General features: G+C 72.2%; 38 protein-coding genes and 1 riboswitch. Of the genes, 17 read left to right on the top strand and 21 right to left on the bottom strand.

Annotation, left to right across the window (positions count from 1 at the left end; all coding sequences use genetic code 11):
- The coding region (miaB, locus tag HAV39_RS40545) for a tRNA (N6-isopentenyl adenosine(37)-C2)-methylthiotransferase MiaB (protein ID WP_191844388.1) at positions 1-1511 on the bottom strand (1511 nt) is incomplete at its 3' end.
- A gap of 146 nt (positions 1512-1657) precedes the next feature.
- Here miaB and HAV39_RS40540 point away from each other — a divergent pair.
- The 4 genes from HAV39_RS40540 (at position 1658) to HAV39_RS40525 (ending at position 5045) form a co-directional block, all read left to right on the top strand.
- Positions 1658-2401 (top strand): amino acid ABC transporter ATP-binding protein, encoded by a 744-nt coding sequence (locus tag HAV39_RS40540; protein ID WP_191844387.1) that lies wholly within the window; start codon positions 1658-1660, stop codon positions 2399-2401.
- Positions 2402-2484: 83 nt separating this feature from the next.
- Positions 2485-3345 (top strand): glutamate ABC transporter substrate-binding protein, encoded by an 861-nt coding sequence (locus HAV39_RS40535; protein WP_191844386.1) that lies wholly within the window; start codon positions 2485-2487, stop codon positions 3343-3345.
- A gap of 73 nt (positions 3346-3418) precedes the next feature.
- Complete coding sequence (locus tag HAV39_RS40530) at positions 3419-4093, top strand: amino acid ABC transporter permease (RefSeq protein ID WP_191844385.1); 675 nt, start codon at positions 3419-3421, stop codon at positions 4091-4093.
- A 37-nt stretch (positions 4094-4130) separates the two neighbouring features.
- A complete protein-coding gene (locus HAV39_RS40525) occupies positions 4131-5045 on the top strand; it encodes an amino acid ABC transporter permease (RefSeq protein WP_191844384.1) in 915 nt (304 codons plus the stop codon).
- 135 nt (positions 5046-5180) lie between these two features.
- Here HAV39_RS40525 and rny read toward each other — a convergent pair whose 3' ends face one another.
- From rny to HAV39_RS40495, 6 genes are all read right to left on the bottom strand, one after another.
- Positions 5181-7037: a ribonuclease Y gene (gene rny, locus HAV39_RS40520; protein ID WP_191844383.1), complete on the bottom strand. Its 1857-nt coding sequence runs from the start codon at positions 7035-7037 to the stop codon at positions 5181-5183.
- Between the two features lie 502 nt (positions 7038-7539).
- A complete protein-coding gene (locus HAV39_RS40515; RefSeq protein WP_191844382.1) occupies positions 7540-8235 on the bottom strand; it encodes a regulatory protein RecX in 696 nt (231 codons plus the stop codon).
- Positions 8236-8261: 26 nt separating this feature from the next.
- Complete coding sequence (gene recA / locus HAV39_RS40510; protein WP_120321744.1) at positions 8262-9311, bottom strand: recombinase RecA; 1050 nt, start codon at positions 9309-9311, stop codon at positions 8262-8264.
- A gap of 218 nt (positions 9312-9529) precedes the next feature.
- Complete coding sequence (locus HAV39_RS40505) at positions 9530-9730, bottom strand: DUF3046 domain-containing protein (RefSeq protein ID WP_120318595.1); 201 nt, start codon at positions 9728-9730, stop codon at positions 9530-9532.
- Between the two features lie 4 nt (positions 9731-9734).
- Positions 9735-11027 (bottom strand): MFS transporter, encoded by a 1293-nt coding sequence (locus HAV39_RS40500; RefSeq protein WP_239120741.1) that lies wholly within the window; start codon positions 11025-11027, stop codon positions 9735-9737.
- A 169-nt stretch (positions 11028-11196) separates the two neighbouring features.
- Positions 11197-11703: a GNAT family N-acetyltransferase gene (locus tag HAV39_RS40495; protein ID WP_191844381.1), complete on the bottom strand. Its 507-nt coding sequence runs from the start codon at positions 11701-11703 to the stop codon at positions 11197-11199.
- An 84-nt stretch (positions 11704-11787) separates the two neighbouring features.
- On the opposite strand from HAV39_RS40495, the gene HAV39_RS40490 reads away from it, so the two are divergent.
- Entirely contained in the window at positions 11788-12093 is a 306-nt protein-coding gene (locus HAV39_RS40490) for a TFIIB-type zinc ribbon-containing protein (RefSeq protein WP_120318593.1), read from the top strand.
- Positions 12094-12235: 142 nt separating this feature from the next.
- On the opposite strand, the gene HAV39_RS40485 is transcribed toward HAV39_RS40490, so the two are convergent.
- Complete coding sequence (locus HAV39_RS40485) at positions 12236-13567, bottom strand: aminotransferase class I/II-fold pyridoxal phosphate-dependent enzyme (RefSeq protein ID WP_191844380.1); 1332 nt, start codon at positions 13565-13567, stop codon at positions 12236-12238.
- An 88-nt stretch (positions 13568-13655) separates the two neighbouring features.
- Here HAV39_RS40485 and HAV39_RS40480 point away from each other — a divergent pair, with 88 nt between their 5' ends.
- Both HAV39_RS40480 and leuE read left to right on the top strand, forming a co-directional pair.
- Positions 13656-14849, top strand: a complete 1194-nt coding sequence (locus tag HAV39_RS40480) for a bifunctional pyridoxamine 5'-phosphate oxidase family protein/GNAT family N-acetyltransferase (RefSeq protein ID WP_191844392.1) — start codon at positions 13656-13658, stop codon at positions 14847-14849.
- 225 nt (positions 14850-15074) lie between these two features.
- The gene (gene leuE, locus HAV39_RS40475) at positions 15075-15731 is read left to right on the top strand and encodes a leucine efflux protein LeuE (protein WP_191844379.1); all 657 of its coding nucleotides are present in this window, start codon (positions 15075-15077) and stop codon (positions 15729-15731) included.
- 266 nt (positions 15732-15997) lie between these two features.
- Here leuE and HAV39_RS40470 read toward each other — a convergent pair whose 3' ends face one another.
- Entirely contained in the window at positions 15998-16372 is a 375-nt protein-coding gene (locus HAV39_RS40470) for a hypothetical protein (protein ID WP_120318590.1), read from the bottom strand.
- A gap of 217 nt (positions 16373-16589) precedes the next feature.
- Between HAV39_RS40470 and HAV39_RS40465 the strand changes: the two genes are divergently transcribed.
- From HAV39_RS40465 to HAV39_RS40450, 4 genes are all read left to right on the top strand, one after another.
- Positions 16590-21035 carry an ATP-dependent helicase gene (locus HAV39_RS40465; protein WP_191844378.1) on the top strand — a complete coding sequence of 1482 codons (4446 nt, stop codon included), beginning with the start codon at positions 16590-16592 and terminating at the stop codon, positions 21033-21035.
- A gap of 96 nt (positions 21036-21131) precedes the next feature.
- Entirely contained in the window at positions 21132-22397 is a 1266-nt protein-coding gene (locus HAV39_RS40460; RefSeq protein WP_203736384.1) for an acyltransferase family protein, read from the top strand.
- A 35-nt stretch (positions 22398-22432) separates the two neighbouring features.
- Positions 22433-23212 (top strand): SAM hydrolase/SAM-dependent halogenase family protein, encoded by a 780-nt coding sequence (locus tag HAV39_RS40455; RefSeq protein WP_191844377.1) that lies wholly within the window; start codon positions 22433-22435, stop codon positions 23210-23212.
- Positions 23213-23438: 226 nt separating this feature from the next.
- Positions 23439-24314, top strand: coding sequence for an SCO6745 family protein (locus HAV39_RS40450; protein ID WP_191844376.1), 876 nt, complete (start codon positions 23439-23441; stop codon positions 24312-24314).
- 74 nt (positions 24315-24388) lie between these two features.
- Here HAV39_RS40450 and HAV39_RS40445 read toward each other — a convergent pair whose 3' ends face one another.
- From HAV39_RS40445 to rimO, 5 genes are all read right to left on the bottom strand, one after another.
- Positions 24389-24832, bottom strand: a complete 444-nt coding sequence (locus HAV39_RS40445) for a helix-turn-helix domain-containing protein (RefSeq protein ID WP_120318586.1) — start codon at positions 24830-24832, stop codon at positions 24389-24391.
- 222 nt (positions 24833-25054) lie between these two features.
- Entirely contained in the window at positions 25055-25528 is a 474-nt protein-coding gene (locus HAV39_RS40440) for a CinA family protein (protein ID WP_191844375.1), read from the bottom strand.
- Entirely contained in the window at positions 25525-26373 is an 849-nt protein-coding gene (locus HAV39_RS40435) for an arylamine N-acetyltransferase family protein (protein WP_203736383.1), read from the bottom strand. Before HAV39_RS40435 ends, HAV39_RS40440 begins: the two co-directional genes overlap by 4 nt.
- Positions 26370-26948 carry a CDP-diacylglycerol--glycerol-3-phosphate 3-phosphatidyltransferase gene (pgsA, locus tag HAV39_RS40430; protein ID WP_191844374.1) on the bottom strand — a complete coding sequence of 193 codons (579 nt, stop codon included), beginning with the start codon at positions 26946-26948 and terminating at the stop codon, positions 26370-26372. Before pgsA ends, HAV39_RS40435 begins: the two co-directional genes overlap by 4 nt.
- A 10-nt stretch (positions 26949-26958) precedes the next feature.
- Positions 26959-28440 carry a 30S ribosomal protein S12 methylthiotransferase RimO gene (gene rimO, locus HAV39_RS40425; protein WP_191844373.1) on the bottom strand — a complete coding sequence of 494 codons (1482 nt, stop codon included), beginning with the start codon at positions 28438-28440 and terminating at the stop codon, positions 26959-26961.
- Between the two features lie 154 nt (positions 28441-28594).
- Positions 28595-28662, top strand: a riboswitch (guanidine-III (ykkC-III) riboswitch).
- Between the two features lie 12 nt (positions 28663-28674).
- Here rimO and HAV39_RS40420 point away from each other — a divergent pair.
- Entirely contained in the window at positions 28675-28935 is a 261-nt protein-coding gene (locus HAV39_RS40420; protein ID WP_191844372.1) for a CBU_0592 family membrane protein, read from the top strand.
- A gap of 87 nt (positions 28936-29022) precedes the next feature.
- Here the strand turns inward: HAV39_RS40420 and HAV39_RS40415 are convergent, their stop codons facing one another.
- The 4 genes from HAV39_RS40415 to thyX all read right to left on the bottom strand — a co-directional run bounded on the left by HAV39_RS40415 (position 29023) and on the right by thyX (position 35117).
- Positions 29023-31512, bottom strand: a complete 2490-nt coding sequence (locus tag HAV39_RS40415; protein ID WP_191844371.1) for a DNA translocase FtsK — start codon at positions 31510-31512, stop codon at positions 29023-29025.
- Between the two features lie 114 nt (positions 31513-31626).
- A complete protein-coding gene (locus HAV39_RS40410) occupies positions 31627-33297 on the bottom strand; it encodes a ribonuclease J (RefSeq protein ID WP_275413946.1) in 1671 nt (556 codons plus the stop codon).
- A 138-nt stretch (positions 33298-33435) separates the two neighbouring features.
- The gene (gene dapA, locus HAV39_RS40405) at positions 33436-34332 is read right to left on the bottom strand and encodes a 4-hydroxy-tetrahydrodipicolinate synthase (RefSeq protein WP_191844370.1); all 897 of its coding nucleotides are present in this window, start codon (positions 34330-34332) and stop codon (positions 33436-33438) included.
- A gap of 41 nt (positions 34333-34373) precedes the next feature.
- The gene (gene thyX / locus HAV39_RS40400; protein ID WP_120318579.1) at positions 34374-35117 is read right to left on the bottom strand and encodes an FAD-dependent thymidylate synthase; all 744 of its coding nucleotides are present in this window, start codon (positions 35115-35117) and stop codon (positions 34374-34376) included.
- A gap of 260 nt (positions 35118-35377) precedes the next feature.
- Here thyX and HAV39_RS40395 point away from each other — a divergent pair, with 260 nt between their 5' ends.
- The 3 genes from HAV39_RS40395 to HAV39_RS40385 all read left to right on the top strand — a co-directional run bounded on the left by HAV39_RS40395 (position 35378) and on the right by HAV39_RS40385 (position 37210).
- Entirely contained in the window at positions 35378-35863 is a 486-nt protein-coding gene (locus HAV39_RS40395) for a toxin-antitoxin system HicB family antitoxin (protein WP_120318578.1), read from the top strand.
- Positions 35864-35875: 12 nt separating this feature from the next.
- Positions 35876-36688 carry a DUF4097 family beta strand repeat-containing protein gene (locus HAV39_RS40390; protein WP_191844369.1) on the top strand — a complete coding sequence of 271 codons (813 nt, stop codon included), beginning with the start codon at positions 35876-35878 and terminating at the stop codon, positions 36686-36688.
- A gap of 102 nt (positions 36689-36790) precedes the next feature.
- On the top strand, positions 36791-37210 hold the full coding sequence (locus HAV39_RS40385; protein WP_191844368.1) for a hypothetical protein: 420 nt from the start codon (positions 36791-36793) through the stop codon (positions 37208-37210).
- Positions 37211-37236: 26 nt separating this feature from the next.
- On the opposite strand, the gene HAV39_RS40380 is transcribed toward HAV39_RS40385, so the two are convergent.
- Positions 37237-37755: a DUF2752 domain-containing protein gene (locus tag HAV39_RS40380; protein ID WP_120318575.1), complete on the bottom strand. Its 519-nt coding sequence runs from the start codon at positions 37753-37755 to the stop codon at positions 37237-37239.
- Positions 37752-38942, bottom strand: a complete 1191-nt coding sequence (locus HAV39_RS40375) for a winged helix-turn-helix domain-containing protein (protein ID WP_191844389.1) — start codon at positions 38940-38942, stop codon at positions 37752-37754. The genes HAV39_RS40380 and HAV39_RS40375 overlap by 4 nt, the downstream gene beginning before the upstream one ends.
- Positions 38943-39138: 196 nt before the next feature.
- Between HAV39_RS40375 and HAV39_RS40370 the strand changes: the two genes are divergently transcribed.
- Complete coding sequence (locus HAV39_RS40370; protein ID WP_191844367.1) at positions 39139-39669, top strand: GNAT family N-acetyltransferase; 531 nt, start codon at positions 39139-39141, stop codon at positions 39667-39669.
- Here the strand turns inward: HAV39_RS40370 and HAV39_RS40365 are convergent.
- Positions 39580-40836, bottom strand: a complete 1257-nt coding sequence (locus tag HAV39_RS40365) for a glycosyltransferase 87 family protein (RefSeq protein ID WP_373311810.1) — start codon at positions 40834-40836, stop codon at positions 39580-39582. The genes HAV39_RS40370 and HAV39_RS40365 overlap by 90 nt on opposite strands.
- A gap of 32 nt (positions 40837-40868) precedes the next feature.
- On the opposite strand from HAV39_RS40365, the gene HAV39_RS40360 reads away from it, so the two are divergent.
- Complete coding sequence (locus tag HAV39_RS40360) at positions 40869-41441, top strand: GNAT family N-acetyltransferase (RefSeq protein WP_191844365.1); 573 nt, start codon at positions 40869-40871, stop codon at positions 41439-41441.
- Positions 41442-41471 lie beyond the last annotated feature (30 nt).

The raw sequence follows: 41471 nt of genomic DNA, 5'->3' as shown, positions 1-41471 counted from the left end.
GAGGCGGTGGGGGTGGGCTGGGTGGGGGGTTTGCCGATGGTGGGCAGGCCGAGCATGACGCCGGCGGTGCGGGCCACGCGGCCCGCCTCGTAGGCGTCGCCGGCGCGGGTGCGCCGGTGCGAGACCAGCGCCCCGTCGCAGTTCAGGTGGTGCGGGGCGGCGTAGTCGACCACCGCGTGCACGATGTCGCCCGGCCGGACCAGCGGAACCTGCTCCGGGGACACCGCGAAGTGCACCAGCCGGCCGTCGCGGGCGCGGCCCGACATCCGCCCGGTGGCCTGGTCCTTGCGGCCCTCGCCGACCGCGACCAGCACCTCGACCTCGCGCCCGACCAGCTTCTTGTTCTCCGCCCAGGTGATCTCCTCCAGGGTGGCCACGAGCCGCTCGTAGCGCTCCTGCACCACCGCCTTGGGCACCTGGTCGTCCATGGTCGCCGCGGGCGTGCCGGGCCGGATCGAGTACTGGAACGTGAACGCGCTGGAGAACCGCGACTCGCGCACCACCCGCAGCGTCTGCTCGAAGTCCGCCTCGGTCTCGCCGGGGAAGCCCACGATGATGTCGGTCGTGATGGCCGCGTCCGGCATGGCCGCGCGCACCTTCTCGATGATCGACAGGTACCGGTCGGACCGGTACGAGCGCTTCATCGCCTTCAGCACCGCGTCGGACCCGGACTGCAGCGGCATGTGCAGCGAGTGGCAGACGTTGTCCGTCTCGGCCATCGCCTCGATCACGTCGTCGGTGAACGCCGCCGGGTGCGGGCTGGTGAACCGCACCCGCTCCAGCCCCTTGTCCCGCAGCTGCCCGGTGGCCCGCAGCAGCTTGCCGAACGCCAGCCGGTCGCCGAACTCGACGCCGTACGTGTTGACGTTCTGGCCGAGCAGGGTCACCTCCAGCACGCCCTCGGCGACCAGCGCCTCGACCTCGGCGAGCACGTCGCCGGGGCGGCGGTCCTTCTCCTTGCCGCGCAGGCTGGGCACGATGCAGAAGGTGCAGGTGTTGTTGCAGCCGACCGAGATCGACACCCAGCCGGAGTAGGTCGACTCGCGCCGGGTCGGCAGCGTCGACGGGAAGACCTCCAGCGACTCCAGCAGCTCGACCTGCGCCTGCTCGTTGTGGCGGGCCCGCTCCAGCAGCACCGGCAGCGAGCCGATGTTGTGGGTGCCGAACACCACGTCGACCCAGGGCGCCTTCTTGACGATCTCACCCTGGTCCTTCTGCGCGAGGCAGCCGCCGACGGCGATCTGCATGCCCGGGTGCTTGTCCTTGACCGGGCGCAGGTGGCCGAGGTTGCCGTAGAGGCGGTTGTCGGCGTTCTCGCGCACCGCGCAGGTGTTGAACACGACGACGTCCGGCGTGCGGCCGGGGTCCGCGGCGGGGTCGAGCCGCACGTATCCGGCACCGTCGAGCAGGCCCGAGATGCGCTCGGAGTCGTGCACGTTCATCTGGCACCCGTACGTGCGCACCTCGTAGGTGCGGGCGGGCGCGCTCTGGGTTTCAGGCTGACTGGTCATCTCAATCGACCAGGGTATCCGGTCGCGGGCACGGGTACGGAATCCGGGGAAGTTACCCGGCTGTGACCATCCAGCGCCGTTGCCGTCACCCCGGCGGCCCTAAGGTCGGTGGGACGACGATGTACGCACGCCGAAAGGACGGTGGCATGTCCCACGAACCGCTCATTGTGCTGGACGCGGTGAACAAGTGGTTCGGAGACCTGCACGTGCTCCGCGATGTGAGCCTCACGGTTGACCGCGGCGAGGTGGTCGTGGTGATCGGCCCGTCCGGCTCGGGCAAGTCGACGCTGTGCCGTGCCGTCAACCGGCTGGAGACGATCAACTCGGGCTCCATCCGCTTCGACGGGAAGGAGCTGCCCGCCGAGGGCCGCGCCCTGGCGAAGCTCCGCAGCGAGGTCGGCATGGTCTTCCAGTCGTTCAACCTCTTCGCCCACATGAGCATCCTCGACAACGTGATGCTCGGGCCGGTCAAGGTCCGCGGTGAGGCGAAGTCAGCGGCCCGTGAGCGTGCGCTCGCACTGCTCGACCGGGTGGGCATCGCCAGCCAGGCCGACAAGCTGCCGGTGCAGCTGTCCGGCGGCCAGCAGCAGCGGGCCGCGATCGCCCGCGCGCTGGCCATGCAGCCCAAGGCGATGCTGTTCGACGAGCCCACCAGCGCGCTGGACCCGGAGATGGTCGGCGAGGTGCTGGAGGTCATGACGTCGCTGGCCAAGGAGGGCATGACCATGATCGTGGTGACCCACGAGATGGGCTTCGCCCGCGCCGCGGCCGACCGGGTGGCCTTCATGGCCGACGGGCAGCTGGTCGAGCAGGCGCCGCCCGCCGAGTTCTTCGGCAACCCGAAGAGCGAGCGGGCGCGCGACTTCCTGTCCAAGGTCCTGCAGCACTGACAGACTCCGCCGCCTCACCAGGCGGCGGCATGGAACGCCTGACGTCGCTCACGCGGCGCGCGGGCCCATAGGGAGGGACACCAATGCGCATCAAGCGTCTTGCCGCCATCGCGGCCGTCGCCGTGCTCGCGTTCGGGGCCGCCGCCTGCGGCAGCGACAGCGACACGCCGAGCACCCCGTCCGGCGAGAGCCCGCTGGTCGCGAAGGCGAAGGCCGGCCAGCTCAAGTTCGGCGTCAAGGCCGACCAGCCGGGCCTCGGCCTGCAGGCCGGCAGCGCGTACGAGGGCTTCGACATCGAGATCGCGAAGATCATCGCGAAGGGCCTGGGCGGCGACGCCGCCAAGAACACCTACGTGACCACCGTGTCGGCCAACCGTGAGCCCTTCATCCAGACGGGCCAGGTGGACATCGTCGTGGCGACGTACACCATCAACGACGACCGCAAGAAGAAGGTCAACTTCGCCGGTCCGTACTTCACCGCCGGCCAGGACCTGCTGGTCCCGACCGCCTCCACGATCACCGGCCCCGAGGGCCTGGACGGCAAGAAGGTCTGCTCGGTCACCGGCTCGACCCCGGCCAAGCGGATCAAGGAGAAGTACCCGAAGGTGCAGCTGCAGGAGTTCGACGCCTACTCCAAGTGCATCGAGGCGCTGAACACCGGCACCGTCGACGCGGTGACCACCGACGACATCATCCTCGCCGGCTACGCGGCGCAGTCGCAGTACGCGGGCAAGTTCAAGCTGGTCGGCAAGCCGTTCTCCAGCGAGCCCTACGGCATCGGCCTGAAGCTCGAGGACAAGGCCGGCTGCACCAAGATCAACGAGATCCTGAAGGCGTCGGTCACCAGCGGTGAGTACAAGGCGGCCTGGGACGCCACGCTCGGCAAGAGCGGCACCCCGGCGCCGACCCTGGACGTCTCCAAGCTGACCAACTGCCCCGCCTGATTTACCCCCGGGTGGGACGGGCACACGCCCGTCCCACCCGTTTCATGAAGTCCGAACTTTCTGGAGGAGCGGGATGGACGTCTTCCTCGATCCGGCGAACCGGCAGGCGTACCTCGACGGCTTCTTGACGATCCTGAAGCTGACCGGCGCGTCCGCGCTGCTGGCGCTCGTGCTCGGCATGCTGCTGGCGGCCTGCCGGGTGTCGCCGGTGCCGGTGCTGCGCGCGCTCGGCGCGGGCTGGGTGCACCTGTTCCGCAACACCCCGCTGACGCTGGTCATCCTGTTCTGCTTCTTCGGCCTCTACAGCGCGGTGGGCGTGGAGTTCTCCGAGGACATCCACGTCAACAACTACTGGCTGGCGGTGACCGGCCTGTCGGCGTACACGGCCGCGTTCGTCTGCGAGGCGATCCGCTCCGGCATCAACACCGTGCCGGTCGGGCAGGCCGAGGCCGCCCGCGCGCTGGGCCTGTCGTTCAGCCAGAACCTGCGCCTGATCATCCTGCCGCAGGCCATGCGCTCTGTCGTCGCGCCGCTGGGCAGCATCCTGATCGCGCTCACCAAGAACGCCACCATCGCCGGGGTCATCGGCGTCGCCGAGGCGTCCAGCGCGATGAAGGCGCTCATCGAGAGCAACGGCGACCAGACCATCGCGATCTTCGCGGTGTTCGCGCTGACCTTCGTGGCCCTACTGGTGCCGGTCGGCTACGCCTTCAGCGCCCTGGCCAACCGCCTGGTGGTGCGCCGATGAGCCGCACCCCGTCCCGCCACGACGTTCTCCAGGAGGCGTGATGAGCGCGAGCGTGCTCTACGACCACCCCGGCCCCCGCGCCCGGATGCGCAACCGCGTGCTCAGTGTCGTGTTCGGCCTGCTGCTGGTCGCCGGGCTGTACGGGATCTACCGCGCGTTCGACAGCACCCAGCAGTGGACCTGGGAGAAGTGGCAGCCGTTCTTCGAGACGGTCACCGTCAACGGCCAGACCGCCAACTTCTGGACCGACTACGCCCTGCCCGGCCTGCTCGCCACCCTGGAGGCCGCGGCCACCGCGATGCTGCTGGCGCTGGCCTTCGGCCTGGTGTTCAGCGTCGCGCGGCTGTCGGAGCACCGCTGGATCCGGGTGCCCGCGGGCGTGGTGGTGGAGTTCTTCCGCGCCGTGCCCGTCCTGCTGATGATCTTCTTTCTGTCGTTCGGCGGGTTCTGGGTCTTCGGCACGCTGATCCCGCCGTTCTGGTCGGTCGTCATCGGTCTGACCCTCTACAACGGGTCCGTGCTTGCCGAGGCGTTCCGGGCCGGCATCCGGGCCGTGCCCAGGGGGCAGTCGGAGGCGGCGTACAGCCTCGGCCTGACCAAGGGCCAGGTCATGCGCATGATCCTGATCCCGCAGGCGGCCCGCAGCATGCTGCCGGTGATCGTCAGCCAGCTCGTCGTCGTGCTCAAGGACACCGCGCTGGGCTACATCGTCTCCTACCCCGAGCTGATGCTCGAGGGCAGCAAGGGCTACGCCGTGTTCACCAACGCGGTGCCGACCTTCATGGTCCTCGCGCTGATCTACATCGTGATCAACGGCCTGCTGACGCTGGTCGCGCACCTGCTGGAGCGCCGCGCCAACCGCCTCGGCGTCACCAACCCCGCCACCAAGGCGGCCACGGCCGCGACGGCGGCCACCGGCCTGGGCGGCGGAGGCGGCGGCAGCGGAGCCTGACCGCCCCCTCCCGCCCCTCCCGCACCACCTCCAGCACCGACAAGATCGCTGTCTAGTGTCAGAACCTGAGGCCAGACCTGAGGTTTTGACACGAGACAGCGATCTTTGCTTCCGCCGGAACCAGCGGCGGCTCGGTCAGCGGGCGATCTCGGTGGTGCGGGACTCGCGGACGACGGTGATACGGATCTGGCCGGGGTAGGTCAGCTCCTCCTCGATCTGCTTGGCGACGTCGCGGGCGAGCACGGCCGCGCCGATCTCGTCGACCTCCTCGGGGCGGACCATGACCCGGATCTCCCGGCCGGCCTGCATCGCGAAGACCTTGTCGACGCCGCTCTTGGCCCCGGCGATCTCCTCGATGCGCTCCAGCCGCTTGACGTACGCCTCCAGCGACTCCCGCCGGGCCCCCGGCCGCCCGCCCGAGCAGGCGTCCGACGCCTGGGTCAGCACGGCCTCGATGGTCTGCGGCTGCACCTCGTTGTGGTGCGCCTCGATCGCGTGCACCACCTCGTCGCTCTCCCCGAAGCGCCGCGCCACGTCCGCGCCGATCAGCGCGTGCGAGCCCTCCACCTCGTGGGTGAGCGCCTTGCCGATGTCGTGCAGGAACGCCGACCGCTTGATCAGCTCCGGGTCCAGCTTCAGCTCCGAGGCCATGATCCCGGCGATGTGCGCCGTCTCGACCAGGTGCTTGAGCACGTTCTGCCCGTACGACGTGCGGTAGCGCAGCCGCCCCAGCAGGGTGACCAGCTCCGGGTGGATGTCGGTGATGCCGACCTCGACCAGCGCGTCCTCCGCAGCGCGCTGGCACATCCGCTCGACCTCGAACCGGGCGACGTCGTACACCTCCTCGATGCGGTGCGGATGGATCCGCCCGTCGAGGACCAGCTTCTCCAGGGTGAGCCGGCCGACCTCCCGGCGCACCGGGTCGAAGCAGGACAGCAGCACTGCCTCGGGGGTGTCGTCGATGATCAGGTTGACCCCGGTGACCGTCTCGAAGGCCCGGATGTTGCGGCCCTCCCGGCCGATGATCCGGCCCTTCATCTCGTCGCTGGGCAGGTGCAGCACGCTGACCACGCTCTCGGCGGTCTGCTCGCTGGCCACCCGCTGGATCGCGTCGACCACGATGTGCCGGGCCCGGGACTCCCCGGTGGACCGGGCGTCGGCCTCGATGTCGCGCACCAGCAGCGCGGCCTCGCGCTTGGCCTGGTTCTCGATCGTCTCCACCAGCTCGCTCTTGGCCGCGTCGGCGGTCAGCCCCGCGACCCGCTCCAGCTCCTTGCGCCGCTGCTCCTGCGCCTGGGCCAGCTCCTGCTCCTTGCCCTGCAGGCCCAGCTCCCACTTGGCCAGCTCGGCCTCGGCGGCGGCGATGCGGCGGTCGCGCTCGGCCAGCCGCTCGGCCTCCTCGACGTTCTGGCGCTCCCGCTCGGCCAGCCGCTCGGCCTCGGCGGCGTGCAGCCGCTCCCGCTCGTCCAGGCGCTGCAGGCGGCGCTCGGCCTCGGCGGCCTGGTCCTTGGCGGTGGAGGTGAGCATCGCGATCTCGCGCTCGCCGGTGCGCCGCGCGGTCGACCGGACCTGCTCGGCGTCCTCCTCGGCCTGGCGGTGCGCCCGCTGCAGCACGGTGTCGGCCTCGGCGTGGGCCGCGTCCAGCACCCGCTGCGCCTCGGCGCGCGACGTGGCCACCTCGGCCTTCGCGGCGGCGTTCTCGGCGCGTACGGCGGTGGCCTCGGCGCGGGCGGCGGCCACGGACCGGCGCTCGGCCTCCAGGGCGGTCTGCGCGTCGGAGACGGAGTTCTGCAGCTCGACCAGGGTCTGGCGCTGGCGCTCGCGCTCTGCCACGGCTTCCGGGTCGTCCACGATCACGCTCAGCGGCTGACCGGTCGGGGCGGTGGGAGCGGCCAGCCGGCGCACCAGGCGCACGCCGACCGCCAGCATCCCCGCCACCATCAGCGCGAGGAGGACGATCGCCGCCAGCAGCAGCCCTTCCATCGTGGTCATGCCACTCGCCCGTCGTACTCGGTCATGGCCCGCCTCCTGACGTTCCGAACCGCCGACACGGTGGTGCCGGCGCGGAGGCAACCCGACCAGGTGTGCGGACCCGCCACACGACGCGCACGGCACGGCCCGGCGGCACCCGCCACAACGGCGGGCGCGACCGGCGCGCCAGAGCCCGCGAACCGCTACAACGGCCCTGAGCTGCGACTACATGTAGGCAGCCGCAGGGGTACGGCGGCTGCACGTGTCCTCACCAGGAAAAACTGTTGTCGTACTGTTACACGTTCTATGTTGTGTGGTTTAACACGAACTGGTCGGTGATACCTCTCCTGCGAGGCTAGGTTGCCGATGGCGGTCCGGTCAAGAACTCATGATCGGACACCAAGACGGACGCATCGCCCATTGTGTCCGGTTGTCAGGCAGGCGGTCGATGCCGAACCGTGACCTGACCGGCGAACCGACGCCCCACCCGGCGTGTCGCGAACCCGACCGACGGCCGAGAAATTCACTGCTCCGGCGTGTCGAACAGATCGGGGTCGAGCAGCTCCGCCAGCTCCGCGTCCTCGGCGCTGCGCGCGGCCAGGGCGTCCTTCACGGCACGCACCGCCACCCCGCCCGGGTAGCCCTTGCGCGCCAGCGCGCCCACCACGCGGCGGAACACCGCGTCCGGCTCGCCCCGCGTCGTGCGCAGCTTGCGCACCGCCAGCTCGTACGCCGTCTGCGCCTGGGTCTCGTCGTCCAGCTCGGCCAGCGCCTCGGTGACGACCTCCTGGTCGACACCCCGCCGCCGCAGCTCCTGGCCCAGCGCCCGGGACGCCAGCCCCTTGCCGTGGTGCCGGCTGGACACCCAGGCCCGGGCGAACGCCGCATCATCGATCATGCCGACCTCGTCGTAGCGGTCGAGCACCGCCTCGGCGACCTCGTCGGCCACGTCCTTGGCCCGCATCGCCGCGGCCAGCTCCGCCCGGGTGCGCGGCCGCACCGCGAGCTGGCGCAGACAGATCTCCCGCGCCACCTCGTGCGGATCCCGCTGGGCCTGCCGCTTCGCGGCCCGCTCGGCCCGGGGCGAGGCGTCGTCGGCCGGGCCGTCACCCTCGGGCGAGGCCGAGCCGTCGTCGCCGGGGCGCGCGGGCCGGGCCGGGGCGGGCGGTTTCGCGTCCCATCCCCGGCCGGTGCGCGCACCGCGGCGTCGTCCCACCATGGGTCCGTCGGCTCCTCAGGCGTCGATCAGAAGTCGACCGGCGGCAGCGCCGGGCCGCCCGCGGCGTCCGACACGCTCGACTGGCCGACGCCCAGCTTCTCCAGGATCTTCTTCTCGATCTCGGCGGCGACGTCCGGGTTCTCCTTGAGGAACTCGCGCGCCTTCTCCTTGCCCTGGCCCAGCTGGTCGCCCTCGTACGTGTACCAGGCGCCGGCCTTGCGGATGATGTTCTGCTCGACGCCGACGTCGATCAGCGAACCCTCACGCGAGATGCCCTTGCCGTACATGATGTCGAACTCAGCCTGCTTGAACGGCGAGGCGACCTTGTTCTTGACCACCTTGACGCGGGTGCGGTTACCCACGACCTCGGTGCCGTCCTTCAGGCTCTCGATGCGGCGGATGTCCAGGCGCACCGAGGCGTAGAACTTCAGCGCCTTGCCACCGGTGGTGGTCTCCGGGCTGCCGAACATGACGCCGATCTTCTCGCGCAGCTGGTTGATGAAGATCGCGGTGGTGTTGGAGCTGTGCAGGCCACCGGTCATCTTGCGCAGCGCCTGGCTCATGAGGCGGGCCTGCAGACCGACGTGGCTGTCACCCATCTCACCCTCGATCTCGGCGCGGGGCACCAGCGCCGCCACCGAGTCGATCACGATGAGGTCCAGCGCGCCGGAGCGCACCAGCATGTCCGCGATCTCCAGCGCCTGCTCACCGGTGTCGGGCTGCGAGACCAGCAGGGCGTCGGTGTCGACGCCGAGGTTCTTCGCGTACTCAGGGTCGAGCGCGTGCTCGGCGTCGATGATCGCCGCGATGCCGCCGTTGCGCTGCACGTTCGCGATCGCGTGCAGGGCCAGCGAGGTCTTGCCGCTGGACTCCGGGCCGTAGATCTCGACGATGCGCCCGCGCGGCAGGCCGCCGATGCCCAGCGCCACGTCCAGGGCGATGGAGCCGGTGGGGATGATCGCCATCTGCACCTGCGGCCGCTCGCCGAGGCGCATCACCGAGCCCTTGCCGAACTGCTTGTCGATCTGGGCGAGCGCCAGGTCGAGAGCCTTGCTCTTATCGGGGTTAGCCGCCATCTTCGTCGCCACCTCTTTTAGGGCACTGTCAGTCGCCGACTTCGCAGCCTTCTTCGTCACGCCGACACGCTAGGCGCTGGGTCCGACAAAGGCGATACGGGCACGCCGGGCCTGTGGACAACCACGGCATGCACAAAGCACTGGTTGTGGACGATAGCCGAACACGTGTACGAGCGCCATCCTGCCACGCCGTAGGTGTGCTCGCACACGCAAACCCGTCAGCGCAGGCGGCCGGGCACCCGTTCGGCGTACTGGTCGCACACGGCACGCCAGATGACGTGCACCTCCTCGCCGTCGGCCAGGGCGGTGTCGATCGTCCGCCCGCCCAGCTGCGGCAGCACCTGGTCGGCGGCGACGCTGGCGGCGTAGGCGGGGCCGAAGACCTCGGTCAGCCGCTCGTAGAAGTCGGTCCGTCGCATCGGGCTAGTCTGCCACCTTCACCGCGGCGAGCGTGGACGGCCGCAGCGCCAGCGCGATCAGCGGGATCGTGGTCAGCGCGGCGAGCAGGGCCAGCACGGCATACCCGGACAGCTCGACGACGATCCCCGACAGCACCCCGGCGCTCGCCCCGGACAGGCCGGTGACCAGGTCGGACAGGCCCTGCGCGCGGGCCTTGACCGCGGCCGGCAGCGATTCGGTGAACAGCGTCGACCCGGCGACCATGGTGCCCGACCAGCCCAGCCCCAGCATCAGCAGCGCGGCGGTCAGCAGCGCCGTGTCGTGACCGGCGGCGGCGGCGACCGCGCACGCGGCGATCAGCAGCGCGACCCCGCCCAGGATCACCGGCACCCGGCCCGCCCGGTCGGTGAGCCACCCCACCACCGGCGACAGCCCGTACATCCCGGCCACGTGCACGCTCAGCACGAACCCGACGATGCGCAGCGTGTCCGGGGCGCTGTGGGTCTCCCCGATGTGCACCGGCGTCATCGCCATCACCGCGACCATGACCAGGTGGCCCAGTGCCATCGCGGCCATGCCGAGCCGGGCGGCGGGCGAGGCCAGCACCGCCCGCGCCGCCGAGCCCAGCGTCTGCCGCTGCGCCCCGTCGGCCACGGCGGCGGGCGCGGGGTCCGTGGCCGCCAGGGTCTGGGCCGGCAGAGCCTGCGCCGTCAGCAGCGGGTCGGGGCGCAGGAACACGGTGAGCAGCAGCGCGCTGAGCAGGAACGACGCCGCCGCGAAGGCGAACGGGCCGGCCAGCTCGGGGATGCCGAACCGCGACAGCGTCCCGCCCAGCGGGGAGGCCAGGTTCGGGCCGATCACCGCGCCGAGCGTGGTGGACCACACCACCAGCGACAGCTGGCGACCGCGGCGGTGCGGCTCGGCCAGGTCGGTCGCGGCGTACCGGGACTGCAGCTTGGCGGTGCTGCCCGCGCCGAACAGGAAGAAGCCGACGAACAGCAGCGGGATCGAGTCGAGCAGCGCCGAGGCCAGCACCGCCACCCCGCCCACCGCGCCGGTGAGGTAGCACAGGGCCAGGCCGGGCCGTCTGCCGTACCGGCTCATCAGCGCCGCGGCGGGCACGGCCAGCACGCCGCCGCCGACCACCGCCGCGCTCTGCGCCGCCCCGGACAGGGCGGTGCCCGCCATCGCCCGGGTGAGCAGTGCGCCGACCGAGATGCCCATGGCCACGCCCAGGCCGCTGACGACCTCGACGACCATGAGTAGGCGGACGGTTCTGACCTGCACCGCGCTGCGCACGGCGACAGCGGACGTCATGAGGGGGCTCCCGGGGGCGTAAGGGGTGTGGGCGCTTCCCCTACCTTGCCTGATCCCCCGGCCCCGCGTCGCCCCGGGTTCCGGCGAAGATCGCCGTCCGGTGCCGAAATCTCAGGTCAAGCCGCAGATCTCGACACGAAACAGCGGTCTCCCCCCAGCAGCCGCCCGGCTACCGCAGGTCCTCGGGGAGCAGGTCCATCAGGAGCCCGTCGTGCCAGGAGCCGTCGGGGCCGAGCTCGTAGCGGCGCATCACGCCCACCGGCTGGAAGCCGACCTTGGCGTAGCAGGCGATGGCCGCGGTGTTGTCCGCGGCGGGATCGATGACGAGCCGGTGGTGGCCCAGCTCGTGGATCAGGTGCCGGGACAGCGTGCGTACGGCGTCCGAGCCCAGGCCGCGGCCGTGCACCACGGGGTCGAGGTACAGGTCCATGCCCGCGTGGCGGTACATGGCGTCGGTCTCCTCGTGCCACTGGATGGCACCGACGACCCGGCCCTCGTGCTCGATGACGAGCAGTTCGAGATCGGGATCGGCCAGGTCGTCCTTGATCTCCGCGACGAGGTCGTCGCCCTGCCACCGGACGCGGACCTCCGGCGTGGCCCGGATCGCGGCGAGGCCGTCCACGTCCTCCGGGCCGGCCGGCCGCAGCGTGACCCGATCGCCCTGCAACGTCGTCATGCCGTCACCGTACGGCGCGCTCCGCCTCCCGGCCCGCGGATTACCCATGATCGACTATGGACGCGACTGGGTACGCTCGGCCGCATGCAGATGACATGCCCGAAATGCCATGGACAGATGCGGCAGTACGAGCGCAACGGCGTCACCGTCGACCAGTGCACCGAGTGCCGCGGCATCTTCCTCGACCGCGGTGAGCTGGAGCGGCTGACCGCGGCCGAGAACGCCTGGCACGGCAACCAGCAGCATGCGGCCCCGCCGCCCCCGCAGCAGCAGCACGGCTACTCCGACCCGTCGTACCCCCGGCACGACCAGCACCGTTACGACGACCACGGCCACCACAAGAAGCACAAGAAGCACAACGAGTCCTTCTTCGAGGACCTCTTCGGCTGACCGACCCCGCGAGCGGGCCGCGACCTCGGCCCGCTCGCCCGCGCACCCACCGGATTTACATAGACGCTGGCCTATTACATCGATTATTAGTAGATCGAACTCGATGTGATAGGCCAGCGTCTATCGCCAGACGGAGTCGCGCTCAGCGCAGCACCGCCACCGCGGCCGGGTGCACGGCGGCGGCCACGGCCTCGGCCAGCGGCTCGACCTCCTCGGCCCGCAGGCTCGCGATGGTGATCCTGATCCCCGGCCCGGTCGCGGTGCGGTAGACGTGCCCGGGCACCACCGCATACCCGGCGTCGCGCAGCGAAGTCACCGCGCCGGTCTCATCAGCCACCGGCACCCACACGTTGATCCCGGTGCGCCCGCTCGCGGCGACTCCCCGCCGCCGCAACGCGTCGACCAAGCCGTCCCGGCGCGCGTCGTACACCCGCCCGGCCTCGGCCACCGCCCGCTCCGCCGCCGGGTCCTGCCACAGCTCCAGCAGGGTGCGCTGGAGCAGCCCGGAGACCCAGCCCGGCCCGAGCCGCAGCCGCCCCGCGACCCGCGACACCGTCTCCGGGTCCCCCGCGATCACCGCGCAGCGCAGGTCAGGCCCGTACGGCTTGCTGGCGCTGCGGACGAACGCCCAGTGCGCCCCGCCCGCGACCGGGTGCGACGGGACCGCCGCCAGCTCACCGGCGTGGTCGTCCTCGACCACGAACACGTCGCGCAGCAGCGGCCGCAGCTCCCGAGCCCGCGCCGCGCTCACCGCCGCGCCGGTCGGGTTCTGCGCCCGGGTCGTGATCACCGCGGCGCGCGCGCCGGCGGCGACCGCGGCTCGCACCCCGTCCGGCACCGGCCCCTGGTCGTCGACCGGCATGGAGACCGGCACCAGGCCCAGCGCCGCGATCAGGTTCAGCAGCGCGCCCCAGCCCGGATCCTCGACCGCCACCCGGTCACCGGCCCGCAACCGGGCGCCGAGCAGCCGGTCGATGCCGTCCAGGGCGCCACTGACCACGGTGTACGCCGCACCGTCCGGCAGCACGGGCAGCCGGGTGCGGGCGTGGTCGAGCAGTTCGGGCAGCGGCCCGGCATCGGCGTAGCGCAGCGGGGCCGCGCCTCCGGCGATCGCGTCGGCCACGCGGTGCAGCACCGGGGCGAGGTCGGGCAGCAGCGCCGGGGCCGGCTCGCCGTCGGTCAGGTCGCGCACGCCCGCGGGCAGCGGCACGGCGCGGGCGGTCCCGGCGGTCGCGATCGGCGTCACCGGGCGCACCCGGGTGCCGTGGCGGCCCGCGGTCACCACGATCCCCCGGTCACGCAACCGCTGGTAGGCGGCCGCGACGGTGGCCGGGCTGACGGACAGCTCCTCGGCCAGCGCCCGCACGCTGGGCAGCGCGTCCCCGGGGGCGAGCGCGCCGCGGCGCACGCCCTCCTCCACGCAGGACGCGATAGTCGTTGCCGTGCTCCCGGTGATCGGATATCGTACTGACACAAAGCAAAGTATGTACTAGTACATTATTCGAGTCAAGGAGGCGGGCGTGACCACGTACCCGCAGACCTCGCGCACCACCGCACTGCGGATGCGCGAGCGCATGTCCTACGAGCGCAGCGCCGCGCACGCGATCCTCGACGAAGCCTGGCACTGCACCCTCTCCTTCGTGCTCGACGGCGAGCCCCGCGCCCTGCCCACCCTGCACGTACGCGTCGGCGACACGCTCTACCTGCACGGCTCCAGCGGCGGCCGGATGGGCCTGGAAGCCCGCGCCGGGCTGCGCGTCGCCGCCTGCGTGACCCACCTGGACGGCCTGGTGCTGGCCCGCTCCCAGTTCCACCACAGCGCCAACTACCGCTCGGTCATCGCCCACGGCACCGCCACCCTGGTGACCGACGAGCAGGAGAAGCTGCGCGTCTTCACCGCGCTGGCCGAGAAGATCGGCGAGGGCCACGCCGCCCGCACGCGCCCGCCGTCGGCCAAGGAGCTGGCCCAGACCGCACTGCTGGCCCTGCCGCTGGACGAGGTCTCCGTGCGCGCCCGCACCGGCACCGCCGGCGACGACGAGGAGGACCTGGCCCTGCCGTACTGGGCGGGCGTGCTGCCGCTCAAGGTCACCGCCGGCCCGGCCGAACCCGCCCCCGGCGTCACCGTGCCCACCCCCGCCTACCTGCGCGCCGACCGCGGCCCGTGGCACGAGCCCGTGGTGCTGCGCGGCTCCGTGGTGACCCTGGAGCCGCTCGACATGTCCCACGTCGACGGCCTCTACGCCGCCGCGGGCAACGACGAGGAGGTCTGGCGCTGGCTGTACAAGCCCGCCCCGCGCAGCCGCGAGGAGATGGCCGCCGTCGTCTCCGACGCGCTGGCCGGACACGCGCGCGGCGGGCGCGTCCCGTGGGTGCAGCTGTCCACCGCCACCGGCGAGGTCCTCGGCACCACCTCGTACTACGCCATCGACACGGAGCAGCGGCAGCTCGGCATCGGCCACACCTTCCTGGGCCGCAAGGCCTGGCGCACCGGCGTCAACACCGAGTCCAAGCTGCTCCTGCTGGAGCGCGCCTTCGACGTCCTCGGGGCCGAACGCGTCGAGTGGCACACCCACCACCACAACCAGCGCTCCCAGGCCGCCATCGCCCGCCTCGGCGCCGTCCGCGAAGGCGTCATGCGCCACCACCGCATGCACCACGACGGCCAGTGGCGCGACACCGTCACCTTCTCCATGCTCGCCGCCGAGTGGCCCGCCGCCCGCACCCGCCTGACCGAAAGGAAGGGCACCTTCTAATCGCCATCCGTAGAGGAAGGGCACCTTCTTAACTCATCACCGGCCCTGAGCTGCGGCGACGGATCGAGCGGGCGAACCGTTCCGACATCACGCCGTCTCCGCGGCTCAAGGTCGATGCCCGGCGGCAGCTCGGGCGCGGGGCACGGCGCGGGTGACGCAGGGCACGTCCGAGGATGACCTATCGGCCGAGGTCGCGTCTCGGTCACCCGAGAGAAGATGTAAGGCATGCTCGGCGTTACGGACCTGTACACCTACGTGCTCGGCACGATCGCGATCGTGCTGCTGCCCGGCCCGAACTCGCTGTACGTGCTGGCCGTCGCGGCCCGGCGCGGGGTGCGTCAGGGCTACCGCGGCGCGATGGGCGTCTTCTGCGGCGACGGCGTGCTCATGCTGGTGTCCGCGGCGGGCATGGCGTCCCTGCTGCGCGCCGTGCCCGCCCTGTTCATGGTCGTCAAGTACGCCGGCGCCGCCTACCTGGGCTTCGTCGGGATCAAGATGCTGGTCGGCGCGATCCGCGGCTGGCGGGACCGGTCGGCGGGCAGGGTCGCGGCGAGCACGCCCGAGCCCGAGCCCAAGGCGGAGAACGCGTTCCGGCGGGCGTTCACGATCAGCCTGATGAACCCGAAGGCGATCCTGTTCTTCGTCTCGTTCTTCATCCAGTTCGTCGACCCGGGATACGCGTACCCGGCGCTGTCGTTCCTGCTGCTGGCGATCATCGTGCAGATCTGCAGCGCGCTCTACCTCAGCGTGCTGATCTTCAGCGGCAACCGGCTGGCCGCCGCGTTCCGCACCCGCCGCCGGCTGGCCGCGGCCGGCACCAGCGCCATCGGCGCGCTGTTCGTCGGCTTCGGCGTCAAGCTCGCCACCTCATCGCTGAGCTGACCCACCACACCGTCGCACCGCACCCGCGCCGCCCCCGGCAACCCGCGACCCGCGACCCGCGACCCGCGACCCGCGACCCGTCAAACGAGCACACGCACGGGTGCGACTGGGCACGTACACACAAATAGACGTTGGCCTATCTGGATGACAATTCGTCGATCGAACTCATCCAGATAGGCCAACGCCTATGACAAGACGGGGCCCGCCGGCCATAAAAAACGGCGGTCGGCGCGGGGCCGGTCGCACGTCGGCGGGTCAGGCGGGGCTCAGGCGACAGCAGGCTCCGGGATCAGCAGGTCGTGGCGACCGAGGTCGCGGATGATGTCGTTGACCACCCACACGTCGACGTGCGCGGGGCGGGCGTGCGTGTGCGGGTGCCGGGCATCGCGGTTGCGCACCACGAAGTAGTGCACGGCTGCGCGCACGCGGGCCCGGTCGACGGCGCTGGCGCGCACCGTGTCGCGGATCAGCTGGCGCAGGTGCGCGGCGATGCGCTCGGCCAGGGCCAGTTCGTGGCCGGAGTGCTGGGACTGGCCTGCCTGCAGCCGGGCGAGGTGCCCGTCGAGCTGGCGCAGCAGGACGTCCGATTCGTGGCGGCTGTTCTTCCTGTCGACGGCCGGTGTGGTCTGTCGTTCGGTCATGCTCACCCTCCGCACACCGTGTTCGATGGACTACTCATCGTGAGCAAGACGGTACGTGATTCGGGCGCATCCGGGCAAGACTCCCAACGAAACCGTCTCATCCACTGGGCCTACCCCTGCGGGGAGTGTGGCTAACGCCTCACCTGCGGCATCACCCGTTGGAGACCGGGCACGGGCATCGGGCGATTGTCGGTGGCGGGGGGCAGGATGGTCGGTGATGAATACGCCCGCCGCCCCGTTCGGCCCTGCCACGCAGGCCTGGTTCGACGCGGCCTTCGCCGCGCCCACCCCGGCCCAGGCGGGTGCCTGGAAGGCCGTCAGCGCGGGTGACCACGCCCTGGTGGTGGCCCCGACGGGCTCGGGCAAGACGCTGGCGGCGTTCCTGTGGGCGCTGGACCGGCTGGCCCACGAGCCGCTGCCCGAGGACCCGACCCGCCGCTGCCGCGTGCTCTACGTCAGCCCGCTCAAGGCCCTGGCCGTCGACGTCGAGCGCAACCTGCGCACCCCGCTGACCGGCATCCGCCACGCGGCGGCCCGGCTCGGGCTGAAAGAACCGGACATCACGGTCGGCATGCGTACTGGCGACACCCCCGCGGACGAACGCCGCACCTTCAACAGACGCCCGCCCGACATCCTGATCACCACGCCGGAGTCGCTGTTCCTGCTGCTCACCTCCCAGGCACGGGAGTCGCTGCGCGGCGTGGAGACGGTGATCGTCGACGAGGTGCACGCGGTCACCGGCACCAAGCGCGGCGCCCACCTGGCGCTGTCGCTGGAGCGGCTGGACGCGCTGCTGGCCCAGCCCGCGCAGCGGATCGGCCTGTCCGCGACGGTCGAGCCGGTCGAGGCGGCGGCGCAGTTCCTGGGCGGGGCCGCGCCGGTGCACGTGGTGCAGCCGAAGTCCGCCAAGACCATCGAGGTCAGCGTCGAGGTGCCGGTCGAGGACATGACCGCGCTCGACGAGGGCCGCCCCGACGACGAAGGCCCACGCCGGGCGTCCATCTGGCCCGCGGTCGAGGAGCGGGTGTTCGAGCTGATCGGCCAGCACCGCAGCACCATCGTCTTCACGAACTCCCGCCGCGGGGCCGAGCGCCTCTGTGCCCGGCTCAACGAGCTGGCGGCCGAGCACCTGGTCACGGCCGTGCCGCCACCCGCGCAGATCATGGCCCAGTCCGGCGCGGGGTACGGCGCACCGCCGCAGATCGCCCGCGCGCACCACGGCTCGGTCTCCAAGGAGGAGCGCAAGCAGATCGAGGAGGAGCTGAAGTCCGGGCGGCTGCCCGCCGTCGTGGCCACGTCCAGCCTCGAACTCGGCATCGACATGGGCGCGGTCGACCTCGTCGTGCAGGTCGGCGCGCCGCCCAGCGTGGCCGCCGGGCTGCAGCGGGTGGGCCGGGCCGGGCACCAGGTCGGCGCGGTCTCGCGGGGCGTGGTGTTCCCGACGCACCGCGGCGACCTGCTCTCCTGCGCCGTGGTCGCGGGGCGGATGACCGCGGGCCGGCTGGAGCCGCTGGCCTACCCGCACAGCCCGCTCGACGTGCTGGCACAGCACATCGTGGCGATGACGGCCCTGGACGAGTGGACCGTCGCCGAGCTGGCCGCGCTGGTGCGCCGGGCCGCGCCGTTCGCCGCGCTGCCCGAGTCGGCGCTGCACGCGGTGCTGGACATGCTGGCCGGGCGCTACCCGTCGACGGCCTTCGCCGAGCTGCGCCCGCGCATCGTCTGGGACCGCGCCGCCGACCGGCTCACCGGCCGCCCCGGCAACCAGCGCCTCGCCGTCACGTCCGGCGGCACCATCCCCGACCGCGGCCTGTTCGGCGTCTTCCTGGCCGGTTCGGAGAAGGCGTCGCGGGTCGGCGAGCTGGACGAGGAGATGGTGTACGAGTCCCGCGTCGGCGACGTCTTCGCGCTGGGCACCAGCTCCTGGCGCATCGAGGACATCACGCCCGACCGGGTGCTGGTCTCCCCCGCCCCGGGCCAGCCCGCGCGGCTGCCGTTCTGGAAGGGCGACCAGGCCGGGCGACCCGTCGCCCTCGGCAAGGCGCTCGGGGCGTTCCTGCGCAACCCAACCGGGATGGACAGCCTCGACCCGTCCGCGGTGGGCAACCTGACGGCATACCTGGAGGAGCAGCGCGCGGCGACCCGGCACCTGCCCGACGACCGGACCGTGCTGGTCGAGCGCTTCCGGGACGAGCTGGGCGACTGGCGCATCGTGCTGCACAACGTGCTCGGCGCACCGGTCAACGCGCCGTGGGCATTGGCCATCGGTCAGCGGCTGCGCGAGCGCTACGGCGTGGACGCGCAGGTGCACGCGGCCGACGACGGCATCGTGATCCGGCTGCCGGAGACCGCGGAGGAGCCGCCGGGCGCGGACCTGTTCGCGTTCGACGCCGACGAGATCGAGCCGCTGGTCGCCGAGACGGTCGGCGGTTCGGCCCTGTTCGCGTCCCGGTTCCGCGAATGCGCGGCCCGCTCGCTGCTGCTGCCCCGGCGCGACCCGGGCCGGCGCCAGCCGCTGTGGCAGCAGCGCCAGCGCGCCGCTCAGCTGCTCGACGTGGCCCGGGAGTACCCGGACTTCCCGGTGACCCTGGAGGCCGCCCGGGAGTGCCTGCGCGACGTGTTCGACCTGCCGTCGCTGGCGACGATGATGCGCGACATCGCCTCGCGGAAGATCCGCATGGTCGAGGTGTCCACCCCGCAGCCGTCCCCGTTCGCCCGCTCGCTGCTGTTCGGCTACGTCGGCGCGTTCCTGTACGGCGAGGACGCGCCGCTGGCCGAGCGCCGGGCGGCCGCACTGGCCCTGGACCCGACGCTGCTCGGCGAGCTGCTGGGCCGGGTGGAGCTGCGCGAGCTGCTCGACCCGGCGGTCATCGAGGCGACCGCGCTGCGGCTGCGCTGGGTCGACCGGCGGGTGCGCGACGCCGAGGACACCGTGGAGATGCTGCGCCAGCTCGGCGACCTGTCCCCGGAGGAGCTGACCGAGCGCGGCGTGGCGCCGGGCTGGCTCGACGAGCTGGCCCGCACCGGCCGGATCCTGGGGGTCCGGGTCGCCGGGCAGGAGCGCTTCATCATCGCCGAGGACGCCGGCCGCTACCGGGACGCGCTCGGCGTGGCCCTGCCGCCCGGCCTGCCCGCCGCGTACACCGCCGCGGTCGCCGATCCGCTGCTGGACCTGCTCGGGCGCTATGCCCGCACGCACGGCCCGTTCCGGGCCGACGACTGCGCGATCCGGTTCGGGCTGGGCGTGGCGGTGGTCGAGCACACGCTGCGGCGGCTGTCCGCCTCGGGGCGGCTGGTGCAGGGCGAGTTCACCGCCTCGTCGGACGGCGGGTTCGTCGAGTGGTGCGACGCGGAGGTGCTGCGTACGCTGCGCCGGCGCAGCCTGGCCGCGCTGCGCAAGGAGATCGAGCCGGTGCCGCCGGAGGTGCTGGGCCGCTTCCTGCCCGCCTGGCAGCACATCGGGCGGCGCAGCGAGGGCATCGACGCGGTCGCCGCCGCCATCGACCAGATCCAGGGCGTGCCGGTGCCCGCCTCGGCCCTGGAACGCCTCGTGCTGCCCGCCCGGGTCGCCGACTACCGGCCCTCCTATCTGGACGAGCTGTGCGCCACCGGCGAGGTCGTCTGGGCCGGGGCCGGGCCGATCGGCGGCAACGACGGCTGGATCGTGCTGGCCTTCGCCGACGCCGCCCCGCTGCTGCTGCCGCCCCCGACCGAACTCGCCCTGACCGGTGTGCACGAGGCGCTGCTGTCCGCGCTGGGCGGCGGCGCCCTGTTCTTCCGGCAGCTCGCCGACCAGATCGCGGCCGAGCACGACGAACTGCTGTCCGCGCTCTGGGACCTGGTCTGGGCCGGGCTGGTCGGCAACGACACGCTCGCCCCGGTGCGGGCGCGGCTGTCCGGCGGCGGCGCGCACCGGGCCAAGCCCACCCCGGGCCGCGCCCGCTACCGGCGGCCCAGCCTGACCGGGGGCCGGTCGCCGGCCGCCGCCCGGGGCCCGGCGCACCTGCCCGCGGCGGCCGGCCGCTGGCACGCGCTGGGCGAGCGGGACACCGACCCGACCGCCCGGGCCGCGGCCCTGGCCGACGCACTGCTGGAGCGGTACGGCGTGGTGATCCGGGGCGCGGTCGCCGCCGAGAACCAGCCCGGCGGGTTCGCCGCGGTCTATCCCGTGCTGGCCGCCCTGGAGGACCGGGGCGCAGCCCGGCGCGGCTACTTCGTCGAGGGGCTGGGCGCGGCGCAGTTCGCGCTGCCGGGGGCGGTGGACCGGCTGCGCTCGTACGCCGACACCCGCGACGGCGCGCCGCGGGCGCTCGTGCTGGCCGCCACCGACCCCGCCAACCCCTACGGCGCGGCGCTGCCCTGGCCGCACAACACCGAGGGCCACCGGCCCGGCCGCAAGGCGGGCGCACTGGTCGTCCTGGTCTCCGGAGCGCTCGCGCTGTACGTCGAACGCGGCGGGCGTACCCTGCTCTCCTTCAGTGACGACGAGGCGGTCATGGCGGCCGCCGCGGCGTCGCTGACCGAGGCGGTGACCAGCGGGGCGCTCGGCCCGCTGACCGTCGAGCGGGCCGACGGCGAATCGGTGACCGGCAGCCCGCTGGGCGCGGCCCTGGAGGCGGCCGGGTTCCGCATCACCCCACGTGGGCTGCGGTTACGCGGATAAGGGCGGTCCCGGAGACGGCCATCAGGGAAATACCGGGGAAAGACGTGTCGGATTGACGCTGGCGGGTCGAGCCGCGCCGGTGGCATGCTGCGCTTCATGACCACTGCCGCCGCCCCCGCGCGCCGTGACACCTATGTGGACTTCCTCCGGGCGCTGAGCCTCATCGTGGTCGTGGTCTGGCACTGGGCGTTCACGATCCTCGACTGGCGCGCCGACGGCCCGCACGCCACCAGCCCGCTCGGCTTCACCCGCGGGCTGTGGCTGGCCACCTGGCTGTTCCAGGTCATGCCGCTGTTCTTCTTCATCGGCGGCTTCGTGCACATGCGCAGCTGGGAGCGGGCGCAGGTGCGCGGGGTCAGCATGGGTGCGTTCGTCTGGCGGCGCATGCGCCAGCTGCTCATCCCGGCCGGCATCGTGCTGCTGGTATGGATCGCGCTCGGCGGCCTGATCGGCAGCTACTTCAACCTCACCGGCGTCGGCCGGGCGGTGAAGCTCGTGGTCAGCCCGCTGTGGTTCCTCGCGGTCTACCTGATGCTGATCGCCCTGCTGCCGGTCGGCCTGTGGCTGCACCGCAAGGCAGGACTGCTGGCCCTGGTGTGGCTGGCCGGCGCGGCGATGGTGGTCGACGTGGCCCGCTTCGGCAAGGGCATGGAGGACATCGGCTGGCTCAACATGGTGCTGGTGTGGGGCCTGGCGCACCAGGCCGGCTTCTTCTACCAGAACGTGGTCGACTCACCCCGCCGCAACGACTGGGCGCTGCTCTGGGCCGGCCTGTTCGGCCTGGTCGGGCTCGTCGGCTCGGGGCTCTATCCGGGCTCCATGGTCGGCGTGCCGGGCGAGCGCTTCTCGAACATGGCCCCGCCCACCTTCGTCATCGTGGCGCTGCTGATGTTCCAGATCGGATTCGCCGAGCTGATGCGACCGCGGATGCAGATCCTGCTGGAACGCCCGCGCTGGAAACGCGTCAACGAGCTGATCAACGAGTTCTCGCTGCCGCTCTACCTGGTGCACACCACCGGCATGGCGCTGTTCCTGTTCCTGACCTGGCTGTGGCTGCGCTACGACATGGACAAGCCCGCCGACGTCGACCTGGGCTGGTGGCTGACCCGGCCGCTGGCCATCATCGGCCCGCTGATCTGCACCATCCCGGTGCTGCTGCTGTTCCGCAGGATCCAGCGCCGCGGCGCGGCGAGCGCGGCGGCCGCCAAGGGCACCGCGGATGCGCTGCCGCCGGCCGTCCCCGCGCAGCGCGGGCAGGCCGCCGCGGGCGAGTCCGCCGTGGGCGGGGCGGGACGGGACGCCGGGCAGGCGGCCGCCGACGCCGACGCGTCGGAGGAGATCGGCTCGCCGCGGCGGCCATAGTGGACAACGGGCCGGATCGGTCTACCTTCATAGGCATGCCCGGATACGACTACATCTCGTTCACGACCGACTACGGGCTGTCGGACGGCTTCGTCGCCGCCTGCCGCGGCACGATCGCCCGGTTCGCCCCGAACGCCCGTGTCATCGACGTCACGCACCTGATCGCGCCCGGCGACGTCACCCGTGGCGCGGCGGTGCTGGCGCAGACGGTGCCGTACCTGCCCGACGCGGTCCACCTCGCGGTCGTCGACCCGGGCGTCGGCACCCCGCGCCGGGCGGTCGTCGTGCAGACCCCGCGCGGGCTGCTCGTCGGCCCCGACAACGGGCTGCTGGTCTGGGCCGCGCAGGCGCTCGGCGGCCCGTCTGCGGCGTACGAGCTGGCCAGCGAGGACTGGTTCGCGCCGAGCGTGTCGCGCACCTTCCACGGCCGCGACGTCTTCGCCCCGGTGGCGGCCCGGCTGGCCCGCGGCGCGGACCCGGCCGACGCGGGCCCGGCGGTCGCGCCGGACAGCCTGGTCCAGCTGCCCGAGCCAGTGGTGACCTGGGGCGACGGCTGGCTGGAGGCCGAGGTGCTGACCGTCGACCGCTTCGGCAACGTGCAACTCGCCGCCGCCGGCTCGGCCCTCGAACTGCTCCCCGACCGGCTCACCGTCGGCGGCTGCCGGGCGATCCGCGGCACCACCTTCGCCGACGCCCCCTCCGGTGGCCTGGTCGTCTTCGCCGACTCCGCCGACCGCGTCGCCATCGCCGTCAACGGCGGCCGCGCCGCCGTCATGCTCGCCGTAACCCCCGGCGACCTCGTCCGCATCACCTGACCCACCCCGCCCCCGGTCCAGTCCGTTGATCATGAACTTATGGCCGGGTTCGTCGGCGTGTCGCTCCCCTAACCTCATGATCGATTCGGTCGGCGCGTCCGCTGCGGCGCGATCGGCGGAGTGGCGTGCGTCGCACTATCTAGGCATTGACAAGTTCGGTGGGTCGTGGAAATCTTGTCGACGTCAAGATGCATTCTGGGTGTCACTAGATGAGGGAGGAACAGCGATGTCCGAGACGGTGCCCCCGGCGCTGGTGCGTCAGATGTGGCAGGTGCTGGAACCGGTGCACGCGGCGATCTACTACGCGCCCCAGGCCAACGAGGAGGCCGCGGCGCTGGGTTACGACACCGAGAGCCGCTGGCCGAGCTACTTCGCGTGGCGGTCCGCGCCGCTCGGTGCGGCCGGTCCGGAGCTGGTCGCCGCGACCTACTACAGCTTCAGCCCCGCCATGATCCGCACCTACGTCCCCGCCATCTGGGAGACGGCCACGGCGGACAAGGTGCTCGCGGCACGGCTCCGGGCCGTCGACCGCACCCTGCGTGCGCTGCTCCCGGACTTCGTCGACAGCCCGGAAGCGGCCGAGGCCGCCGCACTCGCGCGCCGCGCCGCCGAGGCGGCCGTGACCGCCGGCCGCCCGCTGGCCGCCGCCAACGCCGACCTGCCCTGGCCGGACGAGCCGCACCTGGTGCTCTGGCAGGCAGCCTCGGTGCTGCGCGAGCATCGCGGCGACGGGCACCTCGCGGCGCTGCTCACCGCCGGGCTGGACCCGTGCGAGGCACTGGTGTCGTTCGCGGCGGTCGGTGCGGCGCCGGTCGAGGTCTTCGCCAGCCGGGGCTGGACCGCCGACGAGTGGCGGGCCGCGCAGGAGCGGCTGACCGCCCGGGGCTGGCTCGACGCGGACGGACACGCCACCGACGCGGGACAGGCCGGGCGGGACGAGGTCGAGCGCCGCACCGACGAACTGGCCGCCGGTCCGTGGCGGGCACTGGGCCCGGCGGGCGCCGGCAGGCTCGCTCAGCTGGTCGGGCCGGCCGCGGTCGCGCTGGCCCGCTCGGGGATCTTCCCCCGGCAGAGCACGCTGGGCCTGGGCGCACGGCGCTGACCGTCCCGGACATGAAGCAGCGGGCGGCCGGTGGCCGCCCGCTCAGGAGCACATGCGATGGCGGAACAGGGTCCTCAGACCCCCACGACCTCGCGGCCGCGCGCGTTGCCGGTGTTGCCCGGACGCATGTTGCGGGTCGTCCGCAGCGTGGTGCGCAGCGGGTTGTCCCGGCGGACCGTGACCGAGACCTGGCCGTCGGTGGCCACCTCGGTGCGCGGCCGGTGCGTGATCTCAGCCACCTGCTGGTCACCGCGCGGCATTGGCGTGAGCACGCCCTCGACCTGCTCGGCGACGGCCATGGTGTCGCTGACCTCGCGCAGGACCTCGGACAGGCGCGCGCCCAGCGCATCGCAGATCGAGGTCAGCAGCTCGCTGGACGCCTCCTTCTGCCCCCGCTCGATCTCGGAAAGGTAGCCGAGACTCACGTTGGCAGCCGTGGAGACCTCACGCAGGGTGCGGTGCTGCCCCTGCCGGCGGGCACGGAGGGCATCACCGATCACTCGACGCAGAAGCACCATGTTCGCACCCCCTGAACTGTTCCCCGTCACGACGCTGTCGGCTGATATGCCGTCAGCCGCCGGTTGTCACCGACGGCTGAGAAGAACCGTACTCTCTTCATGCCAGTTCGACATCCCGCCCCGCCGGGGCGGATCGGCGAACTCACTCGGCGGCCGACGCCACTCTGATACACACTACGACAGTCCGGCCAAACTCCGCACAGGTCACGAAGAGATCACGTCTTACGAATCGATCACGGCGGTGTCGAGCAGGCTCAGCGCGGTGGCCACCGCGGCATCGCGTACGCGCTGGCGCTCACCGTCGATGTGCAGCTCACGGACCTCGGCCTGACCCTGCGGACCGGCCAGCGCGACGTACACGGTCCCGGCGGGCACGCCGTCCTGCGGCCCCGGTCCGGCCACCCCGGTCGTGGACAGGCCCCAGTCCGCGCCGCAGCGCTCACGCGCGCCCCGGGCCAGCGCGAGCGCCACGTCCGGATCGACCGGCCCGCGCTCGGCCAGCAGCCCCGCGTCCACCCCGGCCAGGCTGTGCTTGAGGTCGGTGGCGTACACCACCAGCCCGCCTCGCAGCACCCGGCTCACCCCGGGCACGGTGACCAGGGTCGCGGTGAGCAGCCCGCCGGTCAGCGACTCCGCCGCCGCGACGGTCTGCCCCCGCTCGACCAGCCTGCCGACCAGACCCTTAACGTCGATCATGCGGCGGGCTCCGACATGGCGCTCCGCCGGGCCGTCCACTCCTCATGGGCCGCCAGCGTGCCGGGCCACAGCTCGTCGATGTCGTCGCCGGTCAGGCCGAAGAGTTCGGCGAGCGCCTCCCGCCAGTCCTCCCGGGTGGTCAGGACCTCCTCGCGCCGCCCTGCGGCGTCGATGCCGATCAGCGTGCAGCCGCGCAGGACGTCCACCCCCGCGGCGGTGCGCCGCTGCGCCGTGAGGAACCGGGTGAACGGCGACGCGGCCGAGGTCGACAGGTGCTCGTGCGCGTCGGCGAAGTCGTCGAGCACGGCCGGGGCGGCGACGACGTCACAGGCCGCGAAGGACCCCGCCGGGTCGTGCCGCAGCCGCCAGCCGGCCTCCGGCCGGGGCGAGGCCGTCAGGGCGTACGCGAAAGGACCCTGCGTGTGCTCCCCGTCGACCAGCGGCAGCGGGTCGTACAGGGCGTCACCGAGCCCGGCGTCGGCCAGCCAGCGCCCGCCCGGGTTCGCCGGGTCCGGCAGGTCGTGCACCAGCAGCGCCAGATGGTTCAGCGCGGGGTCCACCTCGTCGAGGGCGGCCACTACGTAACCGCGGTGCAGGGTGACGGTGAAGCCCAGCGCGCGCAGCAGCTCGCTGAAGGCGGCGTTCAGGTGGAAGCAGTAGCCGCCGAGCCCGGCCGTGACCCGGCGCAGCGCGTCGTCGGGCGTTACCGTGCCGGGGCGGCCCAGCATGATCTCCAGGTTGGTGTACGGCACCCGGGTCACCTGCGCCCGATGCAGCTCGCGCAGGTAGGCGGCCGAGGGCGCCCGGCGCGGCACCCCGAGCATGCCCAGGTATGCCTCGATCACGAGACGGGCGCGCCGCGCCGCAGCCGGATCGCCGCCACCACGTAGTCGACGCCGGTCACCACGGTCACCAGCAAGGCCGCGCCCATCAGCCACGGGCCCACCGCCGACCACGGGGCCGGGAACGGCCACAGATACCAGGCGATCGCGGCGATCTGCAGCACGGTCTTGAGCTTGCCGCCGCGGCTGGCCGCGATCACGCCGTACCGGATGACCCAGAAGCGCATCAGCGTGATGCCCCACTCCCGGACCAGGATCACCAGGGTGACCCACCAGGGCAGCAGGTCGTACCAGCTCAGCAGGACCAGCGCCGAGCCGGTCAGGGCCTTGTCCGCGATCGGGTCGGCGACCTTGCCGAACGAGGTGACCAGCTCGAAGCGCCGGGCGATCCAGCCGTCGACGTAGTCGGTGAACGACGCGACGCCGAACGTGATCGCGGCCGCGATCCGCCAGCGGTTGTCGGTCATCCCAGAAACGATCACCAGTGCCACGAAGACCGGCACCAGCACGATGCGCACGACCGTGAGGACGTTGGCGGCGTTGAGCAGCGGTGGCACCCGGCGTGAACGTTCCTGCACGGAAGACACGCTAACCAGCCACCACGGCCAGTGCTGGCCGGCCGGCGGGAGCCGCGTCGAGCATCTCCACGGGAACGGCCACCAGGTCGACGCCCTCGGTCCCAGTCACCCGGGCCCGCACCAGGTCACCCGGGTGCAGCGCGCCCAGGTCGACCCCGTCGGCCCCGGCGACCAGCATGGTCGAGCCGTCCACCTCCGGCGCCTGGTGCGCCGCGCGGCCCTCGACGCCGTTCTCGTCGACCGTGTCCACCAGCACGTCCACCAGGCTGCCCAGGCGCTCCTCGGCCCGCTGGCCGCACAGCTCCTCGACCAGGCTCAGCATCTTGTCGTACCGGCTGCGGATCGTCTTCGCGCCGACCTTGCCGTCCATGGTCGCGGCCTCGGTGCCGTCCTCGTCGCTGTAGTCGAACACGCCGATCGCGTCGAGCCGCGCCTCGCTGACGAAGCGCACCAGCTCCTCGTAGTCGGCGCGGGTCTCGCCCGGGAAGCCGACGATGAAGTTGCTGCGCGCGCCCGCCTCCGGGGCGAGCTTGCGGGCGCTGTCCAGCAGCTCCAGGAAGCGCTCGGTGGAACCGAAACGCCGCATCCGGCGCAGCACCGGCTCCGAGGAGTGCTGGAACGACAGGTCGAAGTACGGCGCGACGCCCGGCGTGGTGGCGATCGCCTCGACCAGGCCGGGCCGGGTCTCGGCGGGCTGCAGGTAGCTCACCCGCACCCGGACCAGACCCCGGATCGCGGCCAGCTGCGGCAGCAGCTTCTCCAGCGCCCGCGGGTCGCCCAGGTCCTTGCCGTACGACGTCGAGTTCTCGCTGACCAGCACCAGCTCGCGCACGCCCGTGCCGGCCAGCCACTCGGCCTCGGCCAGCAGCTCGTCGGGGGTGCGGCTGACGAACGAGCCGCGGAACGCCGGGATGGCGCAGAACGAGCACCGGCGGTCGCAGCCGCTGGCCAGCTTCAGCGAGGCCACCGGGCTGCTGTCGAGCCGGTGCCGCAGCACGGGCCGCAGGTGCGCCGGGGTGTGCTCGTCGTTGGTGAACGCTGCGTGGCCCGGCACGATCACGCCGGTCTCGCGGCGCTTGGCCGGGGCGATCGGCAGCAGCTCGCGGCGGTCGCGCGGGGTGTGCGCGTCGTGCTTGTCGCCGCGCAGCACCGAGCCGAGCGCGGCCGAGATCGACGGGTAGTCGTCGAAGCCGAGCACCGCGTCGGCCTCGGGCAGGCTCTCGGCCAGCTGGTTGCCGTACCGCTCGGCCATGCAGCCCGCGGCCACCACCTTCGCGCCGGTGTCGGCGGCGGCCAGCAGCGTGTCGATCGAGTCCTGCTTGGCCTTCTCGACGAAGCCGCAGGTGTTGACGAGGACCACGTCCGCGCCCTCGCCGTCGGTGCTGACCTGCCAGCCGTCGGCCGCCAGGCGCGCGGCCAGCTCCTCCGAGTCGACCTCGTTGCGGGCGCAGCCCAGGGTCAGCAGCGCGACCCGCCGCCCACTCTCGGGCACGGGAAGATCAAGGGAAGAGTCAACAGGCACCCGACCAGGCTACCGGGCCGCGACGACATACGGCCTACGGCCTTCCATGTAAGGAAGGGCACCTTCTTATCGCTATCCGTAGTAAAAGGTGCCCTTATTAACTCCTTCGAGCTAGCCTGGGCGGCGGCCGCGCCCTCCGGCGCCTGCCCCGGACGACCGCTCGCCGTACCCGGAACGACAAGACGGCGCGCAGAACACACGATCATGAACCACGACGTCCTGCAGATCATGGGCGCGCTGACGGTGCTGGCCGGGTACGTGGCCGGACAGCTCGGCTGGACCACGCCCCGCTCGGTCGGCTATCTGACCGCGAACACCCTCGGCGCCGGCGTGCTCGCCTGGCTCGCCTGGACCAGCCAGGACTGGGGCTTCCTGCTGCTGGAAGGAGTCTGGTCCGCCGTCAGCGCGGTGGCCCTCGTCTCCGTCCTCCGCGCGCGCCACACCCCCGACCCCACCCCCTCCTGACCGCCCGGACCCCGCCTCGCAGCGTTGATCATGAAGTTATGGCGGCGACACACCGCCGACCCGTGCATAAGTTCATGATCAACGCGACTAGTCGTCGACGCCGAGGGAGGACAGGACCTCTGCGAGTTCGTCGGGTTTGACCAGGACCTCGCGGGCCTTGGAGCCTTCGGAGGGGCCGACTATGCCGCGGGTCTCCATCAGGTCCATCAGGCGGCCGGCCTTGGCGAAGCCGACGCGGAGTTTGCGCTGGAGCATGCTGGTCGAGCCGAGCTGGGAGACCACGACCAGCTCGATGGCCTGGATGAGCAGCGTCAGGTCGTCGCCGATCTCCTCGTCGACCTTCTTCTTGGTGTCCTGCACCGGGGCCAGCACCTCGGGGCGGAACTCGGGCTCGCGCTGGCGCTTGCAGAACGCCACGATGTCGTTCATCTCGTTCTCGCTGACCCAGGAGCCCTGGATGCGCTGCGGCTTGCTGGCCCCCATGGGCAGGAACAGCGCGTCGCCGCGGCCGATCAGCTTCTCCGCGCCGGGCTGGTCCAGGATGACCCGGGAATCGGCCAGCGAGCTGGTCGCGAACGCCAGCCGGGACGGCACGTTCGCCTTGATCAGACCGGTCACCACGTCGACCGACGGGCGCTGGGTGGCCAGCACCAGGTGGATGCCGGCCGCGCGGGCCAGCTGGGTGATGCGCACGATCGAGTCCTCGACGTCGCGCGGCGCGACCATCATCAGGTCGGCCAGCTCGTCGACGACCACCAGCAGGTACGGGTACGGCGTGAGCACGCGTTCGGAGCCCGGCGGCGGCTTGATCTGCCCCGCCCGGAGCTTGCGGTTGTAGTCGTCGATGTGGCGCACCCCGGCTGCCGCGAGGTCGTCGTAGCGCATGTCCATCTCGCGGACGACCCACTCGAGGGCGTCGGCGGCCTTCTTCGGGTTCGTCACGATCGGCGTGACCAGGTGCGGGATGCCCTCGTAGTTGGTCATCTCGACGCGCTTGGGGTCGATCAGCAGCAGCCGCACCTGGTCCGGCGTGGCCCGGGCCAGGATCGACACCAGCAGCGAGTTGAGGCAGGACGACTTGCCCGCACCGGTCGCGCCGGCGATGAGGATGTGCGGCATCTTGGCGAGGTTGGCCACCACGTAGCCGCCCTCGATGTCCTTGCCGAGCGCCACCACCATCGGGTGCGTCTCGGAGGTGGCCACCCGGGAGCGCAGCACGTCGCCGAGCGCCACGTCCTCCCGGTCGGTGTTCGGGATCTCCACGCCGACCGCGCTCTTGCCCGGGATCGGGCTGAGGATGCGCACGTCGGGGCTCTTCACCGCGTACGCGATGTTGCGCGACAGGGCGGTGATGCGCTCCACCTTCACCCCGAGCCCGAGCTCGACCTCGTACCGGGTGACCGTCGGCCCGCGGGTGAACCCGGTGACCGCGGCGTCCACGTCGAACTGGTCGAACACGTGCGCCAGCGCGGCGATGACCTCGTCGTTGGCCTTGGACCGAGTCTTGGCCGCCTCGCCGGGCTTGAGCAGGTTGGGGGGCGGCAGGGTGTAGTCGCCGCCGAGGCTGGGCAGCAGCAGCTGTTCGGTCTTGGTGGGCGGCGGGGTGTGCTGCGGCGGGTCGGGCTTGCGCCGCTTGGCGGGCCGCTCGATGGCGACCGTCTCCTGCTCAGCGAGGACGCGCTCGTAGGCGGCGTCGTCGAAGTCGTCGTCGGGGTCAGGCGCCTGGAACGCCGCGGGCGGGGTGAGCCGCTTGCGGCGGCGCGGCGCGGGCACCTCCTGCTCCTCGTCGACGTCGTCGTCGGTGCGTTCCGGCGTCGCCACGCCCAGGAAGCTGTCACGCAGATTCGCCAGGCGCTCCGGGATCTTGTTCACCGGCGTCGCGGTGATCACCAGTACGCCGAAGGTGAGCAGCAGAAGGAAGAGCAGCACCGCGACGAAGTTCGACAGCACGCCGCCGAGTCCGCCGCCGACGAGCTTGCCGAGCAGGCCGCCGGCTTGCTCCAGCTGCTGCACGTCGACCGGCGAGAGCGCGATGTGCAGCAGCGCGGTCGAGGCGAGGGTGAGCGCCGTCCAGCCGACGATGCCGCGGCCGCGCTGGGCGGGGTCCGGTTCGGCGCGCATGGCCCGGATCCCGCTGACGGCCAGCAGCAGCGGCAGCGCGGCGGCGGTGGCGCCGATGAAGAAGCGGGTGGTGTCGGCCAGCCAGGTGCCGAACTTGCCGCCGCTGCCCTGCCCGGAGCCCCAGATGGCGACGCCGAACAGGATGGCCAGGGCCATCAGCAGCAGGCCGAGGCCATCGCGGCGGTGCTCGGGGTCGAGGTCGCGAGCCTTGGCCGCCTGCGAGCCGACGGCGCGCACCATCCAGCCCAGACCGTGCGCGATGGCCATCCAGATGCCACCGACCAGGCGGCCGAGCAGCGCCGCTGGATTGATCGTGACGCGACTGCGGCGTCGTACGGGCCGCCGGGCCGGGGCACGACGGGCGGGTGTACGCCCCGTCTGTCGGGTACGCGCGGCCGTGGCCTTCGTCGGCGTGGCAGCTCGACGACGGCTCGATGAGGAAGTACGGCCCGCCATGTCCCACACCGTAACCCCTCCACGTTGATCATGAACTTATGGACGTGTTCGACGGCGTGTCGACGTCCCTAACTTCATGATCAACGTGGCGGGGTCCACGGCGGACAGTCCGGGTCAGACCTCCAGGACGTTCGGCACGATCATCGGGCGACGGCGGTAGGCCTCGTTGACCCAGCGGCCGACCACTCGGCGGACGATCTGCTGGAGCTGGTGGGAGTCGGTGACGCCGTCCAGCGCAGCGCGGTCGAGGGCCTCGGTGACCAGCGGCAACGCCGGGTCGAAGGCGGTCGGGTCCTCGGAGAAGCCCTTCGCCGACAGCAGCGGACCGCCGACGACCTTGCCGGTGACCGAGTCGACCACCACGGTCACCGCGATGAAGCCGCCGTCACCCAGCACCCGGCGCTCGGTGAGCAGGCTCTCGCCGACGTCGCCGATGGCCAGACCGTCCACATAGACGTACCGGCTCTTCACGTGGCCGACCAGCTTGGCGTGGCCCTCGACGAGGTCGACCACGTCGCCGTCCTCGCAGAGCACGACCCGCGCCGGGTCCACCCCGGAGTCGACGCCGAGCTGGGCGTGCGCGCGCAGGTGCCGCCACTCGCCGTGCACCGGCATCAGGTTGCTCGGCTTGACCACGTTGAGCAGGTAGAGCAGCTCGCCCGCGGGCGCGTGGCCGCTGACGTGGACCTTGGCCACGTCCTTGTGGATGACGTTGGCACCGAGCCGGGCCAGCTGGTTGATCACCCGGTACACGCTGGTCTCGTTGCCGGGGACCAGCGAGCTGGCCAGCACCACGGTGTCGTTCGGGCCGACCGTGATGTGGCGGTGGTCGCCGGTGGCCATCCGGCCCAGCGCGCTCATCGGCTCGCCCTGCGAACCGGTCGACATCAGCACGATCTCGTTCGGCGGCAGGCTCGCCGCCTCCTCCATGTTCACCACCAGGCCGGCCTTGACCTTGAGCAGACCCAGGTCCCGCGCGATGCCCATGTTGCGGACCATGGACCGGCCGATCAGGGCGACCTTGCGGCCGTGCTCCTCGGCGGCGTCGAACACCTGCTGCACCCGGTGCACGTGCGAGGCGAACGAGGCCACGATGATGCGCCCGGTGGCCTTGCCGAAGATCGACCCGAGCACCGGGCCGATCTGCTTCTCCGGCGAGACGAAGCCGGGGATCTCCGCGTTGGTGGAGTCCGACAGCAGCAGGTCGACACCCTCCATGCCGAGCCGGGCGAAGCCGGCCAGGTCGGTGATGCGCCCGTCCAGCGGCAGCTGGTCCATCTTGAAGTCGCCGGTGTGCAGCACCAGGCCGGCCTCGGTGCGGATGGCCACCGCCAGCGCGTCCGGGATCGAGTGGTTGACCGCGAAGAACTCCAGCTCGAACGGCCCCAGCCGCTCGCGCTGCCCCTCGGCGACGGTCAGCGTGTACGGCGTGATGCGCCGCTCGGCCAGCTTCGCCTCGATCAGCGCCAGCGTGAATTGGGAGCCGACCAGCGGGATGTCGTTCTTGTGGGCCAGCAGGTACGGCACGGCGCCGATGTGGTCCTCGTGGCCGTGCGTGAGCACGATCGCCTGGACGTCGCCGAGGCGGTCCAGGATCGGTGCGAAGTCCGGCAGGATCAGGTCCACGCCGGGTTGGTCGGCGGTGTCCGGGAACAGCACGCCGCAGTCGACGATCAGCAGCTTGCCGCCGAACTCGAACACGGTCATGTTGCGGCCGATGGCCCCCAGCCCGCCCAGCGGGATGATCCGCAGGCCGCCCTCGGGCAGCGGCGGGGGCGCGCCCAGATTGGCGCTACGCCCGGTCTCCAGTTGTGGCCCGGTCAATGAACATCACTCCTTATGTTCTCCGGCGCGGGTGCCGCCGTTTCAGGGCTGCGGCACGCGGCACGCCGTTCGTGCTGGGGCTTCGCGCCCCTTTGGCGTCTAGAGCGGCAGGCCGGCGTCCGCGCAGTCGATGCGCAGTTGCGCCAGCTCGGCCTCGGTCGCGTCGACCAGTGGCGGGCGGACCGGCCCGGCGGGCAGGCCGCGGGCGTTCAGGCCCGCCTTGACCAGGATGGTGCCCTGGGTGCGGAAGATTCCGGTGTACAGCGGGAGCAGCGCCTCGTGCAGGCGCCGGGCCTCGGCGACGTCTCCGCGCTCGTACGCCTCGATCATGTCTTTGGTGCCGGACCCGGTGAAGTGGGTCGAGGTGCCGACGACGCCGACGCCCCCGATCGCCAGCAGCGGGAGGGTGGCCGCGTCGTCGCCGCTGTAGTAGGCGAACTCGGCGCGCCGCTTGACCCAGGACGCGGCCGCGAGATCGCCCTTGGCGTCCTTGACGCCCACGATGCGCGGGTGCCCGGCCAGGGTGACCATGGTGTCGGTGGTGATCGCGACGCCGGTGCGGTGCGGGATGTCGTACAGCAGGATCGGCAGGTCGACCGCGTCGGCGACCGTCGTGAAGTGCTTGACCAGCCCGGCCTGCGGCGGCTTGTTGTAGTAGGGCGACACGACGAGCAGGCCGTGCGCGCCCGCCTTCTCGGCCGAGCGGGCCAGTTCGACGGTGTGGTGGGTGCTGAACGTGCCCACCCCGGCCACCACCTTGGCCCGGTCGCCGACAGCCTCGACGACGGCCCTGATCACGGCCTCTTTCTCGGCGTCGGTCGTGGTGGGCGACTCACCGGTGGTGCCGTTGACGACCAACGCGTCGTTGCGCTGCTCGTCCACGAGGTGCGCCGCGAGGCGGGCGGCACCGTCGACGTCGACGGCCCCGTCGGCACCGAACGGGGTGACCATCGCGGTGAGCAGGCGGCCGAATGGCCTTTGAGCGTTGTTCGTCATGCACACAACCTAGCGGAATACGGCGGGCGCCATCGTGGCCCTCAGGACTCCCAGGTGTAGACGCTGGAGGCGATCTCCGAGCCGTCCGGAAGGGCGCTGATCGAGAAGTCGTTGAACACGCTCGGTGCAAGTTTCTGCAGCTCGCGAAGGGTCGCCACGGCCAGCTCGCGGATCTCCACGTCGGCGTGCTCGGTCGCCCGCATCGCGATGAAGTGCCGCCACGCGCGGTAGTTGCCGGTGACCACGATCCGGGTCTCGGTGGCGTTCGGCAGCACGGCACGGGCCGCCTGACGGGCCTGCTTGCGGCGCAGCGTGGCGTTGGGCACATCGGCGAAGGTGGCCTCCAGGCCCTCCAGCAGCTCGTTGTACGCCCGCACCGCGGCCTCGCTGGCCTCGACGAACTTCTTGTGCAGCTCCGGGTTGGCCGCGATCACCTCGGGCTCGACCATGGCCGCGTCGCGCTCGGGCACGTAGCGCTGGGACAGCTGGGAGTACGAGAAGTGCCGGTGGCGGATCAGTTCGTGCGTGAAAGAACGTGAGACGCCCGTGAAGTAGAACGTCGCGCTCCCGTGCTCGAGCACCGACAGGTGGCCCACCTCGAGGATGTGGCGCAGGTAGTCGGCGTTGGTCGCGGTCGCCGGGTTCGGCTTGGACCAGGACTGGTAGCAGGCCCGGCCGGCGAACTCCGCCAGCGCCTGGCCGCCCTCGGCGTCGGTGTCCCACGGCACGTCGGCCGGGGCCTGGAAGTTCGTCCAGGCGATCAGCTGCACAGAGGGCTTCACCATCTCAGTCACACGCGCCAGCTTAGCGGCCCGGCGAGACCAGGCTGCTGGTGGGATATAGCCGCCATTGTCCGGTTGGCGACGCTCGCGGTCGCAGACCACCGCGGTGATCGCCGTTTCGTGTCAGAAAGCGGGCTCCAGCCTCACCTTCCGACACCAACCAGCGATCTACCAGGCACGACGTCACCGTGACGTCATCGACCGACCGGATAGACATCAGGGTGACACTTGCTTGACGTCAGACATGACGTCATAGTGGTGTCATGGACCTGTCCCCGTACCTCGAGTCGCTGCGGCGGGATCTCGCCGCCGCGGCCGCGCCCGCCGGCGACGACGTCGCCCGCACCGCCGAACTGCTGACCCTCGCCCTCGACGCGTCGGCCCGGCTCTGCCTCATCGAGGTGCTGGCCGACGCGAGCGCCGAGATCACCACCAAGCTCGACGGCCCGACCGTCGAGGTGCGCATCCGCGGGCGCGAGGCCGACCTGGTCGTCAGCACGCCTGTCGCCCCGGTCCACGAGGCCGCACCCGCGCCGCCCGTCCCGCCGCTCACCGAGGGCGGCGACCAGGCACGGCTCACCCTGCGCCTGCCCGAGCAGCTCAAGGAGGCGGCCGAGCGGGCCGCCTCGGCCGAGGGCATCTCGGTCAACGCCTGGCTGGTCCGCGCCACCGCGAACGCGCTGCGCCCGGTCACCCCGCCCCCCACCTCCCACCTCGGCCGCCGGATCACCGGCTACGCCCAGGCCTGACAGGAGCCGGACATGAACCAGACCTTCCCCTGCAACGGCACCATCCGCGCGGACCTGCGCGTCGCCGCCGGCCGCCTCGAGGTCGTGGCCACCGAGCGCGACACCGTCACCGTCAGCGTCGTCGCCATGGACTCCTCCGAGGCCAGCGCCGAAGCCGTACGCGAGACGAAGATCGACTTCAAGGAGGGCCGACACCTGCTGGTCCAGGCCCCGGAGCACGGCGGCTGGCGGTTGTTCCGCCGTGCCCGGCTCCTCGTCCGCGTCGAGCTGCCCACCGGCAGCGCGCTGTCGGTGAAGGTCGCCTCCGCCGACACGGTGTGCGAGGGCTCCTACCACGACGCGGTGATCCACACCGCCAGCGGCGAGGTGACCGTCGGTCCGGTGACCGGCGACGTCAGCATCCACAGCGCCAGCGGCAACGTGCGCCTCGGCCCGGTCGGCGGGCAGCTGCGCGTCACCACGGCCTCCGGCCACGTGCGCACCGGGCACGTCGGCGGCGCCGTCACCGCCAACACCGCCAGCGGCGACGTCGAACTGGGCGGCACCGACGCCGACACCAGGGTCATCACCGCCTCCGGCGACATCGCCATCGGCGTGGCCCGCAGCGGCGAGGCCAAGCTGAACACGGCCAGCGGTGACGTCAAGGTCGGCGTCCCCGCGGGCACGGGCGTCTGGCTCGACCTGAGCACCGCGGCCGGCCGTACCACCAGCGACCTGCACATGACCGGCGCCACCCCGCCCGCCGTGGCCACCCCCACCACCCTCACCCTCAAGGTCCGCACGGCCTCCGGCGACATCGCCCTGCGCCGCGTCACCCCTGCCTGACCCGCGGGTCTTCCCCGCCCCCGCTTCGCGTGGGGGCGGGGAACGGGGCGGTCAAGGTCGCGTAGAGTCCTCGGGATGTCGTCAGTGCAGCCCGATGGGTCCATGCCCGCAGCAGGGGAGCCGACGCCCGAGGTGGCCGCGTCGCAGGACAGCGGGGCAGCCGGTGACGTCCGGCCGAGCCGGGGGTCGGTCGTCGCGCGAGGGTTCGGGATCATCGCCGCGGCGGCGGCGCTGCTGGCGTGCGGGGTCCTGGCGTGGATCACGACGCTGCCGAGCACCAAGGCCGACGGCTCGTGTGACGGCATCGGCTTCGGGTGTACGCCGAACCAGCGCGACGGCACGGCGATCGTGGCCATGATCATGGGGCTGCCCGCGCTGGCCGTCGTCATCGCCGTGCAGCTGGTCGTGCTGACCGTGCTGGCATTCGCCGGGGCGAGGTCGGGCGTGCGCGCGGGCATCGCCGCCGTGCTGACCGGGTGGATCCTGCTCGCCGCGGTGCTCGCGGCCATGGCGACGCGCTGACCGCACGCCGCGACGGCCGGGAGCGGTCAGACGAAGAAGTACGTGAACGGGGCCCAGGGCAGGTTGCGCAGCACCATGAACACGCCCCACGCGCCCAGGAAGAACGCGACGTGCTTGGGACCGATCTTCAACTGGGGCAGCTTCCACTTGAAGGTGGTGTTGCCCGCCCAGGCCACGTACATGTAGATCAGGAACGGCACCGCGAAGACGAACATCAGGTGGTGGCGTGCCGCGGCCGGCAGGTCGCCCTGCATCAGGTACCACGCGGCGCGGGTGCCGCCGCAGCCCGGGCAGTCGAACCCGGTGAGCATCTTGACCAGGCAGGTCGGCGTGGCGTCCGCGCCGACGTTGGCCGGGTCGGCCAGCTGGGTGTAGGTCAGCGCGCCGCCGATGCAGGCCAGCGCCGCCAGCGGACCCGCCCAGACCGGGGTGTGCGCGCGCAGCCAGTCGGTGAACCGGGTGATCCGGTCGGCGGGCGGCGGCGTGAAAGGATCGCCCGCGAACTGCGGGCCGTGCGGAGTCACGGTGGCGGAGGCCTCGGTCACAGCTCTGAACTTACACTGCCGCGCATACCCGCGTCGGCGAGCGCGGCAGCGAGATCACCCCGCTCGGGAGCGGCCACCTCGCCCAGGCCGAGCCAGGCCGCGAGGCGGCGCAACTCGACCGCCAGGGCCTCGGCCGTGGCGTGCTCGTCCACCCCCGGCTCGGCCCAGGCGGCGGGCACCCGCAGCACCCCGGCCCGGCGGTCGGCCTTCAGGTCGACGCGGGCCGCGAACCGGTCGCCGTGCAGGAACGGCAGCACGTAGTAGCCGTGCACCCGCTGCTCCTGCGGCACGTAGATCTCGATCCGGTAGCGCAGGTCGAACAGCCGCTCCGTGCGCGAGCGCTCCCAGATCAGCGGATCAAACGGGCTGACCAGCGTCGACACGGCCACCTTGCGCGGCAGCGCGGCGTCGCGGTGCCGCCAGGTCGGCCGCGTCCAGCCCTTGATCTGGGTGGGGATCAGCACCCCTTCCTCGACCAGCTCGGCGACGGCGGTGCGGGCCCCGGCCAGCGGCAGCCGGAAGTAGTCCCGCAGCTCCGGCTCGGCGGCGACCCCCAGCGCGCGGGCGGCGATCTCGACCAGCGCCCGGTACGCCGCCGCGGGCTCCGGGGTCGGCGTGCTCATCACCGCGGCCGGCAGCACCCGCTCGGTGAGGTCGTACAGCCGGGCGAACTGGCTGGTCCGGCCCGCCGAGGTGATCTCGCCCGAGTAGAAGAGCCACTCCAGGGCCTTCTTCACGTCCGACCAGTTCCAGCCCCAGTTGTCCTTGGGCTTGGGCACGTCCTGCTCGATCACGGCGGCGGTCACCGGCCCCCGGTCGCGCACCTCCTGCAGCACCCACGCCACCAGATCGGGCCGCTGCGCCGCGATGTTGCGGGGCCCGCCCCACACGCCCTGCGCGGTCGCCATCCGCCACCGCATCAGCGGCTGCAGCTCGACCGGCAGCAGCGACGCCTCGTGCCCCCAGTACTCGAACAGCCAGCGCGGCCGCCGTGCGCTCGCCCCGTCCAGCACCGCCGGGTCGTACGCCCCGATCCGGCTGTACGCAGGCAGGTAGTGCGCCCGCTGCAGCACGTTCACCGAGTCGATCTGCAGCAGCCCCGTGCGCCCGACGACCTTGCGCAGATGCCGCGCCCCCACCGGCCCCTTGGGCACCCGATCCGCGAACCCCTGCGCCGCCAGCGCCATCCGCCGCGCCTGCGCCACCGTCACCGTCTCCACGCCGCCCGACGCTACCCCCCACCCCCGACGCCCTGGGAAAGGAAGGGCACCTTCACATCGCTATGTGTGGCGGAAGGGCACCTTCCCATCACTTCACACCGTGTGGGCAGGCCGTTCGTAACTTCTTTGCCTGCTCGGGCGGGTCTTCGTAAGCTCTGCGGGCATGGGGATCATCGTTCGGGCGGAGACGCCCGCCGACTGTGCGGCGGTCGCGGCGGTACACGTACGGGCCTGGCAGGTGGCGTACGCCGGAATCGTGCCCGACGACATCCTGGCCGCGCTCGATGTCACCGCCCGGACGGCCTGGCGGCTCGACCGCCTGGCCGACCCGGACAGCCCCTTCCACAACCTCGTCGCGCTCGACGGCGACACGGTCACCGGCTTCGCCTGCCACGGCCCGTACCGCGCCCAGGAGCTGGACGACAGCCCGCTGCAGCCGGAGTTCGGCGAGATCCTCGCCATCTACGTGCACCCCGACCACTGGGGCACCGGCGCGGGCGACGCCCTGCTGCTGGCCGCGCTCGACGCGCTACCGCAGCCCGAGGTGCGCCTGTGGGCGCTCGCGGACAACCACCGGGCGCTGCGCTTCTACGCCCGGCACGGGCTACACCCGGACGGACTTCGGGCGACGTACCGGCCGACCGGCAGCGACGTCGACATCCCCGAGCTGCGCTGCGCCCTCCGGCGAGGCTGACCCGGCGGGCCGGGGCGCCAGCGGCGTGCAGCACAGCAGCGCCAGGCACACCCAGACGTACGCGTTCGAGCCGAGCAGCGTGCCGAGCCCGCCGACCTCGCCCTCCCACAGCCAGACCACCCGGCTGGACAGGATCACGTACGACGCCCCGGCCAGACCCAGCAGGGCCCAGCGCCGCCTGCTGCGCGGAGCGGACTCCATGCCGCGCTCGACCAGCAGCACCAGCGCCGGGATCAGCCACACCAGGTGGTGCACCCAGGTCACCGGGCTGATCAGCACCCCGATGATGCCCGTGAAGGCGAGCCCGGCGACCTCGTCACCGCGTGCCACCGCCGCCCGGGAACGGACGAACCACACCGCCAGCACGGCCACCACCAGCACCGCCCACAGCGCCTTGCTCGGGTGCCCTGCCGTCAACCGGGCGACCACGCCCTGCAGGGACTGGTTCGAGATGAACGACAGCACGCCTACCCGGTCGGTGTCCCACAGCGCGCTGGTCCAGAACTCGCGCGTGGCGTCCGGTGCGACCACGCCCGCGGCCAGCGTCGCCGCCGCGGCCGTGCCACTGGCCACCGCCGCCGCCCGCCAGCGCTTGGTGATCAGCAGGTACACGATGAAGATGCCCGGGGTCAGCTTGATCGCCGTGGCCAGGCCGATGCCCACCCCGCCCCACCTGCTGCCCTTGCGGGTGAACAGCAGCAGGTCCGCCGCGACCAGGCACAGCAGCAGCATGTTGACCTGCCCGAACAGGAAGGTCTCGCGCATCGGCTCGTACACCGCGACCAGGCACAGCGCCACCGCCACCGCGAACCACGGCGTCCAGCGCTGGGCCGCGATGACCGGGCCGAGCAGCAGCCGCAGCAGCCACCAGGTGACCAGCGCCGTCGCGGCCGAACTCACCACGATCGCGGCAGGCCAGGACAGCACCGCCATCGGCAGCATGGTCAACGCCGCGAACGGCGGGTACGTGAAGCCGTACGTGCTGTTGGGCCGGACGAAGTCGTAGATCTCGCCGCCGTTGGTCCAGAACCGGACGGCGCCGTAGTAGACGTTCAGGTCGAAGAAGCCGTGCCGCTGCGCGAAAAACACGACGAACACCAGCGCCGCGGCGGCGAGTGCCGACACGGTCGCGATCTGCCGTCCGCGGCTCAAGGTCGACCTCCTGATCAGTGCCCGGATGGGCTCGGTACGCTTCGGGCGTGGCAGTCGGGTTCGTCCGACCGGCGCGTCCCGACGACGCCGGCGAGATCGCACGTATCCAGTTGGCGACCTGGCGGGTCGCCTATCGCCGAGTGCTGCCCAAACACGTCCTCGACGAGATCGACGAGGCGTTCCTGGCGTTGCGCTGGGCCGACGCGGTCACCGCGCCCCCCACCGCCCGCCACCGGGTCCTCGTCGCCGTCGAGCAGAACGCGGTCGAGCAGGCCGTCCAAGAATACGTGGTGGGTTTCGCCGCCTCCGGTCCCTTCGACGACGGGGCACTGGCCGCCGACGAGGATCACACCCCCGAGCGCGAGAACGTGGCGGCCGTCACCGACATGCTGGTCGAGCCCCGCTGGGGCCGGCGCGGCCACGGCAGCCGGCTGCTGGCGGCCAGCGTCGACCTGTGGCGCGGCGACGGCTTCGACAGCGCCGTGTGCTGGGCCTTCGACGCCGACGCCGCGACCCGCAAGTTCCTCACCTCGGCCGGCTGGGCCCCCGACGGCGCCACCCGCGCCCTCGACGTCGACGACCTCCTGATCCCCCAACTCCGCCTCCACACCACCCTCTGACCCGGCCCCGCCACCCGCCACCCGCCACCC

Source organism: Catellatospora chokoriensis, from assembly GCF_011297315.1.
In the GTDB taxonomy this organism is placed as follows: Bacteria; Actinomycetota; Actinomycetes; order Mycobacteriales; family Micromonosporaceae; genus Catellatospora; species Catellatospora citrea.
This window is presented reverse-complemented; position numbering and strand designations above follow the sequence as displayed.

Coding starts and splice junctions, on each gene's coding strand:
- HAV39_RS40540 (WP_191844387.1), top strand. CDS start 1,658: ATGTCCCACGAACCGCTCATTGTGCTGGACGCGGTGAACAAGTGGTTC.
- HAV39_RS40535 (WP_191844386.1), top strand. CDS start 2,485: ATGCGCATCAAGCGTCTTGCCGCCATCGCGGCCGTCGCCGTGCTCGCG.
- HAV39_RS40530 (WP_191844385.1), top strand. CDS start 3,419: ATGGACGTCTTCCTCGATCCGGCGAACCGGCAGGCGTACCTCGACGGC.
- rny (WP_191844383.1), bottom strand. CDS start 7,037: ATGACCACGATGGAAGGGCTGCTGCTGGCGGCGATCGTCCTCCTCGCG.
- HAV39_RS40515 (WP_191844382.1), bottom strand. CDS start 8,235: ATGGTGGGACGACGCCGCGGTGCGCGCACCGGCCGGGGATGGGACGCG.
- recA (WP_120321744.1), bottom strand. CDS start 9,311: ATGGCGGCTAACCCCGATAAGAGCAAGGCTCTCGACCTGGCGCTCGCC.
- HAV39_RS40505 (WP_120318595.1), bottom strand. CDS start 9,730: ATGCGACGGACCGACTTCTACGAGCGGCTGACCGAGGTCTTCGGCCCC.
- HAV39_RS40500 (WP_239120741.1), bottom strand. CDS start 11,027: ATGACGTCCGCTGTCGCCGTGCGCAGCGCGGTGCAGGTCAGAACCGTC.
- HAV39_RS40495 (WP_191844381.1), bottom strand. CDS start 11,703: ATGACGACGTTGCAGGGCGATCGGGTCACGCTGCGGCCGGCCGGCCCG.
- HAV39_RS40490 (WP_120318593.1), top strand. CDS start 11,788: ATGCAGATGACATGCCCGAAATGCCATGGACAGATGCGGCAGTACGAG.
- HAV39_RS40480 (WP_191844392.1), top strand. CDS start 13,656: ATGCGCGAGCGCATGTCCTACGAGCGCAGCGCCGCGCACGCGATCCTC.
- leuE (WP_191844379.1), top strand. CDS start 15,075: ATGCTCGGCGTTACGGACCTGTACACCTACGTGCTCGGCACGATCGCG.
- HAV39_RS40470 (WP_120318590.1), bottom strand. CDS start 16,372: ATGACCGAACGACAGACCACACCGGCCGTCGACAGGAAGAACAGCCGC.
- HAV39_RS40465 (WP_191844378.1), top strand. CDS start 16,590: ATGAATACGCCCGCCGCCCCGTTCGGCCCTGCCACGCAGGCCTGGTTC.
- HAV39_RS40460 (WP_203736384.1), top strand. CDS start 21,132: ATGACCACTGCCGCCGCCCCCGCGCGCCGTGACACCTATGTGGACTTC.
- HAV39_RS40455 (WP_191844377.1), top strand. CDS start 22,433: ATGCCCGGATACGACTACATCTCGTTCACGACCGACTACGGGCTGTCG.
- HAV39_RS40450 (WP_191844376.1), top strand. CDS start 23,439: ATGTCCGAGACGGTGCCCCCGGCGCTGGTGCGTCAGATGTGGCAGGTG.
- HAV39_RS40445 (WP_120318586.1), bottom strand. CDS start 24,832: ATGGTGCTTCTGCGTCGAGTGATCGGTGATGCCCTCCGTGCCCGCCGG.
- HAV39_RS40440 (WP_191844375.1), bottom strand. CDS start 25,528: ATGATCGACGTTAAGGGTCTGGTCGGCAGGCTGGTCGAGCGGGGGCAG.
- HAV39_RS40420 (WP_191844372.1), top strand. CDS start 28,675: ATGAACCACGACGTCCTGCAGATCATGGGCGCGCTGACGGTGCTGGCC.
- HAV39_RS40415 (WP_191844371.1), bottom strand. CDS start 31,512: ATGGCGGGCCGTACTTCCTCATCGAGCCGTCGTCGAGCTGCCACGCCG.
- dapA (WP_191844370.1), bottom strand. CDS start 34,332: ATGACGAACAACGCTCAAAGGCCATTCGGCCGCCTGCTCACCGCGATG.
- thyX (WP_120318579.1), bottom strand. CDS start 35,117: ATGGTGAAGCCCTCTGTGCAGCTGATCGCCTGGACGAACTTCCAGGCC.
- HAV39_RS40395 (WP_120318578.1), top strand. CDS start 35,378: ATGGACCTGTCCCCGTACCTCGAGTCGCTGCGGCGGGATCTCGCCGCC.
- HAV39_RS40390 (WP_191844369.1), top strand. CDS start 35,876: ATGAACCAGACCTTCCCCTGCAACGGCACCATCCGCGCGGACCTGCGC.
- HAV39_RS40385 (WP_191844368.1), top strand. CDS start 36,791: ATGCCCGCAGCAGGGGAGCCGACGCCCGAGGTGGCCGCGTCGCAGGAC.
- HAV39_RS40375 (WP_191844389.1), bottom strand. CDS start 38,942: ATGGCGCTGGCGGCGCAGGGGTTCGCGGATCGGGTGCCCAAGGGGCCG.
- HAV39_RS40370 (WP_191844367.1), top strand. CDS start 39,139: ATGGGGATCATCGTTCGGGCGGAGACGCCCGCCGACTGTGCGGCGGTC.